This is a genomic window from Actinoplanes awajinensis subsp. mycoplanecinus (assembly GCF_001509495.1).
Lineage (GTDB): Bacteria > Actinomycetota > Actinomycetes > Mycobacteriales > Micromonosporaceae > Actinoplanes > Actinoplanes palleronii.
In genome coordinates, this window is sequence record NZ_LLZH01000318.1 from 229,249 (window position 1) to 285,011 (window position 55,763).

The following is a 55,763-nucleotide window of genomic DNA, read 5'->3' on the forward strand; positions in this document are numbered from 1 at the left end:
TCGGCGACGTGCGCGTGCCAGATCCGGGCGCCGTCGCAGTGCAGCGCGACCCGGTTGGCGTCGGCGACCGCGCGCAGGTCCCGCAGGGTGGCCAGCGGGATCACCCCGCCGCCGCCCAGGTTGTGGGTCTGCTCGACGGCGATCGCCGCGGTCGGCACCGACGGGAAGCCGGCCGGGCGGATCATGTCGGCGATCCGGTCCACGTTCAGCGTGGCGCCGGTCGACCCCCAGGTCCGGGTGGAGATCCCGCCGAGCAGCGCGGCCGCGCCGAGCTCGTACGTCACCACGTGCGCGTCCGCACCGGCGAGCAGCTCACCGCCGGGCGGGGCGATCAGCTGCAGGGCGATCTGGTTGGCCATCGTGCCGGACGGGGCGAACAGCGCCGCCTCGTGCCCGAACAGGTCGGCGACGTGCCGCTCCAGCGCGTTGACCGTCGGGTCGTCGCCGAACACGTCGTCGCCCACCTCGGCGGACGCCATCGCCTCGCGCATCGCCGGGGTGGGCCGGGTGACGGTGTCGGATCGCAGATCAACCACGGAGCATCTCCGCCACCAGGAAGGCCAGTTCCAGACTCTGCTGGGTGTTCAGGCGGGGGTCACAGGCGGTCTCGTACCGGTCGGGCAGGTCGAGGTCCTCGATGCCCTGTGCGCCGCCGAGGCACTCGGTGACGTCCTCGCCGGTCAGTTCGATGTGGATGCCACCCGGGTGGGTGCCGAGGCCGCGGTGCACCTCGAAGTAGCCGAGCACCTCGTCGACGATCCGGTCGAAGTGCCGGGTCTTGTACCCGTTCGAGGACTCGTGGGTGTTGCCGTGCATCGGGTCGCACTGCCAGACCACCTTGGCGCCGGTGGCGTGCACCTTCTCCACGATCGGCGGGAGCGCGTCGCGCACCTTGCCGTTGCCCATCCGGCTGATCAGGGTGAGCCGGCCCGGGATGTTCTCCGGGTTGAGCTTCTCGCACAGCTCGATCGCGGTCTCCGGGCTGGTGGACGGGCCCAGCTTCACACCGATCGGGTTGGCGATCCGGCTGATGAAGTCGATGTGCGCGTGGTCGAGCTGACGGGTGCGCTCGCCGATCCAGAGGAAGTGGCCGGAGAGCCCGTACGCCTTGTCGCCGGAGACCCGGGTGAGCGCCCGGTCGTACTCCAGTGCCAGGGCCTCGTGCGAACAGTACAGGCTGACCGTACGCAGGGCCTCGGCGTCGGTCATCCCGCAGGCGCGGATGAAGTCCAGCGCCCGGTCGATCTCGCGGGCGATCGCCTCGTAGCGCTCGCCGGCCGGCGAGGCCCGGACGAAGTCCTTGTTCCAGTCGTGCAGCCCGTGCAGGTCGGCGAGGCCACCGGCCAGGTACGCCCGGAGCATGTTCATCGCGGCCGCGGAGTTCGCGTACGCCCGGATCATCCGCTGCGGGTCGGACACCCGGGCCGCGTCATCCGGGTCCAGCGAGTTGATCATGTCGCCGCGGTAGGCCGCCAGCCCGAGCGAGTCGGTCAGCGACGACCGGGGCTTGGTGTACTGACCGGCCACCCGGGCCACCTTGACCACCGGCATCGACGCGCCGTACGTCAGCACCACCGCCATCTGCAGCAGCGTGCGCGCGTTGGCGAGCAGGTGACTCTCGGTGTTGTCGGCGAACGTCTCGGCGCAGTCGCCGCCCTGGAGCAGGAACGCCTTGCCCTCGCACACCTCGGCGAGCCGGGCGCGGAGCTGGTCGACCTCGTACGGCGCGACGATCGACGGGACGTTCTCCAGGACCTTGCAGACCGAGGCGACCTCACCCATGTCCGGCCAGGGGGGCATCTGCACCCTGGGCAGGTCCCGCCAGCGATCGAGGCCCAGGGCCTCGTCCTCGGCGGAGTCGGTGGACGGGCGGGAGGTCGCCACTCCCGGATGACTGAGCTGGTGCCACTCACGGCGCATGGTAAGAGCCTACGAAAACGGGGCACCGGGCCTGGACCCGGTGCCCCGCATTCTCAAAATTTACAGGTTGCCCTTGATGGCGCTGATCAGCTCACCGTTGCTGGTGTCGCCGGAGAACTCCCAGAAGAACGCGCCGCCGAGACCCTGGTTCTTGGCGTAGGTCATCTTGCCGGCGATCGTCGACGGGGTGTCGTAGCTCCACCAGTTGGTGCCGCAGTACGCGTACGCGGTGCCGGCCACCGTGCCGTTGGCCGGGCAGCTGGACTTGAGGACCTTGTAGTCCTCGATGCCCGCCTCGTACGTGCCGGGAGCGGCGCCGGTCGCGCTGCCACCCGGAGCGGCCTGCTTGACCCCGGTCCAGCCGCGGCCGTAGAAGCCGATGCCGAGCAGGATCTTGCTGGCCGGAACGCCCTTGCTCTTCAGCTTCTGAATCGCGGCGTCCGAGTAGAACCCGGCCTGCGGGATACCGGTGTACGAGGTCAGCGGCGAGTGCGGGGCGGTCGGGCCCTGCGCGGCGAACGCGCCGAAGTAGTCGTACGTCATCGGGAAGACCAGGTTCAGCTTCGCGATGCCGGAGGCGTAGTCGGCGACGTCGAGCTTGCCGCCGTTGGAGCCGTCCGCGGAGATGGCCGAGGTGATCAGGAAGCTCGAGCCGAATTTGGTGCGCAGCGCCGAGATCACCTTGTTGTACGAGTCCGGGCCGCTCGCGTCGCAGCTCAGGCCACAGGCGTTCGGGTACTCCCAGTCCACGTCGATGCCGTCGAAGACATCGGACCAGCGGGAGTCCTTGACCAGGTTGTAGCAGGAGTTCGCGAACGCAGTCGGGTTCGCGGCGGCCTGGGTGAAGCCACCGGACCAGGTCCAGCCACCGAACGACCAGATGATCTTGATGTTCGGGTACTGCTTCTTCAGCTTGCGCAGCTGGTTGAACGAGCCGCGCAGCGCGCCCGCGTCCCAGGTGTCGGCGACGCCGTCGACGCTCTCGGCCGCGGAGTACGCGCGGTCGTAGTCGGCGTACGAGTCACCGATCGAGCACTGGCCGCCGGTGGTGTTGCCGAAAGCGTACAGGATGTGCGTGAGCTTCGCGGCCGAACCCGAGGTGACCAGGTTCTTGACGTGGTAGTTGCGGCCGTACACGCCCCACTCGGCGAAGTAGCCGACGACGTTCTTGCCCGCGGTCCCCGGCGGCGTCGTGGTCGGCGCCGTGGTCGGGGTGGTGGTCGGCGGCGTCGTGGTGGGCGCCGTCGTCGGGGTGGTGGTGGGCGGGGTGGTGGTCGGAGCGGTGGTCGGGGTGGTCGTACCGCCACACACGCCGCTGTCGATCCAGACGTCCCAGGCACCACTGTGGGTGGCCGGGGACTCGTTCTGGGTCCACCACTTGGCGGTGTAGTTGTGGCCACTCTGTGAGGCGGTGTTGTCCTTCACATAGGTGGCCGTGGCAGACCAGGCGGTGGCACACGCGGTCGCGGCGTTCGCCTGCACGAGCGGGACCGAGGCGGAGGCCCCGATCACGACCGCGCTGACGAGCAGCGCCCGGCGGAGGGTTTTGCCCACTACGGTCTCCTCAGTTTTATTTAAGAAACTTTCCAGAGGGAGGGATGCAGAGACCGTAGTCACATCGATTAACAACAGTCAAGCGAGGTGAACAGCTTTAAGGTCTCTTTAACAGACGCTTGGGCGCAAACACGGCGTGCATTCAACCCACCACACCCAGTAGTCTTCGGTCATGACCATCTTCGACGTCAGCATTGACGCCCCCACCGGTGGCGTGACCGATTTGGACCGCCACCGCGGCCCGGTCCCGCCGGTGGTCAATGTGGCCTCGCACCACGGACCGACCCCGCGGTCCGGCACCCAGTCTGCCCACCGGCAGCCCGGCCCCGCCGCGGAAATCGACGTTTCCGAGCCGGCCGGGCCCGGTGGCGAGCCGGTCCCGGCCGTCGTGCGGCCGCTGCCCCGCTGAGCTGCCGATGAGCCTTCACGTGATCGGCGTCGACGCCTACGCCCTCGGCTGGGTAGGCGTCGAGCTCCGCGACGGCGCCTTCGGCCGCGCGGTGCTCGCCTCCACGCTCTACGAGATCGTCGCGGGCAGCTCCGGCGCCGCGGTGATCGGTGTCGACATCCCGCTCGGCATGCTGCCCGACCGCTGGCGCAGCGCCGACACGCTCGCCGCCGACCAGCTCGGCCCCCGCCGCGGCAGCGTGTTCCGGGTGCCGCCACGCGCGGTCTGGATGGAACCGGACTTCGCCACCGCCAACCGCCTGTGCCGTGAACTCACCGGCGCCGGCCTCAGCCGTCAGTCCTGGGCGCTGCGGCCCAAGCTGCTCGAGGCCAACGCGCTCTGGGAACGTCACCCCAAGCTGCTCTTCGAGGCCCACCCGGAGGTGTCGTTCCGGACCATGGCCGGCGAGACGCTCCCGTTCGCCAAGAAGACCTGGGCCGGCCAGGCCCGCCGCCGCGAACTCCTGGCCCGCCACGGCATCGTCCTGCCCGACCAGCTCGGCCCGGCCGGCCAGGCCCCGCCCGACGACATCCTGGACGCCGCCGCGGTCGCCTGGACCGCCCACCGCGTCGCCACCGGCTCCGCCCTGTCCTACCCCTCCCCACCCGAGGAAGACGGCGACAGTCAGATCGCTATTTGGTACTAAACCCTATTTTGTACGAATAGAGGAGTCCCCGCCGGAGGCTACCAGCCACGCCCCCGGGCAGCGGCCACGCGAGACCGCAGCCACGCACCGCCCAGCCGCGCCCCAGGCCCCCGGCTGGCTCTCAGCGCCCTTATCAGACCGGGATAACGGCCCTCAGAACCAGCCGGGCACACCCGCGCCAGACCGCGGCCGCTCCCCCGGGGGGGCGTGGCTCGTAGCCTGCGGCGGGAGCTCCGTTGTTCGTACCGAACAGGGGTTGATCAGACGGCTTGCGCGGCGATCTCGCGGGCACGGTCCCGGGCGGCCTCGAGGGCGGCGGACATCGCGGCGCGGACGCCGTGGATCTCCAGTTGGCGGAGCGCGGCGGCTGTGGTGCCGGCCGGTGAGGTGACCGCTTCGCGGAGTTTGACGGGGTGTTCGCCGGCGTCGCGGAGCATCGTCGCGGAGCCGATCGCGGTCTGGACGATCAGCTCGTGTGCGACCGGGCGGGGCAGGCCGAGCAGGACACCCGCGTCGATCATGGCTTCGACCAGGAGATAGAAGTAGGCCGGGCCGGAGCCGGAGAGCGCGGTGACCGCGTCCTGCTGGGACTCCGGGACCCGGACGGTCGAACCGACCGGCCGGAACATCTCCTCGGCGAGCGCCAGGTGCTCCTCGGTGGCGTGCGGACCCGCGGAGATCGCGGTCATCCCCTGGTCGACGAGCGCCGGGGTATTGGTCATCACCCGGATCACCGGGGTGCCCTCGGGCAGCCGGGCCGCGAAGAACCCGGTCGGCAGGCCGGCGCAGAGCGAGACGACGAGCTTCCCGGCGGGGAGCGCGGGACCGATTTCGTCCAGCAGCTTCCCGGCGTCCTGAGGCTTGACCCCGATCGCCAGGATGTCGGCGCGGGCGGCCGCCTCCACGTTGCCGACCACCGCAACACCGTATTTTCCGGACAGCTCCGCGCCGCGCTCCGGACGACGGGCGGTGATCAGCAGCCGGTCGGCCGGCCAGCCGGATCGCAGCAGGCCGGCGAGGACGACCTCGCCCATCTTGCCGGTGCCGAGGACCGCGACGGTGTGCTTGGTCAACGCGAAGCTCCGTTCACAAAAAGAATGCCGGGGGCGAGCCGCCCCCGGCATTCATCACAGCACGATCAGTTGCCGAAGAAGACCTCGGCCTCTTGGTACCGCTCCAGCGGAACGGTCTTGAGCTCGCCGGTGCCGTCGATCAGCGGGACCCGGACGATGTCGGTGCCGCGCAGCGCCATCATCTTGCCGAAGTCGCCCTCGTGCACCGCGTCGATCGCCTGCAGGCCGAAGCGGGTGGAGAGCACCCGGTCGAACGCGGTCGGGGTGCCACCGCGCTGGATGTGACCGAGGACGACCGTGCGGGCCTCCTTGCCGGTCTTCTCCTCCAGCTGCTGCGCCAGCCACTGGCCGATGCCGCCGAGGCGGACGTGGCCGAAGCTGTCGAGCTCCTGGTTGTGCGTGACCATCTGGCCGTCCAGCGGCTGGGCGCCCTCGGCGACCACGACGATCGGCGCGTACTCGACCTGGAAGCGCTTGGTCACGTACGTCGCGACCTGGTCGACGTCGAACTTGCGCTCCGGCAGCAGGATCACGTTCGCGCCACCGGCGAGGCCGGCGTGCAGCGCGATCCAGCCGGCGTGCCGGCCCATGACCTCGACGACCAGGGTGCGGTGGTGCGACTCGGCGGTGGTGTGCAGCCGGTCGATGGCCTCCATCGCGATGTTCACCGCGGTGTCGAAACCGAAGGTGAAGTCGGTCGCGTTGAGGTCATTGTCGATCGTCTTCGGCACGCCGACGACGTTCACGCCGAGGTCGTTCAGCTTGGTCGCGACGCCGAGGGTGTCCTCGCCGCCGATCGCGACCAGAGCGTCGACACCCTGCTCGGCCAGGTTGGCCTTGATCCGCTCGACGCCACCCTCGATCTTGAAGGGGTTGGTGCGGGAGGAGCCCAGGATCGTGCCGCCGCGCGGCAGGATGCCACGGACCTCCGCGATGCCCAGCGGCTTCGTCAGACCCTCCAGCGGGCCCTTCCAGCCGTCGCGGAACCCGACGAACTCGTGGCCGTAAGCGGTGACGCCCTTGCGGACAACGGCCCGGATGACCGCGTTGAGACCGGGGCAGTCGCCGCCGCCGGTGAGCACGCCGATACGCATGTTTCTCCTCGTCCTTCCCCTGAACGGGTAGCGAGATGCAGATAGCTCGAAGAATCCCCGGGAACGTCCTCATCGGCAGCGTTGCCGGCCCGGGGAGAGCCGCAGGCCGAACTCTAGTCTCCGTCCCCGGGGCTGCTGAAAGCGCCCCTTCCGGTCATAGGAACGACTCGACCGCCCCGAGCGCTTCGGCCTCGGCACCCAGTTGAGCGCGCACCACGGTCAGGCCCGCCGCGGCGCTCGGTGCGCAGTGCCGCCGCAACGCCTCCCGGATGCCGTCGATCACGTACGCCCCGGGCTCGGTGAAGCGCCCGCCGACCACCACCACGGCCGGGTTCAGCACGTCGCAGACCACCGCCACGGTTCGCCCGATCAGGCGACCGGCGTCCAGCAGCGCGCGCTGCGCCGGGCGGTGCCCGCCGGCCGCGAGGGCGAGCAGCCGCTCCTCGGTGGGTTCGGTCAGCAGCGCCCGAAGTACGCCGGCGCCAGGAACTCAAGGTCCCGGCTGGGCCTCAGGGGTGTGTCCGCGGCGCGGACGCACCCCTGAGGGCCAGCCACTGCCGGGAGACGCGCCGCGGTCCGGACCGGCAGCGGCCTCGGCGAGGTCCGGACATGGCGAGAGCCAGCCGGATGGACCGGCTGGCTCTCGGCTACAGGAACGGGATCAGTGGGCCATGGCGGGCGGGGCGTCCGGGTCGACGTCGAGCGGGCCGGTGCGGAACAGGACCGCGGCGACGACGGCGGCCAGCAGGAAGAAGCCGGTCGACCACCAGAAGACGGTGTGATAGCTGGCCAGCTGGGCCTGGGCGACGACCTGCGCGGTGGGCTCCTTGCCGACCAGGTAGTCGCTGGCCGCGGTGGCGGCGAACGAGCTGAGCAGGGCCGTGCCGATCGAGCCGCCGATCTGCTGGACCGTGTTGATCATTGCGGAGGCGACACCGGCGTCGTGGTGCTCGACGCCCGAGGTGGCGGCGTTCTGGGTCGGCGCGAAGACCAGGCCGAGGCCGAGGCCGACAATGATCAGACCGGGCAGGACGCCGGAGGCGTAGCTGGAGTCGAGCTGCAGGCGGGTCAGGAAGAGCATGCCGCCGGCCGCGATCAGCGCGCCGAGCGGGACCAGCGGGCGCGGGCCGATCTTCGGGGTCAGCATCGAGCCGGCCGTGGTGGCGGTGAGCATGACCGAGCCGAGCATCGGCAGGAAGGCCAGACCGGTCTTGACCGGGGTGAAGTGCAGTACCGCGGTCAGGAAGTAGGTCAGGAAGAGGAAGAGGCCGAACATGCCGGCGCCGGCGATCGCGATCGAGGCGTACGAGCCACCCCGGTTGCGGTCCAGGACCACGCGCAGCGGCAGCAGCGGGTTGTCCACCCGGCGCTCGATCAGCACGAACGCGACGAGCGAGACCACGCCGACGGCGATCGGGCCGAGGGTCCAGCCCGCGGTCCAGCCGTCGGTCTCCGCCTTGCCGAGCCCGTAGACCAGGCCGACCAGACCGATGACGGCGGCGATGGTGCCCGGCACGTCGATCTTGCCGTGCGCGCCGACCGGCTCGTCCTTCAGCTTGAACATCGCGCCGACCACGGCCAGCGCGGCGATCACCAGGTTGACGTAGAGGCACCAGCGCCACGACGCGTACTCGGTGAGCACGCCGCCGAGCAGCAGGCCGATGCCACCGCCGGCGCCGGAGATGGCGCCGAAGATGCCGAACGCCTTGCCGCGCTCAGCGGGCTGGGTGAACGTCGTGGAGAGCAGCGAGAGGGCCGCCGGGGCGAGCGCCGCGCCGAAGGCACCCTGCAGCGCACGGGCGACGATCAGCATCTCCAGGCCGTTGGCCGCGCCGCCGAGCGCCGAGGCCAGGGCGAAGCCGATCAAGCCGATGAGGAACATCCGCTTGCGGCCGAAGAAGTCCGAGAGCCGGCCGCCGAGCAGCAGCAGGCTGCCGAAGGCGAGGGCGTAACCGGTGACCACCCACTGGCGGCTGGCGTCCGAGAAGCCGAGGTCGGCCTGCGCGGTGGGCAGTGCGATGTTCACGATCGTGGCGTCCAGCACCACCATCAGCTGGGCCATCGCGAGCACTACCAGCGCCCACCAGCGGCCGTCGGATGGCGGGGAGACGACGGGCGCCTCACGTCCGGCACCGCGGGGTCGATCAGTAAGGGTGCTCATCATGGCCTTTCGAGAAGTTGAGGTACAGCCTCCACTTCGGCAGGCTAGCAGGGGAAGTTGAGGAACTACCTCCACTTTCTTGTACCCTTGGCCACATGACCGAGACCACCGCCCGTCCCCTGCGCCGTGACGCCCAGCGCAACCGGGAGCGGATCCTGGCCGCCGCCGGCGACGTCTTCGCCGCCCGCGGGTTCGCCGCCACGCTCGACGACGTGGCGCATCACGCGGGGGTCGGCGTCGGCACCGTCTACCGGCGTTTCCCCACCAAGGAGGCCCTGATCGAGGCGCTCTTCGCGGATCGGCTGGAGGATCTGGTGTCCCTCGCCGAGGACGCCGCGGCGCTACCGTCCGGCTGGGACGGACTCACCATGATGCTGCGGCGCTCGGTCGAGATGCACGCGGTCGACCGCGGGCTGCGCGACGCCGCGCTCTGCGTGGGTGTCGAGAAACACCACTTCGCCAAGGTCGGCGAGCAGCTGGTGCCCCTGCTGCAGGAGTTGATCGACCGGGCGCACGCCGAGGGCATGTTGCGCGCCGACATCGGGATGCACGACTTCCCGGTGATCATGGCGTCGGTCACCGACCTGGCCCGGCACACCGGCGGCGACCGGCCGGCCGTCTACCGGCGGTTCCTGGAGCTGATCATCGACGGCATGCGGGCCGACCCGGCCAACGGCGATCTCGGCCCGTCACTCACCCAGGCCGACGTCGAGGCGATCGTGCACGACTGCGTGCCCCCGTTCGAGGGCCGCAAGCGAAACTAGGACTTCTCCGAGGTCATCGTGTTCCACCGCGCCAGGTTGTGGCGCGCGTCGACGAGCGCGTCGTGGCGGCCGCTCATCTCCGGCAGCGGCGGGCGGCCCTGGTCGTCCCAGCGCTGCCGCAGGTCCTTGGTGAACCGCGGGATCTCCCGGGGCAGGGCCGGCATGGCGCCCCAGAGCTGGGCGAGCGCCACGTGGTCGTACGCGGCGTACCAGGCCCAGAGCTCCATCTGCTCGCTGCGCCCGCGCAGCGGCTCCATCAGGAACTCGTAGAGGTCGGTGCGGATCCGCTCCCGGCTGCGCCAGGACTTGTCGGCCGGCGAGGGGAGTTTGTCCAGGACGTTGCGGCGTACCCAGGGCACGGCGCGGCTGTCGTCGAACTCGGTGCTGACCGCGTAGAACTCGCGGCCGAACTCGTCGACGACACCGATCGAGACCAGGTCGACGATCCGACCGTCCTCGATGAATTCGCAATCGTAAAAATACCGGTAAACCATCGGGGTACATCCTTGCCCATCGTCAACCGGGCATGGACTCCAGGGCCTGCCTCGCCATCACCAGGCCCTCCTCGCAGCCCCAACGCGCCGATCGCTCGGCCAGCACGGCCCAGCGCAGGCGCAGCAGGACCGGCAGCGCGACCTCCAGCTCGTCGGGCGCGACCGGGCCGGCCGAGCGGTACCCGTCGAGCATCTCGACCGCGTGCTCCGGGCCGCCCACGTAGATGATCGCGGCGGCCACGTCGTACACCAGGGGGCCGGTGCCGCAGGCGCCGCAGTGCATCAGCCCGGCCCGGCCGGTCGCGACGTCCAGCACGAACGCCTCGGGCGCGGGATCGCCGTGCAGGACACCGTAGGTCAGCCGGTCGGTGACGGTGAGCCGGATCGCCGCGGCCACCGCGGCGGCGACCGCACCGCGGAGCCAGGGCTCCGCATCAAGATGCTGGGCGTCCAGATCGATCGGCTGCCACGGTCGCAGGCCCGGATGCTGAAAACCTTCAAGAGCCCGGTGTACGGCGCCCAGCCGCTCGCCCCACCACTGCTGGTCGACCGGGTCCGCGCCGTCCAGGTGACGCCCGGGCGGCCGCCGCAGCACAGCGAGCGCGCCGTGCGGCGTCTCCACGGTGAGCGCACCGGCCAGGGTGCGGACCGGTTCACCCGCCTCGATCCGCACGCCGCGCAGATGCTCGGCGGCGGCCAGCCCGGCCTCGACCGGCAGCCTCGCGGTGGCCTCGGCCAAGCGGGCCACGTAGCGGTCGCGCCCCGCGGTGATCTCCCAGCCGCGTGACATCAACGCCATCGGCAGCTCGATCATCTCGAAGGTCGCGAGGTGCCACTGGTCGCGCAGCACAGTTCGCACAATGTCGTCTTCCGGCACCGCGGGATTATCTCGGCACACCACTCAAATCCGACGGACACCCTGGGCGACAATCACAGAAGGCGATGGGGTGTTTACAGATAGCAACCGAAGGGACATGATCGTACGGGGCTAGCTTCGATGTCTGTAGTAGAAATGGCGCTCGGAGCCTGCTTCATGCTATTAGTGATCGTTCGCGTCGTGGGGCCGGCGCCGGCCGGGTCGACGTGGGTCCCCATCGGGGGAGGGATAACGCCGTGGACCATCGCATGCCGGATTCCGGCGACGCGCTAACCGGCGTGGAGATGTTCGCCGGGCTCGAGCCGGATGTGCGGCAGCGGGTCATCGCCACGGCGGTTCCGCGTCACTACCGCAAGGGACAGATCCTCTTCGTCGAGCACGACCCAGGGGATTCGCTGATCATCATGAAACGTGGCGCGGTCGCGGTCTTCCGCACCGCGCCGACCGGGGAGCGCGCCGTGCTCACCGTGGTCCGTCCGCCCGACGTGCTGGGCGAGGTGTCCCTGTTGGACGCGTCGACCCGTAGCGCCTCGGCCGAGGCCATCGAGGACTCACAGGCGCTCTCACTGTCCCGGGCGGCCTTCATGGACCTGGTGCACTCGAACCCGCGCATCCTGGACGCGGTGATGCGCTCGGTGGGCGGGCTGATCCGCCGCCTCACCGAGCAGAACGCCGATCACGTCTTCCTCGACCTGCCCGGGCGGGTGGCCAAGACGCTGGTCCGGCTCTCCGGGGAGAGCCAGGCCCCGATGATCACCATCGAGCTGAACCAGAGCCAGCTGGCCGAGATGGCCGGCGGCTCGCGGCAGAGCGTCAACCAGGCGATCGGCTCGTTCGCCAACCGGGGCTGGCTGCGCACCGAGGGCCGGCGCATCGTCGTGACCGATGTGCAGGCCCTGCGTCGCCGGGCGGGGATGAGCTAGGCGGCCTGCGCCACGGGTGCGGGCTCCTTGAGCTTCGCGGCGTAGACGTCGACGTACTCGCGGCCGGACAGGGCCATCAGCTCGAACATCACCTCGTCGGTGATGGCCCGCTCGACGAACCGGTCGCCGCGCGAGCCGGCATACCGGGAGAAGTCGAGCGGCTTGCCGATCCGCATCCGGACCCGCTTGACCGTCGGGATCAACGTGCCGGTCGGCTGGATCTCGTCGGTGTTCAGCAGCGCCACCGGCACCACCACCGCGCCGCTCTCCATGGCCAGCCGGGCCACCCCGGTCTTGCCGCGGTACAGCCGGCCGTCCGGCGAGCGGGTGCCCTCCGGGTAGATCCCGGCGACGTTCCCCTCCTTCAGCACGCGCAGCAGGGTGTCCAGGGCCGCCTGGGCGGCCTCCCCGCCCGAACGGTCCACCGGGATCGTCCCGGCGCCGACGAAGAACATCCGGGAGAGCCAGCCCTTGATCCCCTTGCCGGTGAAGTATTCGGCTTTGGCGACGAAGGTCACTTTCCGATTCATCACCAATGGGGTGAAGATCGAGTCGGAGAAGGAGAGATGGTTGCAGGCCAGGATCACCGGGCCGGAACGCGGAACATTCTCCAGCCCTTCGACCTTGGGACGGAAGAAGAGCTTCAGCACGGGTCCGAGAACCACCAACTTGAGCAGCCAGTAGAACACTGCGGTCCTTTCAGCGGAGGCCACCGGCGTCCCGGGGCGAACAGAAGCGTACGAAGCGCGGGCGGCACGCCACAACGCACTCCCGCAACAGGCGTCTGCCGTGTCACCATTCAAGGCACGGTCGGCAAGGGGGGTGCATCGGTGACAACGGGCGGCGCTCGTCGCGGGCGACGGGACAACGGGCTCGACGCGACTGACTACGCGGTCGCGGGCGATGTCGATCCACGGGTCGGTGAGCACCTGCTCGACGTGCTGGCGGGCGACAACATCGCGGCCTACCTGCAACCCACCGCGGATCTGAACCCGATCCTGCGGGCGACCACCCTGCCCGCGCGGCCGATCGACCGGCTCTTCGTGGACCGGGCACACCTCGAGGCCGCGCGCGAGCACCTGCAGCAGGTCACCGGCGGTGCGCCACCGACACCGGTCACCGAGGCCGCACCGCCGGCCCGGGAGCAGGCCGAGGTGGACGCCGAGTGGGAAAAGATCATCGCGGGCTTCCACACCGCCGTCGAGACCGAGTCGGCACCCTGGCCGGTCGCCGAGGGCACCACCTCGGACACCGAGCGCCGGGAGAGCGGCCGCCCGGTCGGCGAGGACGGCCGCCCGCTGAACCGGCGGCGCACCGACCCGCCCTCGATCCATCCGGTGATCGATCCGTTCGACTTCCCGGGCAGCGCGGCCGAGGACGACGAGGAAGAGGAGCGGTATGTCCCGCCGCCTCCCCCGCCGCTGCCGCACATCTCGAAGTATGCGATCACCGGCATCCTGGGTGTACTCGTCGGCTTTGTGCTCTTCCTCGTCCCGACCCTGATCCCGATCGACAGCTTCTTCGTGATGCTGTTCGGCTTCGCGGCGATCGTCGGCGGCGCGGCCACCCTGGTGTGGCGGCTGCGCTCGGGCGACGAGGACGACGACTACGACGACGGTGCCGTGGTCTGAATCGGTCACATCGACCGCGGCAAGCATGACGCATCGACAAACGTAGGTACCTGCCCGGTAACCTACGGTGATGCGCCCGAGTTCTCTCGTCGTCGTCGCCAACCGCCTGCCCCTTGATGACAACATCGCTCCGGACGGCGCCTGCGAGTGGCGCCGCAGCCCGGGCGGGCTGGCCAGCGCCCTGCACGCGATCCTCCAGCAGACCCCGGCCACCTGGGTCGGCTGGAGCGGCGCAATCGGCCCGTCACCGAAACTGCCCAGCATCGGCAGCCTCAGGCTCCGGCCGGTCACGCTGACCGAGCAGGAGCAGAGCGGCTACTACGAGGGGTTCGCCAACTCCACGCTCTGGCCGCTCTACCACGACGCGGTGCAGCAGCCGGTCTTCCAGCGGGAGTGGTGGGAGACGTACCGGGCGGTCAACCAGCGGTTCGCCGAGGCGGCCGCCGAGGTGGCCGGCCGGCACGCCGCGGTCTGGGTGCAGGACTACCACCTGCAGCTGGTGCCGCAGATGCTCCGGGAGCTGCGACCCGACCTGCTGATCGGCTTCTTCATGCACGTGCCGTTCCCGCCGCCCGAGCTGTTCATGCAGCTCCCCCGCCGGATCGAGCTGCTGGTCGGGATGCTCGGGGCGGACCTCGTCGGCTTCCAGCGCGAACAGGCCGGGCACAACCTGGCCCAGCTGGCGCAGAAGCTGCTCGGCGCGGAGGCCACCGACGACGCGATCACGGTGGGTGAGCGGACCGTGCGTACCGGCGCGTTCCCGGTCTCCATCGACGTCGCCGAGATGCGCGCGCTGGCCGCCCGGCCGGACGTGGTCGGCCAGGCCCGGCAGCTGCGGCACGACCTGGGCGAGTCGAAACGGATCCTGCTCAGCGTCGACCGGCTGGACTACACCAAGGGCATCGAGCACCGGCTGACGGCGTACCGGGAGTTGCTGCGGGACGGGCACGTGAAGGTGCGCGACACCGTGCTGGTGCAGGTCGCGGTGCCCAGCCGGGAGCGCGTGGACAGCTACCGGGACCTGCGCGACCGGATCGAGGGCGAGGTCGGCCGGATCAACGGCGAGTACGGCCGGGTCGGCGAGCCCGCCATCCACTACCTGAACCAGCGCTTCGACCGGTCCCTGCTGGCCGCGCTCTACCAGGCCGCGGACGTGATGGTGGTGACGCCGCTGCGGGACGGGATGAACCTGGTCGCCAAGGAGTTCGTGGCGGCCCGCGAGGACGAGACCGGCGCACTGGTGCTCAGCGAGTTCGCCGGGGCCGCCGCCGAGCTCTCCGCGGCGTTCCTGGTCAACCCGCACGACCTGGACGATCTGAAGCAGACCCTGCTGCGGGCCATGGAGGCGGATCCGGCCGACCTGTCCGCCCGGATGCGGGCGATGCGCGCGCACCTGGCCGAACACGACATCATGGCCTGGGCCCGCGCCTACCTGACCGCGCTGGACCACACCGGGCGGCTGGCCCGGCGCCTACCCCGCACGGGCTAGCGGCCTCGCCGCCCCCGCGCCCGGACGCCTCCCCCCGCGCCCGGCGACTGCCTCGCGCCCAGCGGCTGCCCCGCGGGTCAGCGGCCTCCCTGTTTGCCGAGCCAGTCCAGGATCGCGTCGATCGGCTCGGCCCAGCTGGACTCCAGCATCAGGTCGTGCGCCATCCCGGGGAACAGCAGCGGGTCGCCGCCGTACGCCGCGGCGGCCCGGTCGAGGGCCTTGCGGGACACCACCCGGTCGTCCGGGCTCCCGGCCACCAGCACCGGGGGCGTGCCGACGGGCCGGGGCGGCACGGCTCGGCGGAGCAGCTCGCGCCGCGGCCGCGGGTCCATCCGGGCGAGGTATTCGCCGGCCTGCTCGGCCGGCAGGCCGGCGCCGAAGAGCTGCCGGGCGGAGAGCTTGAGCCGCCCGCCGACCAGCGCCGGCAGCGTGCCGCCCGGGTTGGCCCGCAGTGCTGAGCCGAGCGCCGACCAGCCGTCCAGCACCGGCGCGACCAGCACCGCCGCCCGCGCCGGATAGCGGCCCAGGGCGCGGGCCACCACCAGGGCGCCGACACCGTGCCCGACCAGCACCGCCTGACGTGGCAGCGCCGCCGCGGTCTGCACCACGTCGTGCACCAGGGCGCGCAGGTCGCCGCCGGGGCGCGGGCCCAGCACGTGCGCCGGGAAGCCGCGCCCGGCCGCGTGCGGCAGCCAGTGCTCGGCGAACGCCCAGGCGCCGTGACCGAGACCGGGCACGAACAGCACCGGCGGGCGGCCCTCGTCCGCGTCCGGCAGCAGCGACGCCACCTCGCGCTCGGCCGGCCGTACCGGATCGGTCCAGTCCTCGAAGCGCATCAGATCAAAAGCGGTCACTTCGATGGCTCCATCGGGCTCGACAGGCACAGATCAAAAGCGGTCACTTCGACGGCTCCATCTGGTTCAGCAGGCTCTCCAGCGAGCGCAGGTAGTCGATGTGGTCCACCTCGAACCAGTGCCGCTCGCTCGGCACCACCTGCCGCCGCGACCAGCTGGCGAGCGGGCGGACCGACTCCTTCTGCTGCACCACGGCGGCCCGGGCCGGGTCGGTCCGGCGCAGCCGCAGCCACTGGGCCACCGCCACGCTCTGCCAGTGCGCCAGCGGGAACACCCCGGCGTCCGGCTGCACCAGGCCGATCACGGCCAGCGTCGGGTTCTTCCGGGCGAACGTGTGCAGGTGCAGGTCGGGGCGGCCGTGCTCGTTCACGTCCAGCAGCTCGGGGGCGAGGAACTCGAAGCGCGGGCGATAGCCGGTCGCGGTGATCACCAGGTCCGGCTCGATCCGCTCGCCACCGGCCAGCTCGACCGCGGCGCCGTCGAAGGCGGTCACGTCCGGCACCGGAGTGATCTTGCCGTGGCCCAGGTAGTAGGGCAGCTGGCTGTTCACCACCGGGTGGCTCTCGTACGGCTGGTGATCCGGCGCGGGCAGCCCGAACCGGGTCAGGTCACCGGTGGTCAGCCGGACCGTACGGCGGTAGAGCCACTGCCGCAGGCGCAACGGCAGCCGCCACTTGAGCAGGGCGTCGTTGACCTGGTCGGCGGGGCGGCCCAGGACGTATTTGGGGGCGTACCAGTAGCCGCGCCGGGTCGAGTGCCACACCCGGGTCGCCTGCTGGGCGGCCTCCACCGCGATGTCGCAACCGGTGTTGCCGCCGCCGATCACCAGCACCTTGCGGCCACGCAGCACGGCCGGGTCCTTGTACGCGCTCGCGTGCATCACCCGGCCCCGGAACTCGCCGGGGATGTCGGGCTTGCGGGGATCCCAGTTGTGCCCGTTCGCGACGATCAGCGCGGCGTACCGCTGGGTGCGTGACGAGCCGCCGCCGGTGGACTGGGTGGTCACCTCCCAGCCGCCGTCGGCGGTCGGCACCGCGGAGACCACCTCCATGCCGAACCAGACGTGCTCGCCCAGCCCGAAGTGCTTGGCGTACCGCTCCAGGTAGGTCAGCACCTGGCTGTGGTGCGGGTAGTCCGGCCAGGTGTCCGGCATCGGGAAGTCGGGGAACTCGGTGTGCTGACGGGACGAGATCAGGTGGGCGCCGGCATAGACCGGACTGCGGTCGTGACGCCAGTTCCAGGCACCGCCGACCGCGGTCTCCCGCTCGTAGCAGTCCACCTGAAAGCCCAGCTCAAGCAGGTTTTTGACGGCGGTCAGGCCGCTCGCGCCGGCGCCGACGACGCAGACGGCGTCGCGACGGTCGCCCAGGTCCGGGGAGTCGTGCACCCGGCGATCCTGCCAGACGTGAGCCTCAGTCGGAAGGGAGAAGAAGGTCCGCGAGGACCGGTAAATGATCACTCGCGACACGTGCCCGATCAGTCGCGATGATCTCGTATCGCTCGATGTGCACGTCCGGGCTGACGAAAAGCCCGTCGATGCGCTTGCTGGGCGCCGCGGCCGGGAACGTCGGGTCGTCGTCCTTCGTGGTGACCAGCCCGTCCTCGACGGTGCGCCAGGCGCCGCCGCCCGGGCCCTCGTTCAGGTCGGCGGCCGCGATCAGCGGGCCGGTGATCCTGGTCAGCTCGTCCTTCCAGTGCGCGGCCTGGGTCGGCCGCTCCGCCGGGTCGGTGGCCAGGTGCGAGCCGGAGACGGTGAACGACGCGCCGCGCACCCGCCCCTGCGCGAAGAACGCGCCGCGCAGGTGCCGGCCCGGTGTCAGCGGATAGCGCACGCACCAGGTCTCCCCGATCGCCACCCGCAGGCTGACCAGCAGCAGGTTGCCCAGCGCGGGCAGGCCGCCGGCGGCCACCACCATGCCGCAGTCGGCGGCCAGCGTCGCGCTCTTCTCCCGCCAGCGGAACCGGCGCGGCGCCTCCTGCACGACGAGGACGTCCGGGGCCAGCTCACGAACCAGGCCGACGAGCGCGGCCCGGTCGTCCTTCATCCCGTGCACGTTCCAGCTGACCACCCGCAGCGGCACGCCGGACATCCCCGCCTCCACGGCTAGGAACGCCGGGCCAGGTCGGCCGCGCCGACCACGCCGGCCACGTTGCCCATCTGAGCGGCGTGCACCTCGGCGACCGGGAACCGGTTGCGCTGAGCGAGCTGGTCGCGGTAGGTCCGTTCGGCCGGGCCCATCAGCAGCGGGCCGGCGTCGACCACGCCGCCGCCGATCACCAGGATCTGCGGGTCGAGGCTCTGCGCGAGGTCGGCCAGGGCCACGCCGAGCCAATACCCGACCTGCGCGAACGCGTCCATCGCCACACCGTCGCCGCCCCGGGCCGCCTCGGTGATCTGCCGGCCGCTGATCGCCAGCGCGTCGCCGCCGGCCAGGGCGAGCAGCTTGGCGGCCCGCTCCGGCTCCTGCCGCGCGCCGGCCCGGGCGAACCGGACCAGGGCGTTGCCGCTCGCGTACTGCTCCAGGCAGCCCAGCCGGCCGCAGCCGCACGGGTGCCCGTCCGGCACCGACTGCAGGTGGCCGAGCTCACCGGCGATGCCGTTGGCGCCGTGCCACAGCTTGCCGTTCAGCACGATGCCGCCGCCGATGCCGGTGCCCACGGTGATCATCACCATCGAGTCGTCGGCGTGCTTGGCGACGCCGAACCGGAACTCCGCCCAGGCGGCCACGTTCGCGTCGTTCTCCAGCACGGTCGGCAGGCCGACCGCCTTCGCGACGTAGTCGCGCAGCGGCTCGTCGCGCCAGGCCAGGTTCGGCGCGAACAGCACCGTCGAACCGGCGGCGTCGATCCAGGCCGCAGCGCCGATCCCGATCGCGGTCGCGGTCGGGTACTGCGCCGCCAGCTCGGCGGCCACCTCGACGATCGTGTCCCGGGTGCCGGCCGGGTCCTCCGCCGGCGTCGGCCGGCGGTTCGACGCGAGCACGTTGCCGAGCTCGTCGACCACGCCACCGGCCACCTTGGTGCCGCCGACGTCGATTCCGATGGTCAGCGTCACGCTGCCCGTCCCCTCTGATGCCAGTTTCACACCGCGTCGTCGTCGCGGGCGCCATCGCCCGGCTCGCCGTCGCGGCCCATGGGCGCCGAGGCGCCCCACTCATGATCCACGCTACGGGTTGGGGCCGCGCCGTCTGCGGCGGCCTCCGCGGTGGCGGCGGCCCACACATCAGACCCGGATTTTGTACGGATGACAGCCGCCGCGTCCGGTCGGACCCCGGCCGTCGTCCCGCCCTGATCCTCTCCCGCCGCGGCCCCGGACGCCGGTGTCCCACCCAGCACTTCCGGGCGACCCGTGTGCGTCGCCGGCTCAGGCGTGGTGCGCAGCGCGGCGACCCGGCGGGCGTCGGCCACCGCCTTGGCCACGGCTTTCTCGGCGGCCGCAGCACGGGCCCGGGCGGCCGCGGCCTCGCGGGCGCTGTCCGCCGTGGCGGCCGCCCACGGGTCACGGCTCCGGTCCCCAGCGCGCTCCGCGGCCGGCGGTGAACCCGCGGCCGGCTGCGCGCCGCTCTCCGCATCGTACGCGGCGGCCAGTCCCGCGGCGATCCCGGCCGCTTCCGCGGCGGCCACCAGCGCGGCCTGGTCGGCCTCGGCCTTCGCCCGGGCGCGGTCCGCCTCGGCCGCACGGGCGCCGGCGGCGGTCGCGGCCGCCCAGGTGTCGGACTCGTCGGCCACCGGCGCGGCCGGGCGCGAACTCGGCGCACCCGCGCGGGTCGCCGCCGACCAGGCCGCGTCGGGGGCCGGCGCGTGCCGGGCGGCTCCACCGGCGGGTGATTTCGGGGCGCGCCGCGAGCGCTCCCCCTGGAACGCACCGGCCAGCGACGCCAGACCGCGCAGCACGCCGGCCGCACCGGTCGCGATGTCACCGGCGCCGGTGGCGACCCGGAAGATCGTCTGCGGGCTGGGATCACGGACCGCCGCGATGGCCTGGCACACCGGGCAGCGGCAGCACTCGGCGCTGCCGGTCGACCAGCCTTGACGGCCGTGCGCCCGGCTGCCGGCACTCGACGAGCCCGGCCCGCCGGTTGCCGTGCCTGACCTGCCGGGGCCCGCCGGCCCCGACCCGCCGGCACTCGCCCGGCCGCTGGCACTCGCCCGGCCGCCGGCCGAGTCGCCGGCTCGCGACGAGCCGGACTCCGGGGACGAATCCGACGGCGAGGGTGACGGGCGCGCACCGGCACTCCACGGGCGCTCGCTGCCACCGCTGTCGCGGGCTGCCTCGGTCAACCGGCTGAAGAACCCGTTGACCGCGTCCCCGATCACCGCGGCCGCGTCGGCCACCGGCGTACCGGAGGCTCCACCCGTACCAGAAGATCCGCCCGGACCGGAAGGTCGGCCTGAGCCGGCGGACGAACCGGAAGAATCGCCGGGGTCGCGGCCGCTCGCCGCGGCACCCACGCCGCTCGACGCCGCCCTGGCGAGGATCGTGGCGACCAGTCGCTCGGCCTCTTCGCGCGCTGACCCGGCCATCCGCTCCCCCTCAACGCCCGCCGCGGTCAGGCCGCGGGCAGGCTCTCCACACGGCGTTTGAGCTCTTTCAACGCCGTGTCCATGATCATTTTTTCGGCTTTGCGGCGGAACATGCCGAGCATCCCGATGGCGAGCTCCACCGCGAGGGTGTAAGTCACGGTAGTGCCGCCGGACGCATCCGCCACCAGGTCGTAGGACCCTTCCTGGGATTTCTGCGTCTTGGACGGCGCGACCAGGTGCCACTCGATCCGGGAGAGGTCGTCGGCGTACGCATACTCCAACGTATATTCGTCGGCCATCACGCCCGCGTCGATCCGGAACCGGACCTGAGCGGCGTAGCCGTCCTCATACTCCTCGACGACCGTGACCTGCTTGATCGCGTCGGCCCACTCGGGATAGCTCGGGAAGTCACAGATGACCGCGGCCACCCGGGCCAGGGGAGCATGGACCTGGATCGACTGCGACGAGGTGTCCGCCATGCACGGCAGGCTACCCGTTGGGTACGACAAAGCACGCCACCGCCCCGTCGCCGATGGGCCGATGTCCGCCGGTGCCGCTACCATCCGTGACGTGCCAGCCCTAGCCAGCGGATCCACGCGCATTCGTCCGCTCGAAGCCGTGTCGCGCGTGATCATGCTCGCGCTGGTCGCGGTGCTCACCGCGATCGCCACCGGCGGCCCCCAGCAGCTGTACTGGATCGCGTTGCTCGCGGTCGCCGCGCTGCCCGCCTTCGTCGCCCGTAACCACCCGGTCCTGGCCACCACCGGCCGGTTCGCCGAGGTGATCGTCACCGGCCTGGCCGCCGGATCGATCGCCTCCGCGGCCGAGGGTGCGGCCGCCGGGTTCCGTGCCGAGGCGGTCCTGCCGTACCTCGCCGTGCCGCTGCTCACCGCGGCTCTGCGCCGCAGACCGACCGAGGGCGCCGCGCTGCTCGGGGTGGCCGCGGTCGCCCTGGTGGCCGGTGGCGCCCTGGCCGGGCCGAGCACCGTGCTGGGCAACCTGGGTTATCTCGCGGCCGGTGGCCAGTGGCTGGTGCTCGGCGCGATCGTGACGTTCGCCGCCGAGGCGATGCGCCAGTTCCTGCAGCCGGCCGAGCCCACCCCGCAGCCGTACGCCGAGGCCACCCGCCTGCTCACCCAGCTGCGCAGCGTCGCCCGCTCGCTGCCGGGGGCGACCCTGGACCCGGGCGGCATCTCCGAGCACCTGCTCGAGGAGCTGCGCGCGGTCGCGCCCGGCCACCGCGCCGCGGTGCTGTCGGCCAGCGGCGGCGGCCGGCTGGTCGTGCTCGCACAGACCGGCGCGGAACGTGTCGACTGGGAGACCACGCTCGACGCCGACTCGGCGATCGCCGACTCCTGGGCCACCCAGCAGCCGCACGCGGCCAGCCGCTCGCAGGCCCGCACGCACCGGGGCGGTGAGGTGTCCTCGCTGGTCATCCCGCTGGTCGCCGGGGTACGCACGATCGGCCTGGTGATCCTGGAGACCGACGCCGCCGGGGCCTACCCGCCGGCCGTGGTGCAGAGCGTGACCGAGGTGACCGACCCGGCCGCGCTGCGCCTGGAGGCCGCGCTGCTCTTCGACGACGTCCGCTCGCTGGCCACCAACGAGGAGCGCCAGCGCCTGGCCCGGGAGATCCACGACGGGGTCGCCCAGGAGCTGGTGATGGTCGGGTACGGCATCGACAACGCCCAGGCCACCCTGCCGGAGGGTGCCGAGGAGACGGCCGAGGAGCTGCGTTCGCTGCGCGGCGAGGTGACCCGGGTGATCACCGAGTTGCGGCTGAGCCTGTTCGAGCTGCGCTCGGAGGTGGACCGCAACGGTGGCCTGGCCGCCGCGATCGCGGAGTACGCCCGCACCCTCGGCACCAGCGCCGGTCTGCGGGTGCACTTCACCTTCGACGAGTCGACCGCGCGCCTGCCCGCCGCCACCGAGGCCGAGTTGCTGCGCATCGCCCAGGAGGCGATCACCAACGCGCGCAAGCACGCCGGTGCGTCAAACCTCTGGGTGACCTGTACCGTCGATCCTCCGTACGCGGAGATCGAGGTCTCCGACGACGGCAAGGGTTTCGCCGACAACCGGCCCGACGGCCGGTACGGTCTGACCATCATGGCCGAGCGGGCCGAACGCATCCGGGGTCGTCTCAAGATCACTCCAAGACACCCCAGCGGGACAACCGTCGCCGTAGTGCTCGGAACCCCGCCTCGGCGCGATAGCGTGCGGGATAGCGTTTCCGCTCCAGAAGGGGAGTAACCCGAGCATGTCGACCAGTCCTGCGCCGACGACGCGCACCAAGGTCCTCCTTGTCGACGATCACGACCTGATTCGTAAGGGGCTGCGACACGCATTCGAGCGCGACCGGCAGTTCGAGGTCGTCGGCGAAGCGGCGACGGCCGCGGAGGCGGTGCGCCAGGCCGGCGCACTGCAGCCGGACGTCGTGATCATGGACCTGCGCCTGCCCGACGGCAGTGGCCTGGAGGCCACCCGCGCCCTGCGCAAGAACAACGCCAACATGGGCATCGTGGTGCTGACCATGTACGCCGGCGATGACCAGCTCTTCGGTGCTCTCGAGGCCGGGGCCAGCGCGTTCGTGCCGAAGACCGCTCCGGCGGACGAGGTCGTGGCGGCTGCCCGGCACGCCGCGTCGGCGCCCAGCGCGTTCACCGCGGCCGACCTCGCCGAGGCGATGAAGCGTCGTCTCGCCCCGTCCGGACCGCAGCTGTCCCCGCGCGAGGGTCAGGTGCTGCGGCTGCTCGCCGACGGCATGAGCGTCGCCGGGATCGCCAAGCAGCTGTTCGTCTCCGAGTCGACGGCGAAGACCCACATCTCGAAGCTCTACGAGAAGCTGGGCGCGGCGAACCGGGCCCAGGCACTCATGACGGCGCTGCGGTTGGGCCTCTTGGAAGCGCCCGACGCCCCGAAGTTCTAGGCGTTCCGGACTGTTTCGGCGTTTCTCCCTGTAAGCCTGCGAATCCCCAGATACGCCTCGCAGCCCAGGCACAGCCCGAAGGCCGCGTTGAGAAACGCGGCGAGCAGCCCGAACGCCGCCGCGACGAGCCCGAGTGTCTCCGCGCCCGACAGATATCCCCCCGCGGAGACGCTCAGGAACGCGAAGCCGACAAGCTGCGCGAACCGCACCGGCGCGGCGGGCTCCCGCTCGCCCGGTCTGCCGAGCCGCGGCAGCACCAGAGTGCGGAAGATCAGCGGGTACGGCCCGAGCCGCGGGTTCCACGCGGTGATCGCGAAGACCGCGGCCTGGGCGAGAGCCAGCCAGCCCGAGCCGGTGATCAGCACGAGGGCGATGACGATGCTGGTGAGCGCGGCGGCGAAACGCTGGCCGCGTGGGTCCAGTTCCATGAATCCTATTATTCCCCCAAGGAAACTAGGATTTTCCGCAGCATCGCGTTGAGCTGTGTCAACTCCTCCGGCGAGAGCGCCTCGAGCGCCGCCTGATCCCGCGCCATGCCCTCGAAGATGTACCGGTTCCACATCTCCCGGCCCTGCGGCGTGGGCCGGATCAGCACCCGCCGCCGGTCCCCGGCGTCGATCGCACGGGTCACCAGGCCGGCCGTCTCGAGCCGGTCCAGCCGGCTGGTCATCGCCGCCCGGGTCACGTTCGCCGCCTCGGCCAGCTGCGCCGGGGTCGCCTCGGTCGGCCACGGCTGCACCATCAGCACGTGCAGGGTCTTGTAGTCCTGCAAGGTGAAGTCCCCCTCGCCCCGGGCGAACTCCGCGGCGTCGGCGCGCTCGATCCACCGCAGGAGCTGCTTCATCCGCACCAGCGCGCCCTCGACCTCCGGGGCGAACGCCGGCTCGTCCCGCCAGAAGGCCGCCCACCGGGCCACATGCTGATCCACGCCGTCTTCCACGCTGTCTTCCACGCCTCAAAGTCTGGCACGCTTCTGATTATTAGTTGCCTGATAGTTAGACGGTGAATTACTTTCGGGGCATGACACGCGACTTCCGGCTTCTCGCCACCGGGCAGACCCTGTCCTGGCTCGGCAGCGGCTTCCAGACCGTGGCGCTCGCCGTCGCCGTGGTCACGCACGGCGGCGGGGCGAACGATCTCGGCCTGGTGATGGCGTCCTCGGTGCTCACCATGCTGGCCGGCGCGCTCTTCGGCGGCGTCTGGGCCGACCGGCTCCAGCCCCGGCTCGTCATGGTCGTCTCCGACCTGGTCCGGCTGCTCGCCACCGCCGGCATCGCGGTGATGTTCGCCGGCGGCGGCTACCACCTGCCGCTGCTCTGCGCGCTCACCGTGGTCTCGGCCGGCGCCGGCGCGTTCTTCACCCCGGCGATGAGCGCGCTCAAACCACTGCTGGTCCCGGCCGCGCACCTGCAGAAGGCCAACGCCACCCTGAGCATGTTGCAGACCGGCTGCGGCATCGTGGGTCCGGCGCTCGGCGGCCTCACCGTCGCCGCCTTCGGCGCTCCGGCCGGCTTCGCGGTCGACGCGGTCAGCTTCCTGTTGTCCGGGGTCGCTGCCGCTTTTCTTCGGGTACGAGCGGAGCGCGGCCCGCGCGAGTCGATGTATCGGGAACTGGCCGCCGGGTGGCAGGAGATCCGCAGCCGGGACTGGCTGATCGGTGGCCTGTTCGGCGCCACCGTCTACCACGTCGCGAACGGCATGATCCTGGTGCTGGTGCTGGTCACCGCGGTGGAACGGCTCGGCGGCGCGCACGCCCTCGGCTGGATCTCGGCGGCCGAAGGGCTGGGCGGGCTGCTCGGCTCGGCCCTGGCCCTCCGTTTCCAGCCCCGATACCTGCTCCGCGCCGGCTGGCTCACCCTGCTGCTGATGCCGCTCTGGGCCCTCGCCTACGTGTGGCCCGGCACGCTGACCGCGGTGCTGCTCGGCGCGGTGGTCGGGTACGGCGGCCTGATGTTCTTCGCGGTGGCCTGGGAGACCGCGATCCAGGACCGGGTGCCGCAGGCGATGCTGGGCCGGGTCTCCTCGTGGGACTACCTGACGTCGTTCCTGGCCATGCCGATCGGCAACGCCCTCGCGGGGCCACTGGAGGCCCGGTTCGGCCTGGACGCGGTGCTGGTGGCATGTGCCGTCGTGCTGTTCGTCTCGAGCGCCTCCCAGCTGCTCATCCCCGGCTCCCGCAACCTCACCCGCACCCCCACACCCGCCCCAGCCCCCGCCCTCGTGTGAAGCTCACCCACGCAGCGCCCACCCCCACATTGCGTGGGGACTTTGGGCGCGGAGCGCACCACAACTCCCCACACAGCGCGTGACCCAACATTGCGTGGGGACTTTCGGCGCACAGCGCACCACAACTCCCCACACAGCCCGTGACCCAACATTGCGTGGGGACTTTCGGCGCACAGCGCACCACAACTCCCCACACAGTGTCTGGGCCCACCGTGCGTGGGGACTTTCGGTGCGGAGTGCGCCGCAACCTCACACGCTGCGGAGCAGAGCGGCGAGGGCGGCGATCAGGTGTGGCTTGGTCGGGATGCCGGTGGCGCGCCGGGTGACCCGCCCGTCGGCGTCCAGGATCAGCAGCGTCGGGGTGCGCCAGATGCTCAGCTCGCGCACCTCGTCCAGGTGGCTCTCGGCGTCAACCTCCACGTGCCGCACCTCCGGCAGCAGCGCGACGACCTCGGCGCTGATCCGGCGCAGCGCCCGGCACGGCGCGCAGAACGCGGTGGAGAACTGCAACAGCGTGACCCGGCCGGGCTCCGCACCGAGGCGCGCCAGCAGCGCCGGGTCGAGCCGCTCGATCTCCTGCACATCTTCCACGCCGCCAGTCTGCTCCACCGCCCCGTCCACCGGCACCGGGGCCGGGGCGACCGGGCGCAGGCGGCCGTCGACGCGGCGGCGCCACAGGCCCACGCCCGCCCCGGCCACCAGCACCACCGCGACCGCACTTAATCCCACCGGATCCATAGGTTTACTGTGACACGCCGATCAGGTGGATTGATAGGCGCTGGCCTGCAGTGTGAACAACTGGGCGTAGGTCCCGCCGGCCGCGATCAACTCGTCGTGACCGCCCTCCTCGACCACCACCCCGTGATCCAGCACGTAGATCCGGTCGGCCTCCCGCACACTCGCCATCCGGTGCGTGATCAGCACGACGGTGCGGCCCTGCGCCAGCTCCCGCAGCCGCCGGTACACCTCGTGCTCGGCGCGCGCGTCCAGGTTCGCGGTCGGCTCGTCGCAGATCAGCAGCGGCGCGTCCCGGTGGAACGCCCGGCTCACCGCGAGCCGCTGCCACTGCCCGCCGGACAGGTCCGCACCGTCGGTGAAGTGCCGGGACAGCAGCGTCTCGTATGTCCGGGGCAGCTCCATCACGAAGTCGTGTGCGTCACCCGCCCGCGCCGACGCCTGCACCTGGGCCAGCGACGCGGGCCGATCGTGCCGCCCGATCGCGATGTTGGCCCGGGCGGAGAGCGGCCACCGGGTCGGCTCCTGCATCACCACGGCGACCCGCTCGCGCACCGACTCCGGCGGGAACCGGGACGCGTCCGCACCGTCCCAGGTGATCGTGCCGTGCTGCGGGCGGTACAGCCCGGCCAGCACGGCGGCGAGCGTGGACTTGCCCGAGCCGTTCTCGCCGACCAGCGCGATGATCTCGCCGCGGCGCAGGGTCATGCTGATCCCGGCGACCGCGTCCCGGTCCGCGTCCGGGTAGCGGAACGTCACCCCGTCCAGCCGGAGCTCACTGAACGCGGCCGGCGCCCGCGGCTCCGACTCGGCGCCGGCAGAGGAAGGCGCAGCGCCGGCAACAAAAGGCCCGGCAGAGGAAGGCTCGGCAGGAGAAGGCTCGGCAGAGGAAGGCTCGGCCCGGGTCTCGGACAGCTCGCAGAACCCTTGGAAGTCGGAGAAGTACAAGCCCTGCTCGTAGACCCGGTTCGCGGCGAAGGCCAGCTCGCTCAGCTTCCCGATGCCGATGTTTATCGCGTACGCCGCCGCGCCACCGGCGGCCAGCTCCATCCGGCCGGTCCAGAGCAGCCAGCACAGCGCCGCGTAGGTCAGCCCGGTGATCAGCCCGCTGAGCGCCCGCCCGTACAAATTGGTGCGAACCGCCCGGGTGACCACCCGGACCTCCTCCACGGTCGCGAGCCGCAGCAGCCGGGCCGCCTCGGCGACCAGGAACCGTCGTACGGTGAAAGCCCGCAGCTCACCCGCGGGCTCCCGGGCGGCCAGGAGATCAGCGAGCATCCGGTGCCGTCGCCAGACGGCGATGTAGCGCAGCCGGCTGCGGTAACCGGCCCGGGCCGCCCGCACCGCCGCCCACCCGGTCGGCACCACCGCGCAGACCAGCAGCGGCAGCAGCACCGGGTGCAGCACGGCCAGCACCCCGGCCACCGCGACCAGCCCGATCACGTGGGTGAGCACCTCGATGCCGACGTCGACGACCTGCTGGGCGGCGTAGATGCCCCGGTCCCGGGCCCGTTCCATGGCGTCCCGCCACTGCGGATCGTCGAACGTCGCCAGATCCACCCGGGTGGTCAGATCGAGCAGGCGGTTCTCCGCGGCCTCGTAAACCGCCGGCGACAGGCGTCCGTGGGCCGCGGTCGCCGCCGACGCCAGCAGTCCGCGCAGGGCAAGAGCCACAATCAAAATCACCAGCGACGGTACGGCAGCAGCCACCCGTTCCGGTGTCGGCCCGGCCCGCAGCAGCCCGTCGAAGACCCCGACCACGCTGATCAGTCCGAGGGCGCCGGCCAGCCCCGCCGCGATCTGCAGCACCACCACCGCACCTGCGGTACGCCGGTCGGCCCGCCAGGCGAGCAACCACGCGGAGCGGAGCAGGCGTGGCAGCCGCCGCAGCATCCGCAGAAAGCTGGTGTTGGCCGCCTCCTCGGTCCCGGTCAGCCAGTACGGCAGCGCCAGCTCACCGTCATCACCACCGAGCGCGGGAAGTTCGGAGTCGCCCTCCGCTCGCCCGGGATCGCCCTGCCCGGGATCGCCCTGCCCGGGATCGCCCTGCCCGGAGTCGTTCCTCCCGGAGTCGGCGGGATCGGCTGTCAGATGGTCGTCGGGGCGGGCGGGGGCGGCATCCGGCATCGGCGACCTCCGGTCGGGGTTACCTCCGCCCTCGTTCCTACGCCGCCCGCCCACCCCCTGTCCACGGAGTTCACGCCTCACTCACGCCGCACGCGGCAACTCCCTGGCGAGCCCGCAGCACCCACCCCCAGCCGCCCGGCCGCCGGACGCCGAGCGCGCCAACTTCCCATCACACAGCTGGCGAACACCGAGCAGCCGGCGGGCGCGGGGCAGCCGGCGAACGCCGGGAGGCGGCCAACGCCGGGCAGCCGGCGAACGCCGGGAGGCGCCGGGAGGCGCCGGGAGGCGCCGGGAGGCGCCGGGAGGCGCCGGGCAGGCGCTGGGCGCCGGGCAGGCGGCCGGCGCAGGGGCAGGGCGTCGATCGCCGGGCAGGCGGCGGGCAGGGCTTCGATCGCCGGGCAGGCGGCGGGCAGGGCTTCGATCGCCGGGCGTGGGGGTGCGGTCAGGCCGCCGGAGCGAGCAGTTCGGTGAGGCGGGCGGCCTGGGTCTCCCAGCGCCACTCCCGTTCCACCCACGCCCGGCCCGCCTTGCCCATCGCGCGCGCCTGATCGGGATCGGACAGCAAGCCGGCCACCCGATCGGCGATGGCGGCCACGTCGGCGCCACCCACGACATACCCCGTCTCGCCCTCGCGGACCGCGTCCGGTGCGCCGCCGGAATCACCGCCGACCACCGGCAACCCGGTGGCGGACGCCTCCAGATAGACGATGCCGAGGCCCTCGACGTCGAGGCCGGCGGCCCGGGTGCGGCACGGCATGGCATAGACGTCGCCGGCCGCGTAGTGCTCGGGCAGCTCGGCCCACGGCACCGAGCCGGTGAACACCACGTCGGACTCGACGTCGTGCTCGCGGGCCAGCCGGGCCAGCGTCTTCCGATACGGACCGCCACTGACCAGCAACAACGCAGCGCCCGGCACCCTCCGGCGGATCTCCGGCAGCGCCCGGATCAGCATGTCCTGGCCCTTGCGCGGGACCAGCCGGGACACGCAGACCACCACCGGCCGGTCGGTCAGCCCGTGCCGCTTGCGGACCGCGGACCCGTCCACACCGGGGTGGAACGTGTCCACGTCGACCCCGGGCGCCAGCCGCCGCAGGTCGGTCAGCCCGTGCAGCGCCTTGTCCAGCCGCACCCGCTGGTACTCGCCGAGATACGTGATCACGTCGTTGCCCCGGGCGATCCGGCGCAGCAGGCCGCGAGCGCCGGGCAGCGCCGCCCAGCCGATCTCGTGCCCGTGGGTGATACCGACCGCGCGGGTGATCCCGGCGTCCCGGCGCAGGCCGTGCGCGAGCAGGCCGAGCGGGGCCGCCGCGCCGAACAGGACGCTGTCGCACCCGTGCGACCGGGCCAGCTCGGCGGCCCGGCGGGCGACCGACGGGGTGGGCAGCAGCATCCCGGTGTCCTCCCGGACCACCTCGAACGGCTGCTCGGCGTCGAACGCCGCGGCGCCCTTCCAGGTGGACGAGTAGACCACCACCGAACCGGCCGGCTGGCGCACCGCGAGGTTGTGCACGAACTGCTGGATGCCGCCGGGCCGGGGCGGGAAGTCGTTGGTGACCAGCAGGGTGCGCCCCATCAGCGTTCTCCCCGGGCGTACGCGCGGGCCGCGGCCATCCGCTGCACGGTGGACGGGTGCGAGGCGAACATCAGGAACTCCCAGGTCGGCGGATCAGGATCGGACAGGTTGAGGGTGCCGAGGCGGCGCTGCATGGCCTCGAACGTCGCCGGGTCGCCGGTCAGCGCCAGGGAGTGCTGGTCGGCGCGGGCCTCGATGCGCCGCGACACGAACGCCTGGCCCGGCCCGCTGAGCAGCCCGGCGACCGCGGCGACGGCGAGCAGCAGGCCGATCGCCCGGGGCTCGCCGATCGAGTCGACCCCGGCCAGCCGCAGCAGCCCGGCCCAGGAGCCGAGCAGGTAGAGCGCGATCACCGCGAGGGCCGCGCCCAGGGCGCCCAGCAGCGTCCCGGTCAGCACGTCGCCGTCCTTGGCGTGGCCCAGCTCGTGCGCGGTCACCGACACCACCTCCTCCGGGGTGGCCTCGGTGAGCAGGGTGTCGTAGACGACGATCCGGCGGGTCGGGCCGAGCCCGGAGACATACGCGTTCACCGCCCGGGTGCGCCGGGACGCGTCGGCGACCAGCACGTCGCGCACCGGCACGCCGTCGGCGGCGGCGAGCGCGATCAGCTCGGTGCGCAGCGGCCCGTCCGGCATCGCGGTGAACTTGTTGAAGATCGGCTCGACCACCACCGGGAGCACGAACGAGAGCAGCACCACCAGCCCGGCCGCGCCGGCCGCCCCGAACGCCCACCACCAGCGGGGCGCGGCGTGCGTGACGGCGAAGAACCCGGCCAGCGCCAGCCCGCCCAGCACCGCGCCGACCGCGAAGGACTTCAGCAGGTCGGCGCCCCAGCCGCCCCAGGACTGGATGGAGATGCCGTAGCGCACCACGATGGTGTGCCGCCAGGCCGCCAGCGGCAGGGTGAGCAGCTCACCGGCGAGCACCACGAGCATGCCGCCGAGCACCGCCCGGGCCAGCCAGTGGTCACCGAACGGCCGGCCGGCCAGCTCGACCAGCCGCGCGCCGATCGGGGTGAGCCCGAGGACCAGCGCGACCAGCAGGCTCAGGGCCATCCCCGCGTAGCTGCCGGGCCGCAGCTCGGCGTGGAACCGCCGGGCCCGGGCCACCTGCTCGGCGGGCAACTGGCCGAGCGCGGCGACCTGGTCGGCACGCGGCGCCGGGGCGCGGTGCCAGGGCACGGTCAGCGCCGCGACGACCACGAGCGCCACCACCAGCACCCCGAACGACACCAGGGCCCACATTCGCGGAGTCATGACCGCACATCCTAAAGAGTTCTCATGATCACGCCACGTGGCGGTGGAGCGGCACCACCACCGGTGGCTCCGGGGTCTCCAGCAGCTCCACCTCGAAGCCGGCCAGCTCGAACGTCTCGATCGCCCGCAGCTCGCCGGGAGTCAGGTCGGCGATCCCGTCGGGTGTCTGTGCGAGCACGCTGACCAGGCACCCGGCGCACTCGACGGTCCGCTCGACGCAACGACCACAATCGATGATCATCACCCCTCCTCAGCACCGAGGCCCGACCCGAGCGACGGACCGATCACCTCAAGTGACCGTCACGCTAGGCGAGGGGTACGACAACTTCTCAGGAGCGGGCGAGCCGGCGCAGCAGCGAGTCGGCGCCCATCGGGTACGCACCGTGCCGGCGCACGCCGTCGGCCACCTCGCGGTCGGAGGAGACCACCACCACCGGGCGGCCCGGCGGCTCGGCCCGGACCAGCTGACGGATCAGCTCGTCGGCGGTGGTGCCCTTGCGGGAGAACAGCACCCGCACCCCGCGCGGCGCCGGCGGCAGGCCGTGCACCCGCTCGGCGCCGTCGAAGACCACTGTCACCTCGTCGCCGGTCTGCGCGGCTATCCCGCCCAGCCCGGTGATCAGGCGCTTGCGCTGCTGCTCCAGGGACATGTCGGCGAACCCGCGCTTGGTCACGTTGTACCCGTCCACCACCAGGTGGGCGCGGGGCAGCGCGAGCAGCTGGTCGAGCCGGCCCGGGTCGTCGGTGTCCTGTGCGCGGGCCCGGGAGCGCTCCGGAGCGCCGGGCCGGTCGGCCGAGGCCTCTGCCACGAAGTCGGCGGGCAGTTTGTCGGTCGGGTCCAGCGCCAGCTCGCGGCGCAGCCCGGTGGCCGCCTGGCCGATCGTCTCGAGCAGCAGCCAGAGGCGGGCGTCGTCGACCGCCCGGGCGTCCTTGACCGCCTGCTTGCCGGTGGCCGCGGAGGCCTCGGCGTCGGCGAGACGGGACCGCATCCGGCGTACCTCCGCCTCGTGGTCGAGAACGACCCGGGACGCGCGCCCCTTCTCGGTGGCCAGCAGATCGGCCGCGCGCTTCTGCCCGGCCTGCGCCTCGCGCAGCGCCTTGGCCGTGCTGCGCGACTCCTCGCGCAGCTGGCCGAGCTCCTCGCGGACCCGGGCCAACTCGTCACGCAGCTTGTCGGCCTCGACCCGGGCCACCGCACGGTCGTGCTCGGCACGGGTGGCGCGCTGCTCGGCGGCCCGGATCCGGTCGGCCAGCGCGGCGCTGTCGGCGTCGGCCCGGACCACGTCGCCGGCCGCCTCGATCAGCTCGCGCCAGCCGTCCGGGCGGGACAGGTAGGCCAGCGCGGCGACCTCGACCGGATCGGCCGCGGCCGGGGCGACCCCGCTGGTCACGGCGGTGCCCAGGTCACCGGCCTCGGTGATGATCCGGGTGCCGAGCCGCTGCCGGAACAACGGGTCAGCGGTGAGCTGGGCGGCGATCTCCCGGCCGCCGAGCCGGGCCCGCCGGTTCGGCGCGAAACGGGCCACCCGGCGCAACGCTGCCGGGATCTCGTCGGCCGGCAGCCCGGGCAGCGCCGCGGCGGACAGCGTCATGATCCGTTGACGGACCGCCTCCGGGAGAATCGGCTCCGGAAGGGTGAATTCCGCATCCGTCGGCGCCGCCTCCTCGAGGGGGCGGTCATCGGGGTCAAGCGGCGCGGACATGCTCCCATTCTCACACCGTGGCCCGCCAAAACGCTTGTCGAGTCAAGTGATCTTTTCCGGCCCGGCTCGGTTTCTGTCGTACCCCCGCTCTAAGGTTCCCCGCCGTGGCACAACCCGCTTACGTGCAGGGCACTCTGGACACGTTGCTGTCCGCCGACGGTTCGGTGGATCCGGCCGCCGTCTCGCTCGCCGACACCACCTTCGTGGTGCTCGACCTGGAGACCACCGGCGGCGCTCCGGACGGCGGCGGGATCACCGAGATCGGCGCCGTCAAGGTCCGCTCCGGCGAGCAGCTGGCCGAGTTCGGCACGCTGGTCAACCCGGGTCAGCCGTTGCCGCCGTTCATCTCGGTGCTGACCGGGATCACCGAGGCGATGCTGCGCCCGGCTCCGTCGATCGAGACGGTGCTGCCGGCCCTGCTGGAGTTCCTGCGCGGCGCGGTGCTGGTGGCACACAACGCGCCGTACGACGTCGGGTTCCTCAAGGCCGCCTGCGCCAAGCACGGTTATCCGTGGCCGGCGCCCCGGGTGCTGGACACCGCCGCCCTGGCCCGGCGCGCGCTGACGAACGACGAGGTGCCGAACCGCAAGCTCGGCACCCTGGCCCAGTTCTTCCGCTCGACGGTCGCGCCGAACCACCGGGCGCTCGACGACGCCAAGGCCACCGTCGACGTGCTGCACGGGCTGATCGAGCGGCTGGGCAGCTTCCGGGTGCACACCCTGGGCGACGCGATCGAGTTCGGCAAGGCGGTCACCCCGGCGCAGCGCAACCGGCGGCACCTGGCCGACAACCTGCCGCACGTGCCGGGGGTCTACATCTTCCGGGCCGCCGACGAGCGCCCGCTCTACGTCGGCACGTCCAAGGACGTCGCCACCCGGGTGCGCAGCTATTTCACCGCCGGCGAGAAGCGCGCCCGGATCTCCGAGATGCTCACCGCCGCGGTCCGGGTGGAGGCGCTGGAGTGTGCCCACTCGCTCGAGGCCGAGGTGCGTGAGCTGCGGCTGATCGCGGCGCACGCCCCGCCGTACAACCGGCGGTCGAAGTATCCGGAGCGGATGGTCTGGCTGAAGCTGACCGCCGAGGCGTACCCACGGCTCTCGGTGGTCCGCCGGTTCGCCGACGACGACGCGACCTACCTCGGGCCGTTCTCCTCCCGGCGCACCGCCGAGCTGGCCGCGGCCGGTGTCTACGACGCCGTGCCGCTGCGCCAGTGCAACCACAAACTCTCGCTGCGCTCGAAGACCCCGGCCTGCGCGCTGGCCGAGCTGGGCCGCTGCCCGGCCCCCTGCGAGCACGAGATCACCCCGGAGGAGTACGACGTTCGCGCCGCCCTCCCGTTCCGGGTCGCCACCTCGGGTGACCCCGGACCGGTGATTTCCGCCATCCTGGAGCGCATCGAGTCGCTCAGCGACAAGCAGCGGTACGAAGAGGCGGCCACCGTCCGGTCCCGCCTGATCGCCCTGCTGCGCGCCCTGATCCGGATGCAGCGGCTGAACGCGCTGACCCGGCTCCCCGAGATCGTCGCCGCCCGGCGGGACGACCACGGCGGCTGGGAGATCGCCGTGATCCGGTACGGCCGGCTGGCCGCCGCGGCCACCTCCCCGCCCCGTGAGCACCCACGTCCCACGCTGGACACGGCCCGGTTGACGGCCGAGACGGTCCTTCCCGGACCGGGTCCGGTGCCGGCCGCGTCGGCCGAGGAGACCGAGCGGGTTCTGGCCTGGCTGGACCGGCCCGACACCCGCCTGGTGGAGACGTCCGGCGACTGGGTGTCACCGGCTCGTGGCGCCGCGCGTTTTGCCGGCCTCCTCACCAGGGCCGAGGCGGCAGCGTCCGGTCAAGACTCGACCGTTCGCCTATCGGTAACTGACCGTTCGGATGACGCTCGCTCGCTTAGGCTGTAAGGCAGAGCCTCGTGGTGATTCAGCCATCACGGGTTCGAGTGCCATGCTTCGTCGAGAACGCATGGACGATCGGTGAGGGGGTGTCCGGGTGGACGTCGACGCCGGCCACGGCGCCGCTCTCGGTCGTGCCCTGCCGGCCACCCCGTCTCAGGTCGGGTCCGCGAGCCCGCTGAGCCTCACCCAGCGGCTCCGCTCGTTCCTGAGCTTCCAGGGCAATGACGACGATCCGGTCTCCGAATTGGCCCGGACCCATCGCAGCATCCATCCGTCGGCCGACGTGGCCCTGCTCCGCCGCAGTTATGCGATCGCCGAGAGCATGCACCGCGGCCAGTTCCGCAAGTCCGGTGATCCGTACATCACGCATCCGCTCGCCGTCGCGCAGATCTGCGCCGAGCTGGGCATGGACACCACCACCCTGGTCGCCTCGCTGCTGCACGACACGGTGGAGGACACCAGCTACACGCTGGAGGCGCTGGAGGGTGACTTCGGCGCCGAGGTGACCCACCTGGTCGACGGGGTGACCAAGTTCGACAAGGCGTTCTACGGCAAGGCCGCCGAGGGCGAGACGATCCGCAAGATGATCGTCGCGGCCGGCAAGGACGTCCGGGTGCTGGTGATCAAGCTGGCCGACCGGCTGCACAACATGCGGACGCTGGGCGCCCGCTCCCCCGCGTCCCGGGCCCGGATCGCCAACGCCACGCTGGACGTGCTGGTCCCGCTCTGTGACCGGCTCGGCATCCAGGCGCTCAAGCGCGACCTCGACGACGTGGTGCTCTACCACCTGGAGCCGGACTCGTTCGCCCGGATCGAGGAGCACGTCAAGAACCGCCCGGGCTGGAACGAGTACCTCACCGACGTCTCCGCCAAGGCCCGCGCCGCGCTGCGCCGGTCCCGGGTCGACGCCGAGGTGACCGCCCGTCCCCGGCACTACTACTCGATCTGGAAGGACACGGTCGCCGGCGGCCACGCGGTGCCGCTCGACCTGCCCCGGATCGCGGTGGTGGTGGACGGCCCGGAGACCGACTGTTATGCCGCGCTCGGCGCGATCCACGGCCGATGGCGCCCGGTGGCCGGCCGGTTCAAGGACTTCATCGCCTCGCCGAAGAACAACCTCTACCGGTCCCTGCACACCACCGTGGTGGGCCCGGAGGGTCGGCTGGTCGAGGTGCTGATCCGGACACAGACCATGCACCGGTATTCCGAGTACGGCGTCGCCACCAGCTACCGATATCCGAAGGTGTCCGACGAGCCGCCGGGCTCCGACCAGCTGACCTGGCTGAAACGCGTGCTCGACTGGCAGCAGGACACCACCGACGCGGCCCAGTTCCTCGACTCGCTGCGATGTGACCTCGCCGAGGCCCAGATCACGGTCTTCGCCCACGGCAACGCGTACGAGTTACCCAGCGGCTCCACCCCGGTCGATCTGGCGTACGAACTGGGCACGCAGAAGGGCGATCAATGTATCGCTGCGACCATCAACGGTCGCCTCGCTCCACTCAGCTCCCCCCTCCGTGACGGCGACGTCGTCGAGATCTTCTCGGAGACCGACGGTCAGGTCGAGAACGAGCCGAGCTCGTCCCGCGGCCCCCGCAAGGAGTGGCTCGGTTTCGTCAAGTCCAGCCAGGCCCAGATGCAGATCAACCGCTTCTTCGACGAGCGGAACGAGCCCGGTATCAGCATCAACGACAAGGTGCGCCTGGGCCGCGCGACGATCGGCCTGACGTTGCGCAAGCACGACCGCGGCCTGGCCAGTGAGGTGCCGCTGCGCCGGCTCGCCGAAGACATGGGCTACCCCGACCTGGAGACCCTGCTGGTCGCGGTCTGCGAGCGCACCGTGGAGCCGGACGCGGTGGTCGAGCAGCTCATCGCCATGGTCGACCACCCGGACTGAGACACGCCGCGGGCCCGGCTAGCCTTGGGCGGGTGAACATCTCTCGGCGGGTGCGTGGCCTGGCATACCAAGTGTTCTATGGGCTGCCCCTGCCGGTCCGCCGTCAGGTGGCCCGGGCGGTCTCCCCGAAATACCTGGTCGGCGCGGTCGCGGTGATCCGTGACGCGGAGGCGGCCGGCACCGACCGGATCCTGCTGCTGCGTCAGCCGCCGGGCCGGGCCTGGGGTCTGCCGGCCGGTCTGCTCAAGCGCGGCGAGATGCCCGCCGTCGGCGCGGCCCGCGAGCTGCACGAGGAGTCCGGTGTCCGGGTCGAGCCGGGTGACCTGATCCCCGGCAATCCGAACGCGATCGTCCACCCGAGCGCCGGTTCGGTGGACATGGTCTGGTTCGGCTGGGTGCCCGCGTCCAGCACTCCGCTGATCGTCGACGGCGGCGAGGTCCTGGAGGCGAACTGGTTCCCGGTCGACGACCTGCCCCGGCTCACCTGGCCCACCGAGCGGCTGCTCGGCATCTACGGCATCGGCCCGCGGGCGGGTCAGCTGCCGGCCTCGGTTCCGTCGTCCACCCCGGCGCCGACCCGCGACTCGGCCCAGTGACCGCAGAGGTGACCTCCCCCGCGATGACCACTCCGGAGATCTGCGGCATCGTCCTGGCCGCCGGCGAGGGCCAGCGCCTGCGCCCGCTCACCGGGGCCGTACCGAAGGCGCTCTGCCCGGTCGGCAACCTTCCGCTGCTCGATCACGCCCTGCGCCGGCTGGCCGGGCTGGGTCTCACCGGCCCGGACCGGGTCGCGGTGAACGCGGCGTACCTGGCCGACCAGGTGATCACGCACGCCACCGGCCGGGCCCATCTCTCCCCCGAACCGGACGGCCCGCTGGGCACCTCCGGCGGTGTGGCCCGGCTGCGGAGCTGGATCGACGGCCGGGGCGTCCTGGTCGGCAACGCGGACGCCTACCTGGCCGACCCGTTCCGCGACCCCGGCAAGGACATCGCCGCCCTGCTGTCGGGCTGGTCCGGCGACACGGTCCGGATGCTCACCAAGCCCTGCTTCCCGGGCGACACCGGCGGCTTCAGCGGCAACCGCTTCGCCGGCTTCTCCCTGCTCCCGTGGCGCTACGTCACCGATCTGCCCGACCAGTCCGACAACCTGGTCCGCACCGCCTGGCGCCCCGCCGAATCGGAAGGCGCCCTGGAGCTCATCGCATACGAGGGCTACTACCTGGACACCGGCACCCCCGCCGACTACCTGACGGCAAATCTCCACGCCGCCGGCGGGAGCACTCTGCTCGACCCCACCGCCACCCTCACCGGCACCGCCACGGAGTCAGTGATCGGCGCGGGCGCTCAGGTCGCCGGCACGATCACCCGCAGCGTGATCTGGCCCGGCGCCACCGTCGCCCCCGGCGAATCCCTCACGGACGCGATCAGGGCCACCAACGGCCTGACGATCCAGGCCACCCGCCAGTCCTAATCGGCGTCGGGCAGGCCGATCGCGAACGCATCGTCGAGGTCGTGCTTGGAGTAGGCCCGGAACGCGATGTGCGACTCGGTGTTGATCACCCCGGGCGTCTTGGAGATCCGCCCCGCGATCACCTCGGCGATGTCATCGAACCTCGGGACGCGGACGATCGCGATCAGATCCACGTTCCCCGCCACCGAGTAGACCTCGCTGACCCCCTCGAGCGCCGCGAGCGCCTCCGCCACCTCAGGAATCGAGTCGGTAGCACAGTCGATGTGCACAATCGCGGTATTCACCGAAACATCTCCTCACCCAGAAAACCACAGTCGGCTCATGCTATCCCCGTACAAAAGCAGGCTCTGAGCCGCAAGCGGAAAGCCTGCCTCGACCCGGCTGATCACGCCGGTCCGGAAACGAATCGGCCCGCCGGCGCAGAACGCCGACGGGCCGAGACCACGAACACTCACCGCTTGGCGGAAATCTCTTCCTTCTTCGCGGACCCGATGGGAGCCGGGGAAACCGGAGTCTCCGCCGGAGCCTCGACCGGGAAGAAGAATCCCTTGACCGCCGGCCCGAGGGCACCGATCTTGTTCATCTTCTTGGGCACGACCCACCCGGCGTACTCGAGCGGCACCGGATGTCCGTGCTCGTCCACCGGCCCGAGCGGCTGATGGATCTCCTCGAACTTCCCGTTCGGAAGTCGCCGGATGATGCCCGTCTCGACACCGTGCGCCAGCACCTCCCGGTCGTGCTGCTGCAGACCGAGCGCGATCCGCACCGAGATGTAGTACGCCAGCGGCGGCAGGACCAGCAGGCCGATCCGGCCCGCCCAGGTCATCGCGTTCAGGCTGATGTGGAACTTGTCCGCGATGACGTCGTTGGCGCCGGAGAGCGTCGCGACGGTGAAGAACGCCAGCGCCATCATGCCGATGCCGAGCCGCTCCGGGTTGTCCCGGGGCCGCTGCAGCAGGTGGTGGCTGCGGGTGTCCTTCAGCTTGCGAGCTTCCAGCCACGGGTACGCCATCGGCAGCGTGAACAGCGCGCCGAGGCCGACCACGGCCGGCCAGAACAGCGGCGGGATGCTGTAACCGTCGCCGAACGGGATGTAGATCTGCCAGTTCGGCATGAGCCGGACCAGGCCGTCCATGAACATGACGTACCAGTCGGGCTGGCTGGCCGAGGAGACCTCGGAAGCCCGGTACGGCCCGAAAAGCCAGATCGGGTTGATCTGGAACAGGCCGGCCATCAGCGCGATGACGCCGAAGACGGCCATGAAGAAGCCGCCCTGCTTCATGGCGTACCGCGGGAACATCCGCTCGCCGACCACGTTCTCGTTGGTCCGCAGCGGACCCGCCCACTGGGTGTGCTTCTGCTTGAACACGATGCCCAGGTGGACGCTGATCAGCGCGAGCAGGATGCCCGGGATGAGCAGCACGTGCGCGATGTAGAACCGGCCGAGGATGAACTCGCCCGGGAACTCGCCGCCGAAGATCGCCGCGGAGACCCAGGTGCCGACGACCGGGATGGACAACATGATCGCCGAGGCGATGCGCAGACCGGTGCCGGACAGACCGTCGTCGGGGAGCGAGTAGCCGGTGAAGCCGGCGAGGAACCCGAGCAGGAACAGCAGGACGCCGATCACCCAGTTGATCTCACGCGGCTTGCGGAACGCGCCGGTGAAGAACACCCGGGCCATGTGCACCACGATCGACGCCATGAACAGCAGCGCCGCCCAGTGGTGCATCTGGCGCATGAACAGACCACCGCGCACCTCGAACGAGAGGTGCAGGGAGGACGCGTACGCCGCCGACATCTCGACGCCGCGCAGTGCCGGGTAGGAGCCCTCGTATGCGATCTCCTTCATCGACGGGTCGAAGAAGAGAGTCAGGAAGACGCCGCTGAGCAGCAGCACGATGAACGAGAACAGCGCGATTTCGCCGAGCAGGAACGACCAGTGGTCCGGGAAGACCTTGTTGAGCAGGCCGCGGAGCGGGGTGGCCGCCTGGAAGCGGTCATCGGCGCCCTTGGCGAAATTGGCGGTTGCCTCGGCTGGATCTAACTTTCGGCGTTTCACGGCCGCTCCCAGAAGTCGGGTCCGACAGTGTCCTTGAAGTCAGACGTTGCCACAAAGAAACCTTCGTCGTCCACTGACAGCGGCAACATCGGCAGACGCCGGGTGGCGGGGCCGAAGATCGGCTGCGCATTGTCCGTGATCAGGAACTGCGACTGGTGACACGGGCAGAGCAGCCGGTTGGTCTGCTGCTCGTACAGGCTCGCCGGGCAACCGGCGTGCGTGCAGATCTTCGAGTAGGCGACGTAGTTGCCCCACATCGAACCCTTGTTGCGCCCGTTCTTGTCACCGTCGGCCGCCACGCGGGTCTTCTCCGCGTCGTCGGCCCGCAGGTGGATCAGCAGGGTCGGCGAGTCGGCGAACTTGTTGGTGGCGCCGCCGGGAACTCCCGGGTAGACGGTCATCTGACCGCCTGCGCTGACGTCGTCGGGACGGATCGGGGTTCCGTCGTCGCGGGTCAGCCGGACCAGCTTGTCGCCGTTCGTCTTCGGGTCGAAGCCGGTGTGGTACATCATCGGCTCGGCGTCCCGGTGCGGGTTCTGGATCAGACCGCCGACCAGCGGGGCCGCCGCGGCCAGGCCGAGAGGGGCCAGGCCGAGGCCGATCGCGCCCTTGAGCAGCGGGCGCCGCGCCACACCGAGCTCGTCCGCGACGTACATCGCGGTCTGACCGGTGATCAGCCGCTCGTCGTCGCTGGACGGGTCGCCGTGCCGCTGCTGGATCGACACCTCGTGCGGCAGCAGCTTCTTGGCCCAGGCCAGGATCGCGATGCCGAGGACGAACAGCGAGATGCCGAGGCTCACACCCAGGATCGGCGTGTAGTAGTCGCTCAGCGTGTGGCCGAGCTCGAACTTCCACGGCCAGACGATGTAGGACACCAGGAAGACCAGCGCGAACAGGCCGGACAGGAGGAACAGGAAGGAGATGTTGCGGACTACCCGCTTCTCCGCCTTCGAGTTCGGCCCCTGGAACTGCGACTCGTACGTGATGATCTCGATGTCATCGCGCCGCAGGCCTTCCTTGACGATGTCGAAGCGCGTCAGCTTCGGATCGTTCACGTCGACCGGCTCGGCGGTCGCGCCGTGGTGCGCCGTCATGACTTCCCCGCAATCCAGAGCGACGTGAAGACCAGGATGGTGATACCGATCAGGAAGATCGCCACACCCTCGGTCGCCGGGCCGTAGCGGCCCAGGTTGAACACGCCGCCCGGGTCCTTGTCGTCCTGGATCTGGGTCTGGATGTACGTGATGATCTCGCGCTTCTCGTCCGGCGAGATCTGGTTGTCACCGAAGACCGGCATGTTCTGCGGGCCGGTCAGCATGGCCGCGTAGATCTCCTCGGGGGTCGCGTCGCCCAGACTCGGAGCGAACTTGCCCGACGACAGCGCGCCACCGGCGCCACCGAAGCTGTGGCAGGAGGTGCAGTTGACCCGGAACAGCTCGCCACCGCGCGCCAGCGCGTCGGGGTTCGCCTTCAGGTCCTCGGTGAGTTCGCCGGCCGGGATCTCCGGCCCGCCACCGATCTCCTGCACGTACTGCGCGATCTGCTTGGTCTCGTCCGGAGTGAACTGCGGGGCCTTCTGCTCGGCCTGGGCCTCCTGGCGGGTCATCGGCATCCGGCCGGTGCCCACCTGGAACTCGACCGAGGCCGAACCGACGCCGATCAGGCTCGGGCCGCGCGCCTCGACACCCTGCCCGTCCCGCCCGTGGCAGGAGATGCAGCTGTTGTCGAAGAGCTCTTTGCCCTGCTGTGCCGCGGTGGAGAGTGGGGTGTTGTCCTCGGCGAACGCGCCCGGGGTGAAAGCGGTGTAAACGCCGCCGGCGAGCGCGAGCGCCGCGAGCATGCGCACCGCCGCGCCGATCCGCCGGCGTGCCCGGCTGGGCGCGCCGCGGCGCCGGGAGAACACCCGGGCACGCCTGCGGGCGGGGGTGTCAGAAGTCATGGGCTATGTCCCTCTGGGTGTGGTTAGAGATCCTCGCCTGCGGCGCTAGGTTCACTGAAGCCAATAGATCATGGCGAACAGCGCGATCCACACGATGTCGACGAAGTGCCAGTAGTACGACACGACGATCGCCGACGTCGCTTGGGCCGGGGTGAACCGGCCCATCGTCGTGCGGATCATGTAGACGATGAAGGCGATGAGGCCGCCGGTCACGTGCAGGCCGTGGAAGCCCGTGGTCAGGTAGAACATCGAGCCGTATCCGTCACCGTTGAGCTTGACGCCCTCGCTGACGAGTGTCCGGTACTCGTTCGCCTGGCCGAGCACGAAGATCAGCCCCATCACGAAGGTGATCGTGAACCAGCGCCGCAGCGCGAACACGTCACCCTTCTCCGCCGCGAAGACGCCCAGCTGGCAGGTCACAGAGGAGAGGACCAGGATCACCGTGAACGTCGTCGCATAAGGGATGTTGAGCGCCTCGGTGTGCTTCTCCCACAGCTCTGGTGCAGCCGCCCGAATGGAGAAGTACATGGCGAACAACGCCGCGAAGAACATGAGCTCGCTGGAGAGCCACACGATGGTCCCGACGCTGACCATGTTCGGTCTGGTCAGCGAGTGGATCCGGCTCTTGTCGATGGCTGCCGCTGTCACGGGCTCATTATTCCCCCGCCGAAGGTCCAAGGTCAGGCGGGGTCCCTAATCCGGCATCGTGGGCAGGGGGAATATTCGGTGACCAGCAGGTAGGTCTAGCTTCGAGTGGTGCAGTCAGTCGAAATCGCCCCGCTGGCGGACGTCGCCCGGGATACTGGACTCCCACCGTTCACCGCGGCGGCCATCTTCACCCAGTTCAACCTGGTCAGCCTGATCGCGGTGGGCCTGCTGGTCTCGGCAGCCCTTTATCTGTACGGGGTCCGGCGTCTCCGGCAGCGCGGCGACGAGTGGCCGCAGGGCCGCACGGTGGCGTTCGTCGCGGGTGGACTCGGCTCGATCGCCGCGGTGTCGGTGACCGGCATCGAGGCGTACGACACCACGCTGATCTCGGTGCACATGGTCCAGCACATGGTGCTCTCGATGATCGGGCCGATCTTCCTGGCCCTGGGCGCCCCGACCACTCTGGCCCTGCGGGTGCTGCACCAGCGACCACGCAAGGTCCTGCTCGCGGTGATCCACAGCCGGTACGTCCGGGTGCTGACGTTTCCCCTGGTCGCGTTCGGACTGTTCATCGCGAACCCGTTCATCCTCTACTTCACCGGGCTGTACCGGCTGACCCTGGAGCACGGCTGGCTGCACGAGTTCATCCACGTGCACTTCCTGATCACCGGGTGCCTGTTCTTCTGGCCGCTGCTCGGGCTGGACCCGCTGCCGAACCGGTGGCCGTACCCGGGGCGGGCGCTGCTGATGGTGCTCTCCGTGCCGTTCCACACCGTGCTCGGGCTGACCATCATGCAGGCCCGTGAGCTGCTCGGCGGCGACTGGTACCCGAACCTGCACCTGGCCTGGATGGATCCGCACTCCGACCAGGTCACGGCGGGCGGCATCCTGTGGGCCGGCGGCGAGATCGTCAGCGTCACCATGCTCGGGATCCTGGTGATCCAGTGGATCCGCCAGTCGGAGCGGGAGGCCCGCCGGGTCGACCGCGCACTGGACCGCGTGGAGATGGAGGAGGCCGCCGCGGCGGCCAAATTCACATCACCGGAGAGCGCCACGCGCCCGGCCCCCGACGCCGGATAACAGATTCGGTACGATCGGCGGGACTTACGAGGTGAAGTGGGGCACAAAGATGAGCGACACCACCACGACTCAGTACACCGTTCTGCTATACAGCGACGACCCTGCGGTGCGCGACCGGATCCGGCTCGCCATCGGCACGCGTCCGGCGGCCGATCTCTCGGTCGAGTTCACTGACGCCTCCACCTGGGAGGACTGCCGTCGGCTGCTCGACGACTACGAGATCGACCTGATGGTGCTCGACGGCGAGGCGACCCCCGCCGGCGGGCTGGGCATCGCCCGGCAGACCAAGGACGAATATCAGGATCCCCCGCCCACCTGTGTCGTGATCGCCCGTGCCGCGGACCGCTGGCTCGCGGCGTACGCACAGGCCGACGCGACTCTGCTGGCCCCGCTCGACCCGGTCACCACCGGTCAGACGGTCGCCGGCCTGCTCCGTGCCCGCCGGGCCGGCGTGGTCCCGCTGGGTGCTCTGCCCCCCAACTGACCGACTGCACGAACCACCCCCCGACGGAGGCCCCGCCATGGGCGCACGCACCTGGCCGAATCTGACGAGTTCCCTGCTGCGTGGCGAGGAACTCGCCACCGCGGACACGGCCTGGGCGATGGGCGAGATCATGGCGGGCAACGCCACGCCGGCCCAGATCGCCGGTTTCGCGGTGGCGCTGCGCGCCAAGGGCGAGACACCGGCCGAGCTGGCCGGCCTGGTGGAGGCGATGCTCGCCAACGCCACGCTGGTGGTGCTGCCCGAGGAAACCCGCACCCGTGCGGTCGACGTGGTCGGCACCGGCGGCGACCGGGCCAACACGGTGAACATCTCCACCATGGCGGCCGTCGTGGCGGCCTCCGCCGGGGTGACGGTGGTCAAGCACGGCAACCGCTCGGCCTCCTCCACCACCGGCACCGCCGACCTGCTGGAGCACTTCGGCATCCCGCTGAACCTGGGGCCGGCCGGGGTGAACCGGACGGTCGCCGAGGCCGGCATCGGGTTCTGCTTCGCGGCCCGCTACCACCCCGGCATGCGGCACGCCGCGGTCACCCGGCGCGAGCTGGGTGTGCCCACCTTCTTCAACGTGCTCGGCCCGCTGACCAACCCGGCCCGGCCGACGGCGGCCGCGGTCGGCTGCTTCGACCCGCGGATGGCACCGGTGATGGCCGAGGTCTTCGCCCGGCGCGGCGACTCGGCGCTGGTGATGCGCGGCGAGGACGGCCTGGACGAGTTCACCACCACCGCGCCGACCCGTCTCTGGCTGGCCCGGGACGGCAAGGTCGAGGAGCTGCTCGTCGACAGCACCCAGCTGGGCCTGCCACGCAGCGAGCCGGGCGCGCTGCGCGGTGGCGACACCGCGTTCAACGCCGACGTGGCGCGGCGTGTGTTCGCCGGAGAGAGCGGCCCGGTGCGGGACGCGGTGCTGCTCAACGCCGCGGCCGCGTTCGCGGCGCAGAGTGGCTTTCCGGGCGACTTCCGGGACACCATGCGGGCCGGCATCAACCGGGCCGCCGAGGCGATCGACTCCGGCGCCACCACCGCGCTGCTGGAGCGCTGGGTCGCGGCGGCGCAGGCGGCCAAGGCCGCCGAATAAGGCACTACCTGCTGAAAAATCCGGAAAAAGACCGCAACACGCCGCGGGCAATGCTCGGCATCACCCGATCGGCATGACAGCGTCTGAATGACATTCGGGTAATCCCACCTTCCCCATGAAGGAGAAGCCCGTGTACGAACGCGAACAGCGCTGCGTCATCTGTGACGGCGACATGCTCTTCGAGACGCCGCCCTGCGACGACGGGCACGACGACTGCCCCGAGCTGGTCTGCACCCGCTGCGGGGCGGCCGAGGTGATCGCCCCGATCGTCGTCCACCTGTGGATGGACCCGGGGGCGAAAGGTCCCCGCCGGATCGCCCCTCAGCAGCGCACCGCCGCCGCCTGACCTGGACAGCGAAAAGCCCGCGCCTCCCTTCCGGGAGACGCGGGCTTTCCTACGTTCTGACCAGCCTCAGTGCTCGGCCTGCCGAGTGCCCGAGTAGTACTCGAAGAGCATGCCGCAGGACGTGAAGATGACCGCGATCAGACCGAAAGCGATCAGCCACCACATCCAGAAGACCAGACCCAGGCCGGCAACCGCCGCAGCGAGCGCGATGCCGAACGGGAAGTAGCTACCCGGGCTGAAGAAGCCCAGCTCGCCGGCGCCTTCGGCGATCTCGCCGTCCTCACGGTCCTCCGGGCGCAGGTCGATGCGCCGGGCGACGAACCAGAAGAAGCCACCGCACATCGAGCAGAGCAGGCCGGAGATGACCAGCGCCACGGTGCCGACCCATTCGACCTGGTGCTGCTGGCCGTGGGTGTAGAAGCCGTAGACGGCGGCCGCACCGAAGAGGAACAGGGCGACCCCAGCGAAGATCTTGTATTCGGTCCTCACGTCAAACCCCTACTTCCCCGCGGCGACGGTTTCGCCACCCTGGTTCCAGCTGTGCGTGCCCCGGCGGGTGTCGAACGGCTGCGTCTTCGTCGAGTACGGGTCTTCCCCGATCTCGACGAGCGCCTCCTGCGTCGTCTTGCCACCGGTGGTCTTGGCCGCCAGGAACTTCTTGAAGTTCTCCGACGTGACAGCGACCATCTCGAAGTTCATGAACGCGTGGTAGGTGCCGCACAACTCGGCGCAGCGGCCGACGTACCGGCCTTCCTTGTCCACCGTGACCTCGAAGACGTTACGCACGTTGCCCGGCATGACGTCCCGCTTGAACAGCAGCTCCGGCACCCAGAACGAGTGGATGACGTCCTTGCTGGTCTCCTCGAAGCGGATCTTCTCGTGGGTCGGCACGACCAGGATCGGAATGACGTCCGAGGAACCGACCGTGGACGTCACGGTCTTGGCCTCGGTGCCCATGCCGTCGCGGTAGTCGAACTCCCAGTTCCACTTGAACGCGGTGATCTGGACGATCTGATCCGGGTTCTTGGAAAGCTTGTCCACATCGGTCTGCACGATCGCGGTGTAGTAGAACAGCACCGCGACGATCAGAACCGGCGTGACCGTGTAAAGGACCTCCATCGGCATGTTGAACCGGGTCTGCACGGGCAGCTCGTCGCCGCGCTTGCGATACCGGATCACACACCAGAAGATCAGGCCCCAGACGCCGATGCCGACGACGAGCGCCGCGATCACCGAGGCGATCCACAGGTCGTACATCTTGTGCGCCTGCAGGCTGACACCCGGTCCGGGCCATCCGAAGTGGCCGAACTTGCTTCCGACGTCCTCGAGCGAGCACCCCGACAGCAGCGTCAGCAGCGCCGCGGCGCCCAGACCCAGCCCGGCCGCCCGGCCTAGTGCCCGCGGCCGTGTGGCCGAACTCCTTGCGCCCACCTGCTTATGCCTCCTTAGCAGCGCCGCCCTGCCCGAATCGGACACCTGGCGGCAAGGCTCACTGACGGTCGCACATTACTCGACCAAGAACGGACCGCCCGTCACCGGGGGGCGTTGACCCGGGTCCGCGGGAACCGCGGGCACCCGGCCTCCGAAGAAGATCCACATGCGCGGCCTTCCCCGAAACTCCAGTCAACCGGACGATACCGTTCTCGGTGTGGATTACACAGGCGATCCGGCCGGGCCACCGGTTTACCTGGACGCCGCCAGCGCGGCGCCTCTGCATCCGGTCGCCCGGGAAGCGATGTTCGCGGCGCTCGCCGACGGCTGGGCCGATCCGGCCCGCCTCTACGCGGCGGGCCGGCGGGCCCAGCAGCTGCAGGAGGCCGCGACCGCGGTGGTTGCGGAGATCTTTCGGGTACGCCCGGACGAGCTCTCCTTCTGGCCCTCCGGCGCCGCCGCCGCCCAGGCTGCTGTGCTGGGTGGACTCGCCGGGCGCAGGCGGGCCGGCCGCGTCCTGGTGCACTCGGCGATCGAACACTCGGCGGTGCTGCACGCGGCCGGTGCCGGTGAGACCACTGAGGTCGGCGTGAACCGGCTCGGGCGCCTCGACCTGGACGCCTGGGCGACCGCCGTGGCCGCGCCCGGGGTGGCCCTGGCCGCCCTGATCAGCGCGAGTCACGAGGTCGGCACGGTGCAACCGGTGGCCGAGGCGGCGGCGTCCTGCGCCGGGTCCGGTGTGCCGCTGTTCGTGGACGCGGCGCAGTCGGCCGGCCGGGTTCCGCTGCCGTCCGGCTGGTCGCTGCTGAGCGCCAGCGCGCACAAGTGGGGCGGGCCGCCCGGGGTGGGTCTGCTGGTCGTCCGCAAAGGGGTGCGATGGATCTCACCCACTCCACAGGATGATCTTTATCGCCCGCGACCCTCGGGCGCGGCTGATCTGCCGGCGATCGTCGCCGCGGCGGCCAGCCTGCGCGCGGTGACCGAGGAGGCACAGGCCGAGGCGGTCCGGCTGAGCGCGCTGGTCGAGCAGATCCGGGACCGGGTCGCGGCCACCGTACCGGACGTGGAGATCGTCGGTGATCCGGTCGACCGGCTCCCCCACCTGGTCACCTTCAGCTGCCTCTACGTCGACGGCGAGGCTCTGCTGCACGCCCTGGACCGGCGCGGGTTCGCCGTCTCGTCCGGGTCCTCGTGCACCTCGTCGACGCTGCGCCCGAGCCACGTGCTGGAGGCGATGGGCGTGCTCAGCCACGGCAACGTCCGGGTGTCGCTGCACCGCGGCACCACCGCGGCCGAGGTGGACCGATTCCTGGCGGTGCTGCCGGGGCTGGTGGCGGAGATCCGCAAGGAGGCCGGGTTCTGATCATCCTGGACTGCCGGGGGCAGCGCTGCCCGCTGCCGGTGATCAAACTGGCCAAGGCGCTGCCCGGCGTGGCGATCGGCGAGATCGTCCGGGTGCTCGCCGACGACCCGGCCGCGGCCAACGACATCCCCGCCTGGTGCCGCATGAAGGGCCAGGAGTTCGTCGCGGGCCACGACGACACCTTCGACGTGCGCAGGGTGAGCTAGCTAGCACTCAGGGGTGTCTCCGCACGGCGGAGACACCCCTGAGGACCAGCTGATCACCTCAAGTAGCTGACCACCGGGGGGACCGGGTCCTTGGCCAGGAACGTGTCGACGACCAGGCGCGGGCCCAGGTACGGCTCGTACTCGGTCTGGCGTTCCAGCACCCGCACCCAGTCCGGCACGCCCTCGTGGTCCCGGGCCGCGTACCGCGCCTCGACGCGGCGGCGGTGCTCGAGGTCGTCACCGCACATCACCTCGACCACGCGCAGCGGCACGTCCATCCGCTCGGCCAGGTCGACCCAGAGATCGCGGGCCGCCTTCACCGGGTTGACCGCGTCGATGATCACGTGGTGGCCGATCCGGAGCTGCTCCTCGGCCAGCGCGGCGACCACGCCGTACGCGGCGAAGCCGGGCCGGGACTCCTGCACGGCGTAGCGCTGCAACGTGAAGTCGACGACGTCGACGGCGAGCACGGCCGCCGGCAACTCCGAGGCGACGCCGGCGGCCAGGGTGCTCTTACCGACCCCGGGCAGGCCGGCGAAAACTGCTAGAACCATGAGTCTGTTTCTACCTTCAAGCCGGCAGGTGCGGCGCGATCTCGGCGGCTGCCTCGTCGCCGTACGCGGCGGCCAGACGCTTGGTGAACTCGGTGGGCTTGATGTCGTACTCCTGAGTGCCGACCGTCTCCAGCACCAGCGCCGCGACCAGCGAGCCGACCTGGGCCGACCGCTCCAGGCCGAGGCCCCAGGAGACGGCGGAGAAGAAACCGGCCCGGAAACCGTCGCCGACACCGGTCGGGTCCTCGCCGAGCACGTCCGGGACGACCGGCACGTGGATCCGCTCGATCGCCTTGCCGGTGATCTCCACGCCGTCCTTGCCGAGCGTGGTGACCCGGACCTTGACCTGGTCGAGCACCTGGTCGGAGGTGAGGCCGGCCTTCGTCTCCAGCAGCGAGCGCTCGTACTCGTTGGTCAGCAGGTACTCCGCGCCGCCGATCAGGCTCAGCACGTCGGAGCCGTCCATCCGGGCGAGCTGCTGGGACGGGTCGGCGGCGAACTGGTAACCACGGGTGCGGCACTCCTGCGAGTGCCGGATCATCGCGGCCGGGTCATTCGCGCCGATCAGGATCAGGTCGAGGCCGCCGGCCCGGTCGACGACCGGGGTCAGCTCGATGTTGCGGGCCTCGGACATCGCACCGGCGTAGAACGACGCGATCTGGTTGAGGTCGTCGTCGGTGGTGCAGACGAACCGGGCGGTGTGCGCCACGTCGCTGATGTGCACCGAGTCGCAGTCCACCCCGTGCCGCTCCAGCCAGGACCGGTAGTCGGCGAAGTCGGCGCCGACCGCACCCACCAGGATCGGCCGCAGACCGAGCTTGCCCATCCCGAACGCGATGTTCGGCGCGACGCCGCCGCGGCGTACGACCAGGTCGTCGACGAGGAACGAGAGCGAGACCTTGTGCAGCTGATCAGCGATGAGCTGGTCGGCGAACCGGCCCGGGAAGTGCATCAGGTGGTCGGTGGCGATCGAGCCGGTGACGGCGATCTTCATGGCGGCCCTCGAGGTTGGGGAGCAGGGGGTCGTTACGACTAGAGACTACCGGTCCGGTTACGCGGAACAGGCCGCCCCGTGAACGGGACGGCCTGTTCCGATATAGCGAGATCAGTGGAACGAGTCACCACAGGCGCAGGAGTTCTGCGCGTTCGGGTTGTCGATGGTGAAGCCCTGCGCGTCGATCCGGTCCGCGAAGTCGATGGTGGCGCCGGCCAGATAGGGCGAGGACATCCGGTCCACCACGACCTCGACCCCGTCGAAGTCGCTGACGACGTCACCGTCGAGCGAACGCTCGTCGAAGAAGAGCTGGTAACGCAGGCCGGAACAGCCACCGGGCTGTACGGCGATGCGCAGGCGCAGGTCGTCGCGCCCTTCCTGCTCGATCAGGGCCTTGACCTTCACCGCGGCGACATCGGTGAGGTTGATGCCGGTCGGGGCAGTCGCCTCGGTCGACTCGGTGTGCGCTTCAGTGGTCACGTAGGTATCTCCCTGCCAGGTGCGGTCATGTGCCGTACCAGGCAACGCTAACCCCATTCCCGGGGATTCCCAATCCGGGCGGGTCGAGATCAGCGACTCCATTGCCTTGACAACCGCTCGCTGAGTTCCCGCAGGCCGCGAGCCGGTTCGGCCATGGCCGTCCCGACCGAGCCGAAATGCTCGACGAGGGTGTGCGTCTCGGTCACCCCGGCCGCCGAGGCCTCCCGGTGGCCGGTCTCGTTGCGCCCGGCGAGCACCACGCACGGCAGACCGCGGTCCCGGGCGCCGGCCGCGATCCCGGCGACCACCTTGCCGCGCAGCGACTGGTGGTCGAAGCTGCCCTCGCCGGTGATCACCAGGTCGGCCGCGTCCAGCTCCCGGTCCAGCCCGATCAGCGTGCCGACCAGGCCGATCCCGGAGGTCACCTGCCCGCCGAGGGCGATCAGGGCCGCCCCGATGCCGCCGGCCGCTCCGGCTCCCGGCCGGGCCGCGAGATCGTCGATCTCAAATGCCTTCTCCAGTACGTGGGCGAAGTGCTCGAGCGCCGCGTCCAGCCGCAGTACGTCGTCCCGGGTCGCGCCCTTCTGCGGGCCGAAGACGTTGCTGGCGCCGTGCAGGCCGGTCAGCGGGTTGTCGACGTCGGTCGCCGCGATCAGGCTGATCGGCCGCAGCTGGGGCGTCCCGCCCAGGCTCTCCGCGGTGAGCAGCGGCGCCCCGCCGTACGGCAGCGCGTACCCGGCCACGTCGACCGGGGCGGCGCCGAGCGCGGCCAGCATCCCAGCGCCCGCGTCGTTCACCGCCGAGCCACCCAGCCCCACCACCACCTGGGCGGCGCCGGACTCGGCGGCGGCCGCCAGCAGCAGGCCCAGGCCGTACGACGTGGTGGTGTTGGGGTTGCGTTCTTCCTGCGTCAGCAGGTGAAGGCCGCAGGCCTGAGCGCTCTCGACATAAGCGACACCGTTCGCATACAGGATCTCGCCCTGCACCGGACGGCCCAGCGGGTCGACGGTGCCGACCGGGATCCGCCGCCCGCCCAGCGCGGACGCCAGCACGTCGACGAAGCCCGGCCCTCCGTCGGCGAGTGGCCGCTGGACCAGCTCATCGGTCGGGACGGCCCAGCCGTCGGCGACCGCACGGGCCACCTCGGGGGCGGAAAGGGTACCGGCGAACTTGTCCGGACAGATCAGTACGCGCACCCCAGGAGTGTGGCAGCACACAGCCGCCTTCTCAGCCCCTGTGCAACGATGAATCTCGTGACGGCGACCTGGACCGAACCTGGAAACACCCCTGTCGCGCTGCTGCTTCTCGGCAAGGGCAGCGACCCCGCGAGCGAGCGGGGTGTGGACTGCCCCGGCGATCTGCCCGCGCCGAGCGACCCGGACCTGGTGGCCCGGGCCACCGCGGCGAAGGCGACGCTCGGCGACCGGGTGTTCGTGCTGGGGCACCACTACCAGCGCGACGAGGTGATCCGGTTCGCCGACGTGACCGGCGACTCGTTCAGGCTGGCCCAGCAGGCCGCGGCCCGGCCGGACGCCGAGTTCATCGTGTTCTGCGGCGTGCACTTCATGGCCGAGAGCGCCGACATCCTGACCAAGCCGGAGCAGCGGGTCATCCTGCCCGACCTGGCGGCCGGCTGCTCGATGGCCGACATGGCGGTGCTGGGTCAGGTGGAGACGGCCTGGGAGCACTTCCAGGACCTCGGCATCGCCGGCGACGTCGTCCCGGTGACGTACATGAACTCGTCCGCCGACATCAAGGGCTTCGTCGGGCGCAACTCCGGCGTGGTCTGCACCTCGTCGAACGCCAAGCGGGCCCTCGACTGGTCGTTCGAGCAGGGCAGCAAGGTGTTCTTCCTGCCCGACCAGCACCTGGGCCGCAACACCGCGGTCCTGGAGATGGGCTTCGACCTGGACGACTGCGTCCTCTACGACCCGCACAAGCCGCAGGGCGGCCTCACCGACGAGCAGCTGCGCAACGCCAAGATGATCCTCTGGCGCGGCCACTGCTCGGTGCACGGCCGGTTCACCATCGACAGCGTCCGGGACGTCCGCGAGCGGGTCCCCGGGGTGAACGTGCTGGTCCACCCGGAGTGCCGGCACGAGGTGGTCCGCGCGGCCGATTACGTCGGCTCGACGGAGTACATCATCAAGGCCCTGGACGCCGCGCCCGCCGGTTCGTCGTGGGCGATCGGCACCGAGCTCAACCTGGTGCGCCGGTTGGCCCTGGCCCACCCGGACAAGCAGGTCACCTTCCTCGACCGGACGGTCTGTTACTGCTCGACGATGAACCGGATCGACCTCCCCCACCTGGTGTGGACGCTGGAGGAGCTGGTCGCCGGCCGGGTGCCGAACGTGATCACCGTCGACGAGGAGACCGCGCGTGCGGCCCGCATCGCGCTGGACCAGATGCTCGCCCTGCCGTAACCCTTTTTCGTAACGCTGCGTAGCCGGGAGATTTCACCCCGCAGGGTGATTGCCCGGCTACTCGGTTTTCCGGCCGCGCTCCGACTGGCGGAGTTGTCACTCAGCGCTATGCTTCCCCGGTTGCAGGATCGGGTACCCCCACCCGAAATCACTGCCCCCTCGATCACCGGGCGTCCATGCGCCCACCGGCTGGAGGTTACGTTGACCGACGACGTCTTGATCGTGCATGGCGGTACGCCACTGCAGGGTCAGATCCGGGTCCGTGGCGCCAAGAATCTGGTTTCCAAGGCGATGGTCGCCGCCCTGCTGGGCGAGTCACCGAGCCGGCTCTTCGACGTACCTCGGATCCGTGACGTCGAGGTCGTTCGTGGCCTGCTCGAACTGCACGGCGTCAAGGTCAGCGACGGCGTCGAGGACGGCGAGCTGGTGATGGACCCCACCAGCGTGGAGTCCGCCAGCACCGACGAGATCAACGTGCACGCCGGCTCGAGCCGGATCCCGATCCTGCTCTGCGGCCCGCTGCTGCACCGGCTCGGTCACGCGTTCATCCCGGATCTGGGCGGCTGCCACATCGGCCCGCGCCCGATCGACTTCCACATCAGGGCGCTGCGCGAGTTCGGCGCGGTCGTCGACAAGACCCCCGAGGGCATGCACCTGAGTGCCCCGAACGGGCTGCACGGCGCGAAGCTGGAGCTGCCGTACCCGAGCGTCGGCGCGACCGAGCAGGTGCTGCTCACCGCGGTCCGCGCCGAGGGCGTCACCGAGCTGCGCAACGCCGCGATCGAGCCGGAGATCATCGACCTGATCTGCATCCTGCAGAAGATGGGCGCGATCATCACGGTGCACACCGACCGGATGATCGAGATCCAGGGCGTGCCGAAGCTGTACGGCTACGAGCACAAGCCGATCCCGGACCGGATCGAGGCCGCCAGCTGGGCCGCCGCCGCGCTCGCCACCCGCGGCGAGATCGAGGTGCTCGGCGCCCGGCAGGCCGACATGATGACGTTCCTGAACGTCTACCGGAACATCGGCGGCGAGCTGAAGATCACCGACGACCGGGTGTCCCGGCCGGGTGTGACCGGCTCCGAGGGCGGCATCAAGTTCTGGCACCCGGGCACCGAGCTCAAGGCCGTGGCCCTGGAGACCGACGTGCACCCGGGCTTCATGACCGACTGGCAGCAGCCCCTGGTCGTCGCCCTGACCCAGGCGCGCGGCATCTCGATCGTGCACGAGACCGTGTACGAGCAGCGGCTCGGCTACACCGAGGCGCTCAACTCGATGGGCGCGACCATCCAGGTCTACCGGGACTGTCTCGGTGGCACCCCGTGCCGGTTCGGCCGCCGCAACTTCATGCACTCCGCGGTGATCGCCGGCCCGTCCAAGCTGCACGCCGCCGACCTGGTCATCCCGGACCTGCGGGCCGGTTTCGCGCACCTGATCGCCGCGCTGGCCGCCGAGGGCACCTCCCGGGTGTACGGCGTCAACCTGATCAAGCGGGGCTACGAGGACTTCGAGGCCAAGCTGGCCGCGCTCGGCGCTCACGTCGAGCGGCCGTAGCCTTCCAGCTGCAATTTCATCTCGATCAACGGCGCGGTGTGTGGCACACCGCGCCGTTTGGCTACGCTCGTCTCGTGTCCCCGCTGTTTCGTCGCAAGCCAGTCGACCTCGTCGAAGACGCCACCACCTCGGTAACCGAGGAGGACTCTGCCGCACGCCGGAAAAGCTACACACCCAGCAAGAAAGAGCTGGGTGTGGTCACGCCGAAGCGGACGCAGCAGGGTCGCCGGACGCAGGAGGCCGCTCCCGCCAACCGCAAGGAGGCGATGAAGCAGCTCCGCGAGCGGCAACGCCAGGAGCGCTCGGAGGCCTCCGAGGGCATGCGTAACGGCGAGGAGAAATACCTCCTCGCCCGGGACCGCGGCCCGGAGCGCTCGCTGGTCCGTGACCTCGTCGACTCCCGTCGTACGGTCGGTTCGTTCTTCATCGCCGGCGCGGTGATCGTGATGATCGGCTCGATCGTCCGGAACGAGGTCGTGGTCCTGGCCAGCAACGTGCTGTGGGCGCTGCTCGCGCTTGCCGTCGTGGTGGACAGCATCTTCATCGCCCGCCGGATCAAGAAGACCGTCAAGGCGCGCATCCCGAACAGTCAGCAGCGGCTCGGTTCGCTCTACCTGTACGGCATCATGCGCGGCCTGACCTTCCGCCGGATGCGGGTGCCGAAACCGAAGGTCGAGCTCGGCGCCAAGATCTGACGTCTTTCACCGAAGCCCCGGTGCGGTTCCGCGCCGGGGCTTCGTGCTGCCCGGGATCTGAACGCTGCCCGGACCGTCAGGGCAGCCCCGCCAGGCGCAGCAGCGCGGCGACCACCGCCGCGCCCACGACGACCAGCACGA

At 71.0% G+C, this 55,763-nt stretch carries 58 protein-coding genes (2 of these 58 only partly in view); 22 read left to right on the top strand and 36 right to left on the bottom strand.

What is annotated here, in order from left to right; translation table 11 throughout:
- The 3 genes in view from ADL15_RS42515 to ADL15_RS42525 are tightly spaced (at most 60 nt apart) and all read right to left on the bottom strand, a layout consistent with a single transcriptional unit that may run on beyond the window.
- On the bottom strand, nucleotides 1-536 hold the 5' portion of the coding sequence (locus ADL15_RS42515; RefSeq protein WP_067704592.1) for a threonine aldolase family protein. Its footprint begins 484 nt before the window's first position; only the first 536 of its 1,020 coding nucleotides appear in the window; the start codon lies at nucleotides 534-536; the stop codon falls past the left edge of the window.
- A complete protein-coding gene (locus tag ADL15_RS42520) occupies nucleotides 529-1,920 on the bottom strand; it encodes a class II 3-deoxy-7-phosphoheptulonate synthase (protein ID WP_067704595.1) in 1,392 nt (463 codons plus the stop codon). The genes ADL15_RS42515 and ADL15_RS42520 overlap by 8 nt, the downstream gene beginning before the upstream one ends.
- 60 nt (nucleotides 1,921-1,980) lie before the next feature.
- Nucleotides 1,981-3,474, bottom strand: coding sequence for a glycosyl hydrolase family 18 protein (locus ADL15_RS42525; protein ID WP_067704599.1), 1,494 nt, complete (start codon nucleotides 3,472-3,474; stop codon nucleotides 1,981-1,983).
- A 172-nt stretch (nucleotides 3,475-3,646) separates the two neighbouring features.
- On the opposite strand from ADL15_RS42525, the gene ADL15_RS54730 reads away from it, so the two are divergent.
- Both ADL15_RS54730 and ADL15_RS42535 read left to right on the top strand, forming a co-directional pair.
- Complete coding sequence (locus tag ADL15_RS54730) at nucleotides 3,647-3,883, top strand: hypothetical protein (protein WP_067704602.1); 237 nt, start codon at nucleotides 3,647-3,649, stop codon at nucleotides 3,881-3,883.
- A 7-nt stretch (nucleotides 3,884-3,890) separates the two neighbouring features.
- Complete coding sequence (locus tag ADL15_RS42535; protein ID WP_067704606.1) at nucleotides 3,891-4,568, top strand: DUF429 domain-containing protein; 678 nt, start codon at nucleotides 3,891-3,893, stop codon at nucleotides 4,566-4,568.
- A 260-nt stretch (nucleotides 4,569-4,828) separates the two neighbouring features.
- Here ADL15_RS42535 and proC read toward each other — a convergent pair whose 3' ends face one another.
- The 4 genes from proC to ADL15_RS42555 form a co-directional block, all read right to left on the bottom strand.
- Nucleotides 4,829-5,692: a pyrroline-5-carboxylate reductase gene (proC, locus tag ADL15_RS42540; RefSeq protein WP_067704612.1), complete on the bottom strand. Its 864-nt coding sequence runs from the start codon at nucleotides 5,690-5,692 to the stop codon at nucleotides 4,829-4,831.
- Between the two features lie 14 nt (nucleotides 5,693-5,706).
- A complete protein-coding gene (locus tag ADL15_RS42545; protein WP_067704615.1) occupies nucleotides 5,707-6,735 on the bottom strand; it encodes a 6-phosphofructokinase in 1,029 nt (342 codons plus the stop codon).
- A 154-nt stretch (nucleotides 6,736-6,889) separates the two neighbouring features.
- Complete coding sequence (locus tag ADL15_RS42550; protein ID WP_157441956.1) at nucleotides 6,890-7,198, bottom strand: ROK family protein; 309 nt, start codon at nucleotides 7,196-7,198, stop codon at nucleotides 6,890-6,892.
- 198 nt (nucleotides 7,199-7,396) lie between these two features.
- Nucleotides 7,397-8,896 carry a DHA2 family efflux MFS transporter permease subunit gene (locus ADL15_RS42555; protein ID WP_067704945.1) on the bottom strand — a complete coding sequence of 500 codons (1,500 nt, stop codon included), beginning with the start codon at nucleotides 8,894-8,896 and terminating at the stop codon, nucleotides 7,397-7,399.
- A 95-nt stretch (nucleotides 8,897-8,991) separates the two neighbouring features.
- Between ADL15_RS42555 and ADL15_RS42560 the strand changes: the two genes are divergently transcribed.
- Nucleotides 8,992-9,660, top strand: a complete 669-nt coding sequence (locus tag ADL15_RS42560; RefSeq protein ID WP_067704622.1) for a TetR/AcrR family transcriptional regulator — start codon at nucleotides 8,992-8,994, stop codon at nucleotides 9,658-9,660.
- Here the strand turns inward: ADL15_RS42560 and ADL15_RS42565 are convergent.
- On the bottom strand, nucleotides 9,657-10,154 hold the full coding sequence (locus tag ADL15_RS42565; RefSeq protein WP_067704624.1) for a polyadenylate-specific 3'-exoribonuclease AS: 498 nt from the start codon (nucleotides 10,152-10,154) through the stop codon (nucleotides 9,657-9,659). The two genes, ADL15_RS42560 and ADL15_RS42565, sit on opposite strands and share 4 nt — an antisense overlap.
- Nucleotides 10,155-10,176: 22 nt before the next feature.
- Nucleotides 10,177-11,031 carry a phosphotransferase enzyme family protein gene (locus ADL15_RS42570; RefSeq protein ID WP_067704627.1) on the bottom strand — a complete coding sequence of 285 codons (855 nt, stop codon included), beginning with the start codon at nucleotides 11,029-11,031 and terminating at the stop codon, nucleotides 10,177-10,179.
- Nucleotides 11,032-11,279: 248 nt separating this feature from the next.
- Between ADL15_RS42570 and ADL15_RS42575 the strand changes: the two genes are divergently transcribed.
- Nucleotides 11,280-11,954, top strand: a complete 675-nt coding sequence (locus tag ADL15_RS42575) for a Crp/Fnr family transcriptional regulator (RefSeq protein WP_373872839.1) — start codon at nucleotides 11,280-11,282, stop codon at nucleotides 11,952-11,954.
- Here ADL15_RS42575 and ADL15_RS42580 read toward each other — a convergent pair.
- Nucleotides 11,951-12,643, bottom strand: coding sequence for a lysophospholipid acyltransferase family protein (locus ADL15_RS42580; RefSeq protein WP_067704634.1), 693 nt, complete (start codon nucleotides 12,641-12,643; stop codon nucleotides 11,951-11,953). The genes ADL15_RS42575 and ADL15_RS42580 overlap by 4 nt on opposite strands.
- A 141-nt stretch (nucleotides 12,644-12,784) precedes the next feature.
- On the opposite strand from ADL15_RS42580, the gene ADL15_RS42585 reads away from it, so the two are divergent.
- Together ADL15_RS42585 and ADL15_RS42590 are read left to right on the top strand one after the other, a co-directional pair.
- Entirely contained in the window at nucleotides 12,785-13,585 is an 801-nt protein-coding gene (locus tag ADL15_RS42585; RefSeq protein ID WP_067704637.1) for a DUF308 domain-containing protein, read from the top strand.
- Between the two features lie 70 nt (nucleotides 13,586-13,655).
- A complete protein-coding gene (locus ADL15_RS42590; protein ID WP_067704640.1) occupies nucleotides 13,656-15,074 on the top strand; it encodes an alpha,alpha-trehalose-phosphate synthase (UDP-forming) in 1,419 nt (472 codons plus the stop codon).
- A 77-nt stretch (nucleotides 15,075-15,151) separates the two neighbouring features.
- Here the strand turns inward: ADL15_RS42590 and ADL15_RS42595 are convergent, their stop codons facing one another.
- The 6 genes from ADL15_RS42595 to ADL15_RS42620 form a co-directional block, all read right to left on the bottom strand.
- Nucleotides 15,152-15,910, bottom strand: coding sequence for an alpha/beta hydrolase (locus ADL15_RS42595; protein ID WP_067704642.1), 759 nt, complete (start codon nucleotides 15,908-15,910; stop codon nucleotides 15,152-15,154).
- 61 nt (nucleotides 15,911-15,971) lie between these two features.
- On the bottom strand, nucleotides 15,972-17,315 hold the full coding sequence (locus ADL15_RS42600; RefSeq protein ID WP_067704645.1) for a flavin-containing monooxygenase: 1,344 nt from the start codon (nucleotides 17,313-17,315) through the stop codon (nucleotides 15,972-15,974).
- 25 nt (nucleotides 17,316-17,340) lie between these two features.
- Nucleotides 17,341-18,018: an endonuclease/exonuclease/phosphatase family protein gene (locus ADL15_RS42605; protein ID WP_067704648.1), complete on the bottom strand. Its 678-nt coding sequence runs from the start codon at nucleotides 18,016-18,018 to the stop codon at nucleotides 17,341-17,343.
- A 14-nt stretch (nucleotides 18,019-18,032) separates the two neighbouring features.
- Nucleotides 18,033-18,983: an ROK family glucokinase gene (locus tag ADL15_RS42610; RefSeq protein WP_067704650.1), complete on the bottom strand. Its 951-nt coding sequence runs from the start codon at nucleotides 18,981-18,983 to the stop codon at nucleotides 18,033-18,035.
- Nucleotides 18,984-19,009: 26 nt separating this feature from the next.
- The gene (locus tag ADL15_RS42615; protein ID WP_067704653.1) at nucleotides 19,010-20,263 is read right to left on the bottom strand and encodes a hypothetical protein; all 1,254 of its coding nucleotides are present in this window, start codon (nucleotides 20,261-20,263) and stop codon (nucleotides 19,010-19,012) included.
- 215 nt (nucleotides 20,264-20,478) lie between these two features.
- Nucleotides 20,479-20,931, bottom strand: a complete 453-nt coding sequence (locus ADL15_RS42620) for an SRPBCC family protein (RefSeq protein ID WP_067704655.1) — start codon at nucleotides 20,929-20,931, stop codon at nucleotides 20,479-20,481.
- 91 nt (nucleotides 20,932-21,022) lie between these two features.
- Here ADL15_RS42620 and ADL15_RS42625 point away from each other — a divergent pair, with 91 nt between their 5' ends.
- Nucleotides 21,023-22,702 (top strand): GAF domain-containing sensor histidine kinase, encoded by a 1,680-nt coding sequence (locus ADL15_RS42625; RefSeq protein WP_067704948.1) that lies wholly within the window; start codon nucleotides 21,023-21,025, stop codon nucleotides 22,700-22,702.
- 7 nt (nucleotides 22,703-22,709) lie between these two features.
- Nucleotides 22,710-23,378 (top strand): response regulator transcription factor, encoded by a 669-nt coding sequence (locus ADL15_RS42630; RefSeq protein ID WP_014688640.1) that lies wholly within the window; start codon nucleotides 22,710-22,712, stop codon nucleotides 23,376-23,378.
- Here ADL15_RS42630 and ADL15_RS42635 read toward each other — a convergent pair.
- Both ADL15_RS42635 and ADL15_RS42640 read right to left on the bottom strand, forming a co-directional pair.
- Nucleotides 23,375-23,806: a DUF4395 domain-containing protein gene (locus tag ADL15_RS42635; protein ID WP_067704658.1), complete on the bottom strand. Its 432-nt coding sequence runs from the start codon at nucleotides 23,804-23,806 to the stop codon at nucleotides 23,375-23,377. The two genes, ADL15_RS42630 and ADL15_RS42635, sit on opposite strands and share 4 nt — an antisense overlap.
- 8 nt (nucleotides 23,807-23,814) lie before the next feature.
- The gene (locus ADL15_RS42640) at nucleotides 23,815-24,330 is read right to left on the bottom strand and encodes a MarR family winged helix-turn-helix transcriptional regulator (RefSeq protein ID WP_067704661.1); all 516 of its coding nucleotides are present in this window, start codon (nucleotides 24,328-24,330) and stop codon (nucleotides 23,815-23,817) included.
- 68 nt (nucleotides 24,331-24,398) lie between these two features.
- Between ADL15_RS42640 and ADL15_RS42645 the strand changes: the two genes are divergently transcribed.
- Complete coding sequence (locus ADL15_RS42645; RefSeq protein WP_067704663.1) at nucleotides 24,399-25,604, top strand: MFS transporter; 1,206 nt, start codon at nucleotides 24,399-24,401, stop codon at nucleotides 25,602-25,604.
- Between the two features lie 249 nt (nucleotides 25,605-25,853).
- Here the strand turns inward: ADL15_RS42645 and ADL15_RS42650 are convergent, their stop codons facing one another.
- The 6 genes from ADL15_RS42650 to ADL15_RS42675 all read right to left on the bottom strand — a co-directional run bounded on the left by ADL15_RS42650 (nucleotide 25,854) and on the right by ADL15_RS42675 (nucleotide 32,998).
- Nucleotides 25,854-26,342 carry a TlpA family protein disulfide reductase gene (locus ADL15_RS42650; protein WP_083972446.1) on the bottom strand — a complete coding sequence of 163 codons (489 nt, stop codon included), beginning with the start codon at nucleotides 26,340-26,342 and terminating at the stop codon, nucleotides 25,854-25,856.
- Between the two features lie 21 nt (nucleotides 26,343-26,363).
- Entirely contained in the window at nucleotides 26,364-28,466 is a 2,103-nt protein-coding gene (locus ADL15_RS42655; RefSeq protein ID WP_083972447.1) for an ABC transporter ATP-binding protein, read from the bottom strand.
- Between the two features lie 442 nt (nucleotides 28,467-28,908).
- A complete protein-coding gene (locus ADL15_RS42660) occupies nucleotides 28,909-30,039 on the bottom strand; it encodes a glycosyltransferase family 4 protein (RefSeq protein ID WP_067704666.1) in 1,131 nt (376 codons plus the stop codon).
- Nucleotides 30,039-31,295 (bottom strand): M48 family metallopeptidase, encoded by a 1,257-nt coding sequence (locus ADL15_RS42665; protein WP_067704668.1) that lies wholly within the window; start codon nucleotides 31,293-31,295, stop codon nucleotides 30,039-30,041. The genes ADL15_RS42660 and ADL15_RS42665 overlap by 1 nt, the downstream gene beginning before the upstream one ends.
- A 28-nt stretch (nucleotides 31,296-31,323) precedes the next feature.
- Complete coding sequence (locus ADL15_RS42670) at nucleotides 31,324-31,536, bottom strand: hypothetical protein (protein ID WP_067704670.1); 213 nt, start codon at nucleotides 31,534-31,536, stop codon at nucleotides 31,324-31,326.
- 88 nt (nucleotides 31,537-31,624) lie between these two features.
- Nucleotides 31,625-32,998 carry an NYN domain-containing protein gene (locus tag ADL15_RS42675; protein ID WP_067704672.1) on the bottom strand — a complete coding sequence of 458 codons (1,374 nt, stop codon included), beginning with the start codon at nucleotides 32,996-32,998 and terminating at the stop codon, nucleotides 31,625-31,627.
- Between the two features lie 104 nt (nucleotides 32,999-33,102).
- Between ADL15_RS42675 and ADL15_RS42680 the strand changes: the two genes are divergently transcribed.
- From ADL15_RS42680 to ADL15_RS42695, 4 genes are all read left to right on the top strand, one after another.
- Nucleotides 33,103-34,902, top strand: a complete 1,800-nt coding sequence (locus ADL15_RS42680; protein ID WP_067704675.1) for a DEDD exonuclease domain-containing protein — start codon at nucleotides 33,103-33,105, stop codon at nucleotides 34,900-34,902.
- Between the two features lie 88 nt (nucleotides 34,903-34,990).
- Entirely contained in the window at nucleotides 34,991-36,793 is a 1,803-nt protein-coding gene (locus ADL15_RS42685) for a RelA/SpoT family protein (RefSeq protein WP_067704678.1), read from the top strand.
- Nucleotides 36,794-36,825: 32 nt separating this feature from the next.
- Nucleotides 36,826-37,389, top strand: coding sequence for an NUDIX hydrolase (locus tag ADL15_RS42690; RefSeq protein ID WP_083972448.1), 564 nt, complete (start codon nucleotides 36,826-36,828; stop codon nucleotides 37,387-37,389).
- A 23-nt stretch (nucleotides 37,390-37,412) separates the two neighbouring features.
- Nucleotides 37,413-38,264: an NTP transferase domain-containing protein gene (locus ADL15_RS42695; protein ID WP_067704955.1), complete on the top strand. Its 852-nt coding sequence runs from the start codon at nucleotides 37,413-37,415 to the stop codon at nucleotides 38,262-38,264.
- On the opposite strand, the gene ADL15_RS42700 is transcribed toward ADL15_RS42695, so the two are convergent.
- The 5 genes from ADL15_RS42700 to ctaE all read right to left on the bottom strand — a co-directional run bounded on the left by ADL15_RS42700 (nucleotide 38,261) and on the right by ctaE (nucleotide 42,913).
- Nucleotides 38,261-38,548, bottom strand: a complete 288-nt coding sequence (locus ADL15_RS42700) for an Lrp/AsnC family transcriptional regulator (protein ID WP_067704684.1) — start codon at nucleotides 38,546-38,548, stop codon at nucleotides 38,261-38,263. The two genes, ADL15_RS42695 and ADL15_RS42700, sit on opposite strands and share 4 nt — an antisense overlap.
- Nucleotides 38,549-38,715: 167 nt before the next feature.
- Nucleotides 38,716-40,326 carry a cytochrome bc1 complex cytochrome b subunit gene (qcrB, locus tag ADL15_RS42705; protein ID WP_067704688.1) on the bottom strand — a complete coding sequence of 537 codons (1,611 nt, stop codon included), beginning with the start codon at nucleotides 40,324-40,326 and terminating at the stop codon, nucleotides 38,716-38,718.
- Nucleotides 40,323-41,420 (bottom strand): cytochrome bc1 complex Rieske iron-sulfur subunit, encoded by a 1,098-nt coding sequence (gene qcrA, locus ADL15_RS42710; protein WP_067704691.1) that lies wholly within the window; start codon nucleotides 41,418-41,420, stop codon nucleotides 40,323-40,325. The genes qcrB and qcrA overlap by 4 nt, the downstream gene beginning before the upstream one ends.
- A complete protein-coding gene (qcrC, locus tag ADL15_RS42715) occupies nucleotides 41,417-42,265 on the bottom strand; it encodes a cytochrome bc1 complex diheme cytochrome c subunit (protein WP_067704696.1) in 849 nt (282 codons plus the stop codon). The genes qcrA and qcrC overlap by 4 nt, the downstream gene beginning before the upstream one ends.
- A 51-nt stretch (nucleotides 42,266-42,316) precedes the next feature.
- Nucleotides 42,317-42,913, bottom strand: coding sequence for an aa3-type cytochrome oxidase subunit III (gene ctaE, locus ADL15_RS42720; protein WP_067704698.1), 597 nt, complete (start codon nucleotides 42,911-42,913; stop codon nucleotides 42,317-42,319).
- Between the two features lie 108 nt (nucleotides 42,914-43,021).
- Here ctaE and ADL15_RS42725 point away from each other — a divergent pair, with 108 nt between their 5' ends.
- The 4 genes from ADL15_RS42725 to ADL15_RS42740 all read left to right on the top strand — a co-directional run bounded on the left by ADL15_RS42725 (nucleotide 43,022) and on the right by ADL15_RS42740 (nucleotide 45,919).
- Nucleotides 43,022-43,993: a cytochrome c oxidase assembly protein gene (locus tag ADL15_RS42725; RefSeq protein WP_067704957.1), complete on the top strand. Its 972-nt coding sequence runs from the start codon at nucleotides 43,022-43,024 to the stop codon at nucleotides 43,991-43,993.
- 49 nt (nucleotides 43,994-44,042) lie between these two features.
- Nucleotides 44,043-44,477: a response regulator gene (locus tag ADL15_RS42730; protein ID WP_067704701.1), complete on the top strand. Its 435-nt coding sequence runs from the start codon at nucleotides 44,043-44,045 to the stop codon at nucleotides 44,475-44,477.
- A 37-nt stretch (nucleotides 44,478-44,514) separates the two neighbouring features.
- Nucleotides 44,515-45,573, top strand: a complete 1,059-nt coding sequence (gene trpD / locus ADL15_RS42735) for an anthranilate phosphoribosyltransferase (protein WP_067704703.1) — start codon at nucleotides 44,515-44,517, stop codon at nucleotides 45,571-45,573.
- 130 nt (nucleotides 45,574-45,703) lie between these two features.
- Complete coding sequence (locus tag ADL15_RS42740) at nucleotides 45,704-45,919, top strand: hypothetical protein (protein WP_067704959.1); 216 nt, start codon at nucleotides 45,704-45,706, stop codon at nucleotides 45,917-45,919.
- 66 nt (nucleotides 45,920-45,985) lie between these two features.
- Here ADL15_RS42740 and ADL15_RS42745 read toward each other — a convergent pair whose 3' ends face one another.
- The gene (locus tag ADL15_RS42745; protein ID WP_067704705.1) at nucleotides 45,986-46,408 is read right to left on the bottom strand and encodes a cytochrome c oxidase subunit 4; all 423 of its coding nucleotides are present in this window, start codon (nucleotides 46,406-46,408) and stop codon (nucleotides 45,986-45,988) included.
- 9 nt (nucleotides 46,409-46,417) lie between these two features.
- Nucleotides 46,418-47,350 carry an aa3-type cytochrome oxidase subunit II gene (gene ctaC, locus ADL15_RS42750; protein WP_067704707.1) on the bottom strand — a complete coding sequence of 311 codons (933 nt, stop codon included), beginning with the start codon at nucleotides 47,348-47,350 and terminating at the stop codon, nucleotides 46,418-46,420.
- 217 nt (nucleotides 47,351-47,567) lie between these two features.
- Between ctaC and ADL15_RS42755 the strand changes: the two genes are divergently transcribed.
- Entirely contained in the window at nucleotides 47,568-48,713 is a 1,146-nt protein-coding gene (locus tag ADL15_RS42755) for a cysteine desulfurase family protein (RefSeq protein ID WP_067704710.1), read from the top strand.
- Nucleotides 48,710-48,919: a sulfurtransferase TusA family protein gene (locus ADL15_RS42760; protein WP_067704960.1), complete on the top strand. Its 210-nt coding sequence runs from the start codon at nucleotides 48,710-48,712 to the stop codon at nucleotides 48,917-48,919. Before ADL15_RS42755 ends, ADL15_RS42760 begins: the two co-directional genes overlap by 4 nt.
- 53 nt (nucleotides 48,920-48,972) lie before the next feature.
- On the opposite strand, the gene ADL15_RS42765 is transcribed toward ADL15_RS42760, so the two are convergent.
- The 4 genes from ADL15_RS42765 to ADL15_RS42780 all read right to left on the bottom strand — a co-directional run bounded on the left by ADL15_RS42765 (nucleotide 48,973) and on the right by ADL15_RS42780 (nucleotide 52,143).
- Nucleotides 48,973-49,473 carry an AAA family ATPase gene (locus ADL15_RS42765; protein ID WP_067704712.1) on the bottom strand — a complete coding sequence of 167 codons (501 nt, stop codon included), beginning with the start codon at nucleotides 49,471-49,473 and terminating at the stop codon, nucleotides 48,973-48,975.
- 16 nt (nucleotides 49,474-49,489) lie between these two features.
- Entirely contained in the window at nucleotides 49,490-50,467 is a 978-nt protein-coding gene (locus ADL15_RS42770; RefSeq protein ID WP_067704715.1) for a carbohydrate kinase family protein, read from the bottom strand.
- A gap of 111 nt (nucleotides 50,468-50,578) precedes the next feature.
- On the bottom strand, nucleotides 50,579-50,947 hold the full coding sequence (erpA, locus tag ADL15_RS42775) for an iron-sulfur cluster insertion protein ErpA (protein WP_067704718.1): 369 nt from the start codon (nucleotides 50,945-50,947) through the stop codon (nucleotides 50,579-50,581).
- Between the two features lie 89 nt (nucleotides 50,948-51,036).
- The gene (locus ADL15_RS42780; RefSeq protein ID WP_067704720.1) at nucleotides 51,037-52,143 is read right to left on the bottom strand and encodes a glycerate kinase family protein; all 1,107 of its coding nucleotides are present in this window, start codon (nucleotides 52,141-52,143) and stop codon (nucleotides 51,037-51,039) included.
- 57 nt (nucleotides 52,144-52,200) lie between these two features.
- Between ADL15_RS42780 and nadA the strand changes: the two genes are divergently transcribed.
- The 3 genes from nadA (at nucleotide 52,201) to ADL15_RS42795 (ending at nucleotide 55,622) form a co-directional block, all read left to right on the top strand.
- Nucleotides 52,201-53,370 carry a quinolinate synthase NadA gene (nadA, locus tag ADL15_RS42785; RefSeq protein ID WP_394326986.1) on the top strand — a complete coding sequence of 390 codons (1,170 nt, stop codon included), beginning with the start codon at nucleotides 52,201-52,203 and terminating at the stop codon, nucleotides 53,368-53,370.
- 201 nt (nucleotides 53,371-53,571) lie between these two features.
- Nucleotides 53,572-54,927, top strand: coding sequence for a UDP-N-acetylglucosamine 1-carboxyvinyltransferase (gene murA / locus ADL15_RS42790; protein ID WP_067704724.1), 1,356 nt, complete (start codon nucleotides 53,572-53,574; stop codon nucleotides 54,925-54,927).
- A 74-nt stretch (nucleotides 54,928-55,001) separates the two neighbouring features.
- Nucleotides 55,002-55,622, top strand: a complete 621-nt coding sequence (locus tag ADL15_RS42795; protein ID WP_067704963.1) for a DUF3043 domain-containing protein — start codon at nucleotides 55,002-55,004, stop codon at nucleotides 55,620-55,622.
- Between the two features lie 76 nt (nucleotides 55,623-55,698).
- Here the strand turns inward: ADL15_RS42795 and ADL15_RS42800 are convergent, their stop codons facing one another.
- On the bottom strand, nucleotides 55,699-55,763 hold the final stretch of the coding sequence (locus ADL15_RS42800) for an AzlD domain-containing protein (protein ID WP_067704726.1). Its footprint extends 244 nt past the window's final position; only the last 65 of its 309 coding nucleotides appear in the window; the start codon falls outside the window, past its right edge; the stop codon is at nucleotides 55,699-55,701.

Coding starts and splice junctions, on each gene's coding strand:
- ADL15_RS42630 (WP_014688640.1), top strand. CDS start 22,710: ATGTCGACCAGTCCTGCGCCGACGACGCGCACCAAGGTCCTCCTTGTC.
- qcrC (WP_067704696.1), bottom strand. CDS start 42,265: ATGACTTCTGACACCCCCGCCCGCAGGCGTGCCCGGGTGTTCTCCCGG.
- ADL15_RS42560 (WP_067704622.1), top strand. CDS start 8,992: ATGACCGAGACCACCGCCCGTCCCCTGCGCCGTGACGCCCAGCGCAAC.
- ADL15_RS42655 (WP_083972447.1), bottom strand. CDS start 28,466: ATGCCGGATGCCGCCCCCGCCCGCCCCGACGACCATCTGACAGCCGAT.
- ADL15_RS42670 (WP_067704670.1), bottom strand. CDS start 31,536: ATGATCATCGATTGTGGTCGTTGCGTCGAGCGGACCGTCGAGTGCGCC.
- ADL15_RS42660 (WP_067704666.1), bottom strand. CDS start 30,039: ATGGGGCGCACCCTGCTGGTCACCAACGACTTCCCGCCCCGGCCCGGC.
- qcrA (WP_067704691.1), bottom strand. CDS start 41,420: ATGACGGCGCACCACGGCGCGACCGCCGAGCCGGTCGACGTGAACGAT.
- ADL15_RS42635 (WP_067704658.1), bottom strand. CDS start 23,806: ATGGAACTGGACCCACGCGGCCAGCGTTTCGCCGCCGCGCTCACCAGC.
- ADL15_RS42545 (WP_067704615.1), bottom strand. CDS start 6,735: ATGCGTATCGGCGTGCTCACCGGCGGCGGCGACTGCCCCGGTCTCAAC.
- ADL15_RS42665 (WP_067704668.1), bottom strand. CDS start 31,295: ATGACTCCGCGAATGTGGGCCCTGGTGTCGTTCGGGGTGCTGGTGGTG.
- ADL15_RS42520 (WP_067704595.1), bottom strand. CDS start 1,920: ATGCGCCGTGAGTGGCACCAGCTCAGTCATCCGGGAGTGGCGACCTCC.
- ADL15_RS42605 (WP_067704648.1), bottom strand. CDS start 18,018: ATGTCCGGCGTGCCGCTGCGGGTGGTCAGCTGGAACGTGCACGGGATG.
- ADL15_RS42535 (WP_067704606.1), top strand. CDS start 3,891: ATGAGCCTTCACGTGATCGGCGTCGACGCCTACGCCCTCGGCTGGGTA.
- ADL15_RS42675 (WP_067704672.1), bottom strand. CDS start 32,998: ATGTCCGCGCCGCTTGACCCCGATGACCGCCCCCTCGAGGAGGCGGCG.
- ADL15_RS42555 (WP_067704945.1), bottom strand. CDS start 8,896: ATGAGCACCCTTACTGATCGACCCCGCGGTGCCGGACGTGAGGCGCCC.
- proC (WP_067704612.1), bottom strand. CDS start 5,692: ATGCCGGGGGCGGCTCGCCCCCGGCATTCTTTTTGTGAACGGAGCTTC.
- trpD (WP_067704703.1), top strand. CDS start 44,515: ATGGGCGCACGCACCTGGCCGAATCTGACGAGTTCCCTGCTGCGTGGC.
- ADL15_RS42620 (WP_067704655.1), bottom strand. CDS start 20,931: ATGGCGGACACCTCGTCGCAGTCGATCCAGGTCCATGCTCCCCTGGCC.
- ADL15_RS42645 (WP_067704663.1), top strand. CDS start 24,399: ATGACACGCGACTTCCGGCTTCTCGCCACCGGGCAGACCCTGTCCTGG.
- ADL15_RS42765 (WP_067704712.1), bottom strand. CDS start 49,473: ATGGTTCTAGCAGTTTTCGCCGGCCTGCCCGGGGTCGGTAAGAGCACC.
- ADL15_RS42590 (WP_067704640.1), top strand. CDS start 13,656: ATGCGCCCGAGTTCTCTCGTCGTCGTCGCCAACCGCCTGCCCCTTGAT.
- ADL15_RS42650 (WP_083972446.1), bottom strand. CDS start 26,342: ATGGATCCGGTGGGATTAAGTGCGGTCGCGGTGGTGCTGGTGGCCGGG.
- ADL15_RS42565 (WP_067704624.1), bottom strand. CDS start 10,154: ATGGTTTACCGGTATTTTTACGATTGCGAATTCATCGAGGACGGTCGG.
- ADL15_RS54730 (WP_067704602.1), top strand. CDS start 3,647: ATGACCATCTTCGACGTCAGCATTGACGCCCCCACCGGTGGCGTGACC.
- ADL15_RS42730 (WP_067704701.1), top strand. CDS start 44,043: ATGAGCGACACCACCACGACTCAGTACACCGTTCTGCTATACAGCGAC.
- ADL15_RS42575 (WP_373872839.1), top strand. CDS start 11,280: ATGCCGGATTCCGGCGACGCGCTAACCGGCGTGGAGATGTTCGCCGGG.
- ADL15_RS42695 (WP_067704955.1), top strand. CDS start 37,413: ATGACCACTCCGGAGATCTGCGGCATCGTCCTGGCCGCCGGCGAGGGC.
- ADL15_RS42595 (WP_067704642.1), bottom strand. CDS start 15,910: ATGCGCTTCGAGGACTGGACCGATCCGGTACGGCCGGCCGAGCGCGAG.
- ADL15_RS42770 (WP_067704715.1), bottom strand. CDS start 50,467: ATGAAGATCGCCGTCACCGGCTCGATCGCCACCGACCACCTGATGCAC.